Origin of the sequence: Sphingoaurantiacus capsulatus, from assembly GCF_042648405.1 — a bacterium.
In the GTDB taxonomy this organism is placed as follows: domain Bacteria; phylum Pseudomonadota; class Alphaproteobacteria; order Sphingomonadales; family Sphingomonadaceae; genus Sphingoaurantiacus; species Sphingoaurantiacus capsulatus.
Genome location: NZ_JBHRXV010000011.1, coordinates 496,869 through 552,383 on the forward strand (window position 1 = coordinate 496,869; position 55,515 = coordinate 552,383).

Annotated in this window: 51 protein-coding genes and 1 tRNA gene (2 of these 52 running past the window's edge); 23 read left to right on the top strand and 29 right to left on the bottom strand. The window is 67.9% G+C overall.

Annotated elements, in window-relative coordinates; all coding sequences use genetic code 11:
* From ACFOMD_RS14670 to ACFOMD_RS14685, 4 genes are all read right to left on the bottom strand, one after another.
* On the bottom strand, positions 1 to 339 hold the 5' portion of the coding sequence (locus ACFOMD_RS14670; RefSeq protein WP_380862680.1) for a glutathione S-transferase family protein. 288 nt of this gene lie to the left of the window's left edge; the window shows 339 of its 627 coding nt (coding positions 1-339); the start codon lies at positions 337 to 339; its stop codon lies beyond the left edge, outside the window.
* Positions 340 to 517: 178 nt separating this feature from the next.
* On the bottom strand, positions 518 to 1,543 hold the full coding sequence (recA, locus tag ACFOMD_RS14675; protein ID WP_380863453.1) for a recombinase RecA: 1,026 nt from the start codon (positions 1,541 to 1,543) through the stop codon (positions 518 to 520).
* A 206-nt stretch (positions 1,544 to 1,749) separates the two neighbouring features.
* Positions 1,750 to 2,130, bottom strand: coding sequence for a response regulator (locus ACFOMD_RS14680; RefSeq protein WP_380862682.1), 381 nt, complete (start codon positions 2,128 to 2,130; stop codon positions 1,750 to 1,752).
* A 55-nt stretch (positions 2,131 to 2,185) separates the two neighbouring features.
* Positions 2,186 to 4,618, bottom strand: a complete 2,433-nt coding sequence (locus ACFOMD_RS14685; RefSeq protein ID WP_380862684.1) for a response regulator — start codon at positions 4,616 to 4,618, stop codon at positions 2,186 to 2,188.
* Positions 4,619 to 4,824: 206 nt separating this feature from the next.
* Here ACFOMD_RS14685 and ACFOMD_RS14690 point away from each other — a divergent pair, with 206 nt between their 5' ends.
* The 5 genes from ACFOMD_RS14690 to ACFOMD_RS14710 all read left to right on the top strand — a co-directional run bounded on the left by ACFOMD_RS14690 (position 4,825) and on the right by ACFOMD_RS14710 (position 10,457).
* Entirely contained in the window at positions 4,825 to 6,147 is a 1,323-nt protein-coding gene (locus ACFOMD_RS14690; RefSeq protein ID WP_380862686.1) for an aminotransferase class V-fold PLP-dependent enzyme, read from the top strand.
* A gap of 18 nt (positions 6,148 to 6,165) precedes the next feature.
* A complete protein-coding gene (locus tag ACFOMD_RS14695; protein WP_380862687.1) occupies positions 6,166 to 7,512 on the top strand; it encodes an MFS transporter in 1,347 nt (448 codons plus the stop codon).
* Positions 7,509 to 8,432 (top strand): cysteine synthase A, encoded by a 924-nt coding sequence (gene cysK / locus ACFOMD_RS14700; protein ID WP_380862689.1) that lies wholly within the window; start codon positions 7,509 to 7,511, stop codon positions 8,430 to 8,432. The genes ACFOMD_RS14695 and cysK overlap by 4 nt, the downstream gene beginning before the upstream one ends.
* 86 nt (positions 8,433 to 8,518) lie before the next feature.
* A complete protein-coding gene (locus ACFOMD_RS14705) occupies positions 8,519 to 10,000 on the top strand; it encodes a serine hydrolase domain-containing protein (RefSeq protein ID WP_380862691.1) in 1,482 nt (493 codons plus the stop codon).
* A 52-nt stretch (positions 10,001 to 10,052) separates the two neighbouring features.
* Complete coding sequence (locus ACFOMD_RS14710) at positions 10,053 to 10,457, top strand: endonuclease domain-containing protein (RefSeq protein ID WP_380862693.1); 405 nt, start codon at positions 10,053 to 10,055, stop codon at positions 10,455 to 10,457.
* 70 nt (positions 10,458 to 10,527) lie between these two features.
* Here ACFOMD_RS14710 and ACFOMD_RS14715 read toward each other — a convergent pair whose 3' ends face one another.
* From ACFOMD_RS14715 to hisI, 6 genes are all read right to left on the bottom strand, one after another.
* Positions 10,528 to 12,711: a 3-hydroxyacyl-CoA dehydrogenase NAD-binding domain-containing protein gene (locus ACFOMD_RS14715; protein WP_380862695.1), complete on the bottom strand. Its 2,184-nt coding sequence runs from the start codon at positions 12,709 to 12,711 to the stop codon at positions 10,528 to 10,530.
* A 133-nt stretch (positions 12,712 to 12,844) separates the two neighbouring features.
* Positions 12,845 to 14,056: an acetyl-CoA C-acetyltransferase gene (locus ACFOMD_RS14720; protein ID WP_380862697.1), complete on the bottom strand. Its 1,212-nt coding sequence runs from the start codon at positions 14,054 to 14,056 to the stop codon at positions 12,845 to 12,847.
* 20 nt (positions 14,057 to 14,076) lie between these two features.
* Positions 14,077 to 15,870 (bottom strand): acyl-CoA dehydrogenase C-terminal domain-containing protein, encoded by a 1,794-nt coding sequence (locus tag ACFOMD_RS14725; protein ID WP_380862699.1) that lies wholly within the window; start codon positions 15,868 to 15,870, stop codon positions 14,077 to 14,079.
* Position 15,871: 1 nt separating this feature from the next.
* Entirely contained in the window at positions 15,872 to 16,321 is a 450-nt protein-coding gene (locus ACFOMD_RS14730; protein WP_380862701.1) for a MerR family transcriptional regulator, read from the bottom strand.
* A gap of 54 nt (positions 16,322 to 16,375) precedes the next feature.
* The gene (locus ACFOMD_RS14735) at positions 16,376 to 17,038 is read right to left on the bottom strand and encodes an NAD(P)H-binding protein (RefSeq protein ID WP_380862703.1); all 663 of its coding nucleotides are present in this window, start codon (positions 17,036 to 17,038) and stop codon (positions 16,376 to 16,378) included.
* Positions 17,035 to 17,394, bottom strand: a complete 360-nt coding sequence (gene hisI, locus ACFOMD_RS14740) for a phosphoribosyl-AMP cyclohydrolase (RefSeq protein ID WP_380862705.1) — start codon at positions 17,392 to 17,394, stop codon at positions 17,035 to 17,037. The genes ACFOMD_RS14735 and hisI overlap by 4 nt, the downstream gene beginning before the upstream one ends.
* Before the next feature lie 113 nt (positions 17,395 to 17,507).
* On the opposite strand from hisI, the gene purF reads away from it, so the two are divergent.
* Positions 17,508 to 18,968, top strand: a complete 1,461-nt coding sequence (gene purF, locus ACFOMD_RS14745) for an amidophosphoribosyltransferase (RefSeq protein WP_380863455.1) — start codon at positions 17,508 to 17,510, stop codon at positions 18,966 to 18,968.
* A gap of 2 nt (positions 18,969 to 18,970) precedes the next feature.
* Positions 18,971 to 19,687 carry an SDR family NAD(P)-dependent oxidoreductase gene (locus ACFOMD_RS14750; protein WP_380862707.1) on the top strand — a complete coding sequence of 239 codons (717 nt, stop codon included), beginning with the start codon at positions 18,971 to 18,973 and terminating at the stop codon, positions 19,685 to 19,687.
* Positions 19,688 to 19,789: 102 nt separating this feature from the next.
* Here ACFOMD_RS14750 and def read toward each other — a convergent pair whose 3' ends face one another.
* Both def and recR read right to left on the bottom strand, forming a co-directional pair.
* Positions 19,790 to 20,323, bottom strand: coding sequence for a peptide deformylase (gene def / locus ACFOMD_RS14755; protein ID WP_380862709.1), 534 nt, complete (start codon positions 20,321 to 20,323; stop codon positions 19,790 to 19,792).
* 63 nt (positions 20,324 to 20,386) lie between these two features.
* On the bottom strand, positions 20,387 to 20,983 hold the full coding sequence (recR, locus tag ACFOMD_RS14760) for a recombination mediator RecR (RefSeq protein ID WP_380862711.1): 597 nt from the start codon (positions 20,981 to 20,983) through the stop codon (positions 20,387 to 20,389).
* 105 nt (positions 20,984 to 21,088) lie between these two features.
* Here recR and fmt point away from each other — a divergent pair, with 105 nt between their 5' ends.
* From fmt to ACFOMD_RS14775, 3 genes are all read left to right on the top strand, one after another.
* Positions 21,089 to 21,988 carry a methionyl-tRNA formyltransferase gene (fmt, locus tag ACFOMD_RS14765; protein WP_380862713.1) on the top strand — a complete coding sequence of 300 codons (900 nt, stop codon included), beginning with the start codon at positions 21,089 to 21,091 and terminating at the stop codon, positions 21,986 to 21,988.
* Positions 21,985 to 22,737 (top strand): tRNA pseudouridine(38-40) synthase TruA, encoded by a 753-nt coding sequence (truA, locus tag ACFOMD_RS14770; protein ID WP_380862715.1) that lies wholly within the window; start codon positions 21,985 to 21,987, stop codon positions 22,735 to 22,737. The genes fmt and truA overlap by 4 nt, the downstream gene beginning before the upstream one ends.
* Before the next feature lie 120 nt (positions 22,738 to 22,857).
* Complete coding sequence (locus ACFOMD_RS14775; RefSeq protein ID WP_380862717.1) at positions 22,858 to 23,118, top strand: hypothetical protein; 261 nt, start codon at positions 22,858 to 22,860, stop codon at positions 23,116 to 23,118.
* Positions 23,119 to 23,121: 3 nt separating this feature from the next.
* On the opposite strand, the gene ACFOMD_RS14780 is transcribed toward ACFOMD_RS14775, so the two are convergent.
* The 13 genes from ACFOMD_RS14780 to ACFOMD_RS14840 form a co-directional block, all read right to left on the bottom strand.
* The gene (locus tag ACFOMD_RS14780) at positions 23,122 to 25,035 is read right to left on the bottom strand and encodes an XrtA/PEP-CTERM system amidotransferase (protein WP_380862719.1); all 1,914 of its coding nucleotides are present in this window, start codon (positions 25,033 to 25,035) and stop codon (positions 23,122 to 23,124) included.
* A 1-nt stretch (position 25,036) separates the two neighbouring features.
* Positions 25,037 to 26,596: an exosortase A gene (gene xrtA, locus ACFOMD_RS14785; RefSeq protein WP_380862721.1), complete on the bottom strand. Its 1,560-nt coding sequence runs from the start codon at positions 26,594 to 26,596 to the stop codon at positions 25,037 to 25,039.
* Positions 26,593 to 27,828, bottom strand: coding sequence for a TIGR03087 family PEP-CTERM/XrtA system glycosyltransferase (locus tag ACFOMD_RS14790; RefSeq protein WP_380862723.1), 1,236 nt, complete (start codon positions 27,826 to 27,828; stop codon positions 26,593 to 26,595). Before ACFOMD_RS14790 ends, xrtA begins: the two co-directional genes overlap by 4 nt.
* Before the next feature lie 2 nt (positions 27,829 to 27,830).
* Positions 27,831 to 28,889, bottom strand: coding sequence for a FemAB family XrtA/PEP-CTERM system-associated protein (locus tag ACFOMD_RS14795; protein ID WP_380862725.1), 1,059 nt, complete (start codon positions 28,887 to 28,889; stop codon positions 27,831 to 27,833).
* Positions 28,889 to 29,764 carry an XrtA system polysaccharide deacetylase gene (locus tag ACFOMD_RS14800; RefSeq protein ID WP_380862727.1) on the bottom strand — a complete coding sequence of 292 codons (876 nt, stop codon included), beginning with the start codon at positions 29,762 to 29,764 and terminating at the stop codon, positions 28,889 to 28,891. Before ACFOMD_RS14800 ends, ACFOMD_RS14795 begins: the two co-directional genes overlap by 1 nt.
* 3 nt (positions 29,765 to 29,767) lie before the next feature.
* Positions 29,768 to 30,763 carry an XrtA/PEP-CTERM system-associated ATPase gene (locus ACFOMD_RS14805; RefSeq protein ID WP_380862729.1) on the bottom strand — a complete coding sequence of 332 codons (996 nt, stop codon included), beginning with the start codon at positions 30,761 to 30,763 and terminating at the stop codon, positions 29,768 to 29,770.
* Between the two features lie 2 nt (positions 30,764 to 30,765).
* The gene (locus ACFOMD_RS14810; protein ID WP_380862731.1) at positions 30,766 to 32,595 is read right to left on the bottom strand and encodes a hypothetical protein; all 1,830 of its coding nucleotides are present in this window, start codon (positions 32,593 to 32,595) and stop codon (positions 30,766 to 30,768) included.
* Between the two features lie 11 nt (positions 32,596 to 32,606).
* Complete coding sequence (locus tag ACFOMD_RS14815) at positions 32,607 to 33,659, bottom strand: XrtA-associated tyrosine autokinase (RefSeq protein WP_380862733.1); 1,053 nt, start codon at positions 33,657 to 33,659, stop codon at positions 32,607 to 32,609.
* Between the two features lie 22 nt (positions 33,660 to 33,681).
* Entirely contained in the window at positions 33,682 to 35,250 is a 1,569-nt protein-coding gene (locus ACFOMD_RS14820; RefSeq protein ID WP_380862734.1) for an XrtA system polysaccharide chain length determinant, read from the bottom strand.
* A gap of 45 nt (positions 35,251 to 35,295) precedes the next feature.
* Positions 35,296 to 35,937, bottom strand: coding sequence for an XrtA/PEP-CTERM system exopolysaccharide export protein (locus ACFOMD_RS14825; RefSeq protein ID WP_380862736.1), 642 nt, complete (start codon positions 35,935 to 35,937; stop codon positions 35,296 to 35,298).
* Between the two features lie 121 nt (positions 35,938 to 36,058).
* Complete coding sequence (locus ACFOMD_RS14830; protein WP_380862738.1) at positions 36,059 to 37,276, bottom strand: pyridoxal-dependent decarboxylase, exosortase A system-associated; 1,218 nt, start codon at positions 37,274 to 37,276, stop codon at positions 36,059 to 36,061.
* Complete coding sequence (locus ACFOMD_RS14835; RefSeq protein WP_380862740.1) at positions 37,276 to 38,775, bottom strand: acyl-CoA ligase (AMP-forming), exosortase A system-associated; 1,500 nt, start codon at positions 38,773 to 38,775, stop codon at positions 37,276 to 37,278. The genes ACFOMD_RS14830 and ACFOMD_RS14835 overlap by 1 nt, the downstream gene beginning before the upstream one ends.
* Entirely contained in the window at positions 38,772 to 39,398 is a 627-nt protein-coding gene (locus ACFOMD_RS14840; protein ID WP_380862742.1) for a hypothetical protein, read from the bottom strand. Before ACFOMD_RS14840 ends, ACFOMD_RS14835 begins: the two co-directional genes overlap by 4 nt.
* A 101-nt stretch (positions 39,399 to 39,499) precedes the next feature.
* Here ACFOMD_RS14840 and ACFOMD_RS14845 point away from each other — a divergent pair, with 101 nt between their 5' ends.
* From ACFOMD_RS14845 to ACFOMD_RS14860, 4 genes are read left to right on the top strand one after another with little or no spacing between them, the layout of a single operon-like run.
* Positions 39,500 to 39,778, top strand: a complete 279-nt coding sequence (locus tag ACFOMD_RS14845) for a phosphopantetheine-binding protein (protein WP_380862744.1) — start codon at positions 39,500 to 39,502, stop codon at positions 39,776 to 39,778.
* Positions 39,775 to 40,512 carry a hypothetical protein gene (locus tag ACFOMD_RS14850; RefSeq protein ID WP_380862745.1) on the top strand — a complete coding sequence of 246 codons (738 nt, stop codon included), beginning with the start codon at positions 39,775 to 39,777 and terminating at the stop codon, positions 40,510 to 40,512. Before ACFOMD_RS14845 ends, ACFOMD_RS14850 begins: the two co-directional genes overlap by 4 nt.
* Positions 40,497 to 41,306 (top strand): hydrolase 1, exosortase A system-associated, encoded by an 810-nt coding sequence (locus tag ACFOMD_RS14855; protein ID WP_380862747.1) that lies wholly within the window; start codon positions 40,497 to 40,499, stop codon positions 41,304 to 41,306. Before ACFOMD_RS14850 ends, ACFOMD_RS14855 begins: the two co-directional genes overlap by 16 nt.
* Positions 41,307 to 41,364: 58 nt before the next feature.
* A complete protein-coding gene (locus ACFOMD_RS14860) occupies positions 41,365 to 41,529 on the top strand; it encodes a hypothetical protein (protein ID WP_380862749.1) in 165 nt (54 codons plus the stop codon).
* A gap of 11 nt (positions 41,530 to 41,540) precedes the next feature.
* Here the strand turns inward: ACFOMD_RS14860 and ACFOMD_RS14865 are convergent.
* Positions 41,541 to 41,617 (bottom strand) — tRNA-Met (locus ACFOMD_RS14865).
* Positions 41,618 to 41,745: 128 nt separating this feature from the next.
* Here ACFOMD_RS14865 and ACFOMD_RS14870 point away from each other — a divergent pair.
* The 4 genes from ACFOMD_RS14870 (at position 41,746) to ACFOMD_RS14885 (ending at position 45,422) form a co-directional block, all read left to right on the top strand.
* On the top strand, positions 41,746 to 42,729 hold the full coding sequence (locus ACFOMD_RS14870; RefSeq protein ID WP_380862751.1) for an isoaspartyl peptidase/L-asparaginase family protein: 984 nt from the start codon (positions 41,746 to 41,748) through the stop codon (positions 42,727 to 42,729).
* The gene (locus ACFOMD_RS14875; protein ID WP_380862753.1) at positions 42,726 to 43,979 is read left to right on the top strand and encodes an NAD(P)/FAD-dependent oxidoreductase; all 1,254 of its coding nucleotides are present in this window, start codon (positions 42,726 to 42,728) and stop codon (positions 43,977 to 43,979) included. The genes ACFOMD_RS14870 and ACFOMD_RS14875 overlap by 4 nt, the downstream gene beginning before the upstream one ends.
* Before the next feature lie 4 nt (positions 43,980 to 43,983).
* Positions 43,984 to 44,952, top strand: a complete 969-nt coding sequence (locus ACFOMD_RS14880) for an NAD(P)H-dependent flavin oxidoreductase (protein WP_380862755.1) — start codon at positions 43,984 to 43,986, stop codon at positions 44,950 to 44,952.
* A 68-nt stretch (positions 44,953 to 45,020) separates the two neighbouring features.
* Positions 45,021 to 45,422 (top strand): DUF3775 domain-containing protein, encoded by a 402-nt coding sequence (locus ACFOMD_RS14885; RefSeq protein ID WP_380862757.1) that lies wholly within the window; start codon positions 45,021 to 45,023, stop codon positions 45,420 to 45,422.
* On the opposite strand, the gene ACFOMD_RS14890 is transcribed toward ACFOMD_RS14885, so the two are convergent.
* Complete coding sequence (locus ACFOMD_RS14890) at positions 45,419 to 46,390, bottom strand: NADPH:quinone oxidoreductase family protein (RefSeq protein WP_380862764.1); 972 nt, start codon at positions 46,388 to 46,390, stop codon at positions 45,419 to 45,421. The genes ACFOMD_RS14885 and ACFOMD_RS14890 overlap by 4 nt on opposite strands.
* 76 nt (positions 46,391 to 46,466) lie before the next feature.
* Between ACFOMD_RS14890 and ACFOMD_RS14895 the strand changes: the two genes are divergently transcribed.
* Positions 46,467 to 48,065, top strand: a complete 1,599-nt coding sequence (locus ACFOMD_RS14895) for an AMP-binding protein (protein WP_380862766.1) — start codon at positions 46,467 to 46,469, stop codon at positions 48,063 to 48,065.
* Here the strand turns inward: ACFOMD_RS14895 and ACFOMD_RS14900 are convergent.
* Positions 48,062 to 49,312 (bottom strand): nucleotide pyrophosphatase/phosphodiesterase family protein, encoded by a 1,251-nt coding sequence (locus ACFOMD_RS14900; RefSeq protein WP_380862768.1) that lies wholly within the window; start codon positions 49,310 to 49,312, stop codon positions 48,062 to 48,064. The two genes, ACFOMD_RS14895 and ACFOMD_RS14900, sit on opposite strands and share 4 nt — an antisense overlap.
* Positions 49,313 to 49,417: 105 nt before the next feature.
* Positions 49,418 to 49,648, bottom strand: coding sequence for a 50S ribosomal protein L31 (gene rpmE, locus ACFOMD_RS14905; protein ID WP_380862770.1), 231 nt, complete (start codon positions 49,646 to 49,648; stop codon positions 49,418 to 49,420).
* A gap of 177 nt (positions 49,649 to 49,825) precedes the next feature.
* Here rpmE and ACFOMD_RS14910 point away from each other — a divergent pair, with 177 nt between their 5' ends.
* The 4 genes from ACFOMD_RS14910 to ACFOMD_RS14925 form a co-directional block, all read left to right on the top strand.
* Complete coding sequence (locus ACFOMD_RS14910) at positions 49,826 to 51,418, top strand: carboxyl transferase domain-containing protein (protein ID WP_380862772.1); 1,593 nt, start codon at positions 49,826 to 49,828, stop codon at positions 51,416 to 51,418.
* A 133-nt stretch (positions 51,419 to 51,551) separates the two neighbouring features.
* Positions 51,552 to 52,337: an enoyl-CoA hydratase-related protein gene (locus ACFOMD_RS14915; protein ID WP_380862774.1), complete on the top strand. Its 786-nt coding sequence runs from the start codon at positions 51,552 to 51,554 to the stop codon at positions 52,335 to 52,337.
* A complete protein-coding gene (locus tag ACFOMD_RS14920) occupies positions 52,330 to 54,327 on the top strand; it encodes an acetyl/propionyl/methylcrotonyl-CoA carboxylase subunit alpha (protein ID WP_380862776.1) in 1,998 nt (665 codons plus the stop codon). The genes ACFOMD_RS14915 and ACFOMD_RS14920 overlap by 8 nt, the downstream gene beginning before the upstream one ends.
* Positions 54,328 to 54,457: 130 nt before the next feature.
* Positions 54,458 to 55,515: the 5' portion of an isovaleryl-CoA dehydrogenase gene (locus tag ACFOMD_RS14925; protein ID WP_380862778.1), read on the top strand. 106 nt of this gene lie beyond the right edge of the window; 1,058 of the gene's 1,164 nt are visible here — the first part of the coding sequence; the start codon lies at positions 54,458 to 54,460; its stop codon lies off the right edge, out of view.

Here is a 55,515-nt window from a genome sequence, read left to right on the forward strand (position 1 = left end):
GAGGTGGAGCAGCACCGGCAGCATCACCGAGCCTTCGGCGAAATGCATCAATTCGAGATGCTCTGCCCAGGAATCGCTGTCGCGCGCCGGGACCAGCGCGGCGCCGCCGTGCCGCTCGCAGATATACTCGACGATGGCGCCGGACTCGGCGATGACGCGGCCATCGTCCTCGATCAGCGGCGACTTGCCGAGCGGGTGCACGTCGAGCAGCGACGGCGGCGCGAGGTTGGTGACCGCGTCGCGGGCGTGCTGGCGGATCTCGTAGGGAACGCCGAGCTCTTCGAGCAGCCACAGGATGCGCTGCGACCGTGAATTGTTGAGATGATGGACGATGAGCATGGCGAACCTCCCAGGATGGTCTGCCGATCCTTAGCCGAGCCGCATTTCCGTACGACTGGTAAAAGCGTGCGATCAACAAAGAGAAAGGCCCGCCGAGGGGCGGACCTTTCGATCAGGCGGTCGTCAGGGATCGCCAGAGGGAGACCGGTCGCTGGGGGAGCGCCGGTCAGGGGGGGTCTTAAGCGTCGTCCTCGTCGGAGGGGCCGACCAGCATCGCTTCGGACACGCCGGCGGCGTTGTCGCGGATCGACTTCTCCAGCCGGTCGAGCATCGCCGGGTTTTCCTTGAGGAAGGTCTTGGCGTTCTCGCGGCCCTGCCCGATGCGGGTCGAGTCATAGGAGAACCAGGCGCCCGACTTCTCGATCAGGCCGGCCTTGACGCCGAGGTCGAGGATCTCGCCGACCTTCGACACGCCTTCGCCATACATGATGTCGAATTCGACCTGCTTGAACGGCGGCGCCACCTTGTTCTTCACCACCTTGACGCGGGTGGTGTTGCCGACGACCTCGTCGCGGTCCTTGATCGCGCCGGTGCGGCGGATGTCGAGGCGAACCGAGGCGTAGAATTTCAGCGCGTTGCCGCCCGTCGTCGTCTCCGGGTTGCCGTACATCACGCCGATCTTCATGCGCAGCTGGTTGATGAAGATGACGAGGCAGTTGGAGCGGCTGATCGAGCCGGTGAGCTTGCGCAGGCTCTGCGACATCAGCCGGGCCTGCAGGCCGACATGGCTGTCGCCCATCTCGCCCTCGATCTCGGCACGCGGCACGAGGGCGGCGACCGAGTCCACCACCAGCACGTCGATCGCGTTCGAGCGAACCAGCGTATCGACGATCTCGAGCGCCTGCTCGCCGGTGTCCGGCTGCGAGACGATCAGCTCGTCGATGTTGACGCCGAGCTTCTTGGCATAGACCGGGTCGAGCGCATGCTCGGCGTCGATGAATGCGGCGGTGCCGCCGAGCTTCTGGGATTCGGCGATGACGTGAAGCGCCAGCGTGGTCTTGCCCGACGATTCCGGGCCGTAAATCTCGATGACGCGGCCCTTGGGCAAGCCGCCGATGCCGAGCGCGATGTCGAGCCCGAGCGAACCGGTCGAGATGGCCTCGACCTCGATCGCTTCCTTCTGGCCGAGCTTCATCGCCGAGCCCTTGCCGAAAGCGCGGTCGATCTGCGCGAGCGCTGCGTCGAGCGCCTTCTGCTTGTCCATGTCGTCCTTCACCAATCGAAGCGGAGCGGTCACTGTCTCACCCTCTCGTAGCCATGTCGGAGCACGCTTTCAACAGGGGCAACGTACGCAATTTGTTCTTCCGCGACAAGCAAAAAGAACATCGAGAGAACAAACATTCATCTCGCTGATTTATCGCTATTTATTTATCGAACACCGCCGGAACGAAACCGGAATTCGCGAAAAGCTCAGCCCGCCTTTGCCGCCGCCCAGGCCTTGCCGATCGCCGTCTCGACGCCGGCGTAGACATAGGGCTTCTCGAGCACCGTGCAGGCGCTGAACCGCGCCGGCAGGCTCTCCGGGGCAGAACCCGTCGCGAACACGATCGGGACGCCCCGTTCGAGCAGCTTGTCGGCGAGCGGATAGACCGAATCGGCTCCCACATTCACATCAAGGATGGCGATGTCGAAGGCGGCGCTCTCGGCGGCCTTCCATGCCTCGCCCATCGTCGCGGCGGAGCCGGCGAGCGTGCAACCGAGCATATCGAGAATGTCTTCGAGCACCATGCCGATCAGCACTTCGTCCTCGACGACCAGCACCCGGCACCCGTTCAACGCAACGTCCGACATTCATTCCCACCCAGGACCCAACCGGCGCGCACCGTAGAGGAAGCCTGCTCTGCCCTCAAGACGCATCGCGGGCGATGGCGGCGCGCACCGCCTCGCCCAGCTCCTGCACCGAGAAAGGCTTGGGCAGGAAGCCGGCGCCGGGCACGTCGATCGACTTGCGCAGCTGCTCCTCGGCATAGCCCGACATGAAGATGATGCGCAGATTGGGAAACCGCTCGCGGGCGTGGCGGACCAAGGTCGGCCCATCCATCGTCGGCATCACCACGTCGGAGATGAGCAGGTCGACCGGCTCGCCGCGCTTCTCGAGCAGTTCGAGCGCCTCCTCGCCATGCGCGGCAGTCAGCACCTGATAGCCCTTGCGGGTCAGCGCCCGCTCGGCGACGGCGCGCACCGTGCCCTCGTCCTCGACGAGCAGCACCGTGCCCTTGCCCCAGAGGTCGGCGGTCGGCGCTGCCGGTTCGGGCACGGCCGGTGCCTCGTTGACGATCGGCGCCTCCGAATGGACGGGCAGGTAGATGGTGAAGCTCGTGCCCTGCCCCGGCGGGGAATCGGCGAAGATGAAGCCGCCGGTCTGCTTAACGATGCCGTAGACGGTGGAGAGGCCAAGGCCGGTGCCCTTGCCGAATTCCTTGGTGGTGAAGAAGGGCTCGAAGATCTTGGCGATGATGTCAGGCGCGATGCCGGTGCCGGTGTCCTTCACCGCGATCGCCACATAGGGCGCCACCGGCATCATGTCGTGGCCGAGCGATTTCACCTCGGATGGCGGCACCGCATAGGTCGAGATCACCAGTTCGCCGCCCTCGGGCATGGCATCGCGCGCGTTGACCGCGAGGTTGACGATCACTTGTTCGAGCTGCCCCGGATCGGCGCGCACCAGCCCGATGTTGCGGCCATGCTTTACCGACAGCCGCACCGTCTCGCCGAGCAGCCGCTTGAGGAGGTGCGACAGCTCGCCGACCACGTCGGACACCTGGATGATCTGCGGGCGCAAGGTCTGTTGGCGCGAGAAGGCGAGCAGCTGGCGGACGAGGTTGGCCGCGCGGTTGGCGTTCTGGCGGATCTGGTTGATGTCGTCGAAGTCGGAATCGCCCGGCGAATGGCGGAGCAGCATCAGGTCGCAATAGCCGATGACCGCGGTCAGGATATTGTTGAAGTCGTGCGCGACGCCGCCGGCGAGCTGGCCGACCGCCTGCATCTTCGTCGCCTGCGCGATCTGCCGCTCGAGCTTCATCTGCTCGCGGTTGTCCTTCAGCGACAGCACGACTTCCGCCGCGCCGAGGCCCGGTGCGCGCGCGACGGTCAGGATCGTCTGCTCCTCCGGCCGGTTACGCAGGCGGATGCGCAGGTCGCGCGGCTTGCGGTAGCCGCCGGCGGCGCGGCGCACCGCATCGGACACCACCGCCTTGTCCTCGTCGACCACCAGCTCGGTCGGATAGACGACGCGCGAATCCGCCCCTGCTCCCGCCGTCTCGGCGAAAGCGGCGTTCATGAAGTTGAAGCGCCCGTCGCGGTCGGCGAGCGCGAGGCCGAGCGGCAGCGAGCCGAGCAGCGCCGGCACGCTGTCGGGCATCGTTCCCGCGCCGGGCGCCTGCTCCTCGACCAGCAGGAACAGATAGGCGCTGGCCGGCCGGTCGGGCGCGGCCTGCAGCGGCAGCTCGATGATGCGCACCGGCCGCGTCGTCCCATCGGGCATGCGCAGCCGCGACGGCTTGCCGTCGACGAGCACCAGCGTTTCGCTGAGGTCGATCGGCGGCAGGCCATGCGGCCACAGCGCCTGGCGGAACGACCAGTTGGCGGCGAGCGTCGCGCCGGCGCGGTCGGTCATCACCGCCATCAGCCCCGCCGCGCCCATCCAGGCGCCGAATGGCCCTTCGATCAGCCCGACCGTCTCGTCGTGCAGCTTGTCGGCGGCCGAGCGGCGGATCGTCCACAGCAGATGCTCGCCGCCCAGGTCGGCGGGGCGGCAGGCGACGTTCAGCGTGCGCGAGACGCCGTCGATGGTGATGGCGATCTCCGCCTGCGCGCCGCCGTCGCGCCTTGCCTGCGCCGCCACCGTCGACAGCACCGCGCGCTCGGGCGACCCGACCGGGCCGAGATCGAGCGGCGCCGGATAGCCACCGCATTTGATGCCGTACGCCTCATTGGCGCTGACCAGCCGGTCGGCGCCGTCGGTGATCGCCAGCGCGTCGGTGCGGGCGTCGAGGGCGGAGCGCACCAAGGTCCAGTCGACCCGCCCGCTGCCGCCGCGCGCCTTGCCGAGCGAGACGGCGTAAGCGACGGCGGAGCCGGTCATCACCAGCGCGCCGTAGATCAGCATCACCTCCCAGCCGTTCATCGCGAGGCCGACGAATACCGTCGAGGCGAGCCCGAGCAGGATCACGGCGGTGGCGGTAAAGGCGAAGCGGCGTTGCGCGCCCGGCAGGTGTGGCCACTCGATCGGGTCGGGCAGCGCATCGCGCGCGCGCAGGGTTTCGGGCGTGGAGGCCATTGGTTTTGACTGTTCGCGCGCGCGCCGCTGCCGTCAAGCGCCGTCGCGCGAACGCAACAGTGGCGCGCGACAAGCCTCTGCGGCGCGATGGGCAGGCGACGGCATCGCCGCCATCCTCTAAGGAAAGCGTCAACAACTGGTTAGGCATCGGAACAACAGCCGCCGGCCTGCGTCTCGATGGCCGGTGGCAGCGTAGCTCGGGGCATATGACGATCGATCGACGACAATTGCTCGGCGCCGCGGCGCTGGCCGCGGGCGCTGCCGCGCTGGTCTCGTGCACCGGCAAGGACGATGACGCCGGCCTCAAGCGGCTGATGGCAGGTGACGGCGACTGGGCCGATTTCCGCGCGCTGTTCGCCATCGATCCCGAGTGGATCGACATGAGCGCGATGCTGCTCACCTCGCACCCGCAGCCGGTCGCCAACGCCATCGCCAAGTACCGCGAGGCGCTCGACAACAATCCGGCTATCTACCTGCGCGACAACAACGACCGCCTGCAGGAAGGCGCGCGCAGCGCCGCCGGCGCCTATCTCGGCATCGCGGGCGAGAATATCGCGCTGACCGACAGCACCACCCAGTCGGTGGCGCTGGTCTATCGCGGGCTGAAGCTCAAGGCCGGCCAGGACGTGCTGACCACGACGCGCGACTATTATGTCAGCCACGAAGCGCTGCGCGTCGCCGCCGACCGCAGCGGTGCGACCGTTCGCAAGATTCCGCTCTATGAGACGCTCGACGGCATCACCGCCGAGGCGCTGGCCGACAGCGTGATCCGCGAGCTGAAGCCCAACACCCGCGTCGTCGCGATGACCTGGGTGCATTCGAGCACCGGCCTCAAGATGCCGATCGGGCTGATCGGCGAGCGGCTGGCGCGGCACAACGCCGGGCGCGGGCCCGACGACCGCGTGCTGCTCTGCGTCGACGGCGTTCACGGCTTCGGCAACCAGGACGCGACGCTCGACAGTCTTGGCGCCGACTTCCTGATGGCGGGCTGCCACAAATGGCTGTTCGGGCCGCGCGGCACCGGCATCATCGCCGGCCGCGCCGACGCCTGGCCGGCGCTCGACCCGACGATCCCGAGCTTCCTCGACAGCGATGGCTACGGTCGCTGGAAGCGCGACGACCCGCCGGTGCCGACCACCGCGGCGATGGTGACGCCAGGCGGCTTCAAGCCGTTCGAGCATCTCTGGTCGTCGACCGAGGCGTTCAAGCTCCATCAGGCGATCGGCAAGGCGAAGATCGCGGCGCGCACCGCCGAACTGGCGACGCAATTGAAGGAAGGCCTGACCGGCCTCGCCAACGTCAAGCTGCGCACGCCGATGTCGGCCGAGCTGTCGGCGGGCATCGTCTCCTTCGATATCGAGGGCGGCAACCCGTGGGACGTGGTCGAGCATCTGCAGGCGAACAAGATCATCGCCTCGGTCGCGCCCTACCGCACGCCGCACGTCCGCCTGACCCCGAGCATCCGCAACACGCCCGATGAGATCGACAAGGCGCTGGAGATAATCCGCGGCTTCCGCGCGGCGGCGTAGCACCTTAAGAACGGGGCCGTGACGACCGCGGCGCCCACTTCTCCGTTCCAGATTCGCGACTATCGCTTCTTCTGGGCGGCGCGCCTCACCAGCACCATCGCCAGCGTCGGGCTGGTCGTCGTCATCGGCCTCCATGTTTACGACGTCGCGCGCGACAGCGGCATGAGCATCCGCGACGCCGCCTTCTGGCTCGGCATGGTCGGGCTAGCGCAGTTCCTGCCGCTGCTGCTGCTCACCTTGGTCGCCGGCTATGTCGCCGACCGCATCGACCGCCGCTGGATCGTCCGCGCCGCGCTGGCGCTCGAATTCCTCTGCGCCGGGGCGCTCGCGCTCTACGCCTGGGCCGATGCGATGAATCTGCCGGCGCTGTTCGTCGTCGCCGTGATGCTCGGCATCGGGCGCGCCTTCGCCGGTCCCGCCCTCTCCTCCTTCGCGCCCAATATCGTGCCGAAGGCGATGCTGCCTTCCGCGATCGCGCTCAACTCGATCGCCTGGCAGTCGGGCGCCATCGCCGGGCCGGTGGTCGGCGGCGTGCTCTATGCGGCCGATCCGGCGCGGTCCTACGAGGTGTCGGCGCTGCTGCTCGCCGTCGCGTTCGGCGCCTTCATGCTGATCAAGCCGATCCCGCGCGGCAATGCCGGCCAGTCGCACCCGGTGCGCGCGGTGATCGAGGGCCTCGCCTATGTCCGCGCCAACAAGATCGTGCTCGGCGCCATCTCGCTCGACCTGTTCGCTGTGCTCTTGGGCGGCGCGACGGCGATGCTGCCGGTCTACGCGCGCGATGTGCTGCATGTCGGCTCCGAAGGCCTCGGCTATCTGCGCGCCGCCCCCGCCGTCGGCGCGGCGCTGACCGCGCTCTACCTCGCCAAACGGCCGCTCAACCGCCACGTCGGCCACAAGATGTTCGTCTGCGTGGTGCTGTTCGGCCTGTCGACGATGATCTTCGGCGCGTCGAAGGTGATGTGGCTGTCGCTCGGCAGCCTCGTCGTGCTCGGCGCCGCCGACATGATCAGCGTCTATGTCCGCTCCTCGCTCATCCAGCTCCACACCCCCGACGCGATGCGCGGGCGGGTGTCGGCGGTGTCGGGGCTGTTCGTCTCCGCCTCCAACGAGCTTGGCGAGTTCCGCTCGGGCGTGTTCGCCAACTGGATGGGCCCGGTCGAATCGGTGGTGATCGGCGGCGGGCTAGCGGTGATCGTCACCGGCCTCTCCGCCTGGATCTTCCCCGACCTCCGCAAGGCGGATCGCTTCGTCGCGCCCGAGCCAAAGACGATCGCGGAAGCGGGCAACAAAAGCTTCGTTGACGACGGCCTGCCTGCCATGGTCGCTGGGCTCGACCCGAAAGCCGAGAAGGGAAAGACATGAAAGCCAATTCCGTCCTCGAGACGATCGGCAATACGCCGCACATCCGCCTCAACCGCCTGTTTCCAGACCAGGAAGTGTGGGTGAAGTCGGAGCGGACCAACCCCGGCGGTTCGATCAAGGACCGTATCGCGCTGGCGATGATCGAAGCGGCGGAGAAATCCGGCGAGCTGAAGCCCGGCGGCACCATCGTCGAGCCGACCTCGGGCAACACCGGCATCGGCCTTGCGATGGTCGCGGCGGTGAAGGGCTACAAGCTCGTCCTCGTCATGCCCGAATCGATGTCGGTCGAGCGGCGGCGGCTAATGCTGTCCTACGGCGCCAGCTTCGACCTCACCCCGCGCGAGAAGGGCATGAAGGGCGCCATCGAGCGCGCGCTGGAAATCGTGCGCGATACGCCGGGCGCCTGGATGCCGCAGCAGTTCGACAATCCTGCAAACATAGACGTGCATGTCCTTACAACCGCTCAGGAAATCCTCACCGATTTCGCCGACACGCCGCTCGATGCACTGGTCACCGGCGTCGGCACCGGTGGCCACATCACCGGCACCGCGCAGGTGCTGAAGAAGGCGTGGCCGAGCCTCAAGGTGTTCGCGGTCGAACCGACGCTTTCGCCGGTCATTTCGGGCGGCCAGCCCGGCCCGCACCCGATCCAGGGCATCGGCGCCGGCTTCGTGCCGAAGAACCTCCACACCCAGCTGCTCGACGGCGTGATCCAGGTCGCGCCCGACGACGCCAAAGAGTTTGCCCGCCGTGCCGCGCGAGAGGAAGGCCTGCTGGTCGGCATCTCGTCGGGCGCCACGCTCGCCGCGATCAGCCAGAAGCTCGCCGAGCTTCCGGCGGGCAGCCGCGTGCTCGGCTTCAACTACGACACCGGCGAGCGCTATCTGTCGGTCCCCGACTTCCTGCCCACCGAGGGCTGAGAAATCGCCCGCTTCCCAAGGGGAAGAGGGCTTTGCGGCGTGCCCTCCCCGGTCTAGGCTTTGGTCAAGGACCGGGGAGACACATTATGAAGTTGCGCGCCGCCATGCTGGCCTTGCTGCTGTCGACGGGCGCGCACGCTGCGACGCCCGACAAGGCGACGCTGGCCGAGGTCGACAAGATTTTCGCCGACTGGCGGCTGGCTTCGCACGCCCCCGGCGTCGCCTATGGCATCGTCGCCGACGGCAAGCTGGTCCATGTGAAGGGCTTGGGCATTCAGGATACCGAGCGCCAGCGGCCGGTTACCACCGACAGCCTGTTCCGCATCGCCTCGATGTCGAAGGCATTCACCGCACTCGCCATCCTGAAGCTCCGCGACGAGGGCAAGCTGTCGCTCGATGCGCCGGCGGAAAATTACGTGCCCGAGCTGAAGAGCTGGCGTTACCCGACCACCGACAGCCCGAAGATCAGCGTGCGCAACCTGATCACCCACACCGCGGGTTTCGTCGAGGACAACCCCTGGGGCGACCGGCAGCAGGTGATGAGCGAGGCGGAATTCACCGCGCTGCTGAAGGAAGGCGTCGCCTTTTCGCGCGCGCCGGGCCTCGCCATGGAATATTCGAACCTCGGCTACGCGCTGCTCGGCCGGATCATCACCAACGTCTCGGGCATGCCCTATCAGCGCTACATCGGCGACACGATGATGAAGCCGCTCGGCATGAAGTCGACCGGCTACGATATCTTCGCCTCGCCCGCCGACCGCCGCGCCATCGGCTATCGATGGCAGGACAATGGATGGGTGCGCGAGCCCGACATGAAGGACGGCACCTTCGGCGCGATGGGCGGCGTCGAGACCAGTGCCGACGATTTTGCGAAATGGGTGAGATTCCTGCTCGACGCCTGGCCGGCGCGCGACGGCGCCGACAATGGCCCGGTGAAGCGCAGCACGGTGCGCGAAATCGTCACCGGCGACAATTTCGTCAGCGGGTCGATGCGCGCCGCCAACATCGGCGGCAACGCCTGCCGGCAGGCCAGCACCTATGCGATGGGCTGGACGGTTTCCGACGATTGCGACCTCGGCCGCGTCGTGCGCCACACCGGCGGCTACCCCGGCTATGGCTCGGTGGTGCTGCTGCTTCCCGACAAGGGCGTCGGCGTGTTCGCTTTCTCCAGCCGCACCTATGGCGGCGCCTCCCTCCCCGCCATGCGCGCCGCGCTGGCGCTCAACAAGGCCGGCGCGCTGACCGATCGCGATACGCCGGTCAGCAGCGGCCTCACCGCCGCCTACGACGCCGCAAAGGCGGTATGGAAGGCCGGCGACATCAACGCCGCCCCGCTCGGCAACAACATGCTGCTCGATCTCGACGCGGCACGCTGGAAGAAGGCGATCGCCGACGTGAAGGCGCAGGTCGGCACCTGCAAGACCGACGCTCCCATCCGCCCCATCTCGGCGATGGAGGGCCGCTTCACCTGGACCTGCGACACGGGCCGCATCTCGGGGCGCGTCCAGCGCTCGCCGAAGCAGGCGATGGAAATCCAGGCGCTGGAGTTCACGCCGGCGGCGCCCTGACTTCTAAAGCCCTCTCCCCGCCGGGGAGAGGGTTGGGTGAGGGGCACCGTCCATGCCGACCCGCGACGCTCTCCTAACCAGCCGCGCCCGCTCTCTTCGGGAGCAGGCGACAGGTGTGGAGCATAAGCTGTGGGCGAAGCTGCGCGCGCGGCAGCTGATGGGCGCCAAATTCGTGCGGCAATTTCCGGCGGCGGGTTACATCGCCGACTTCGCGTGTCGCGAGCACATGCTGATCGTCGAGCTCGACGGCAGCCAGCACTTCGAAAGTGCGTATGATGACGTGCGGACCAAGGCGTTGGAAGCGCAGAGTTATACCGTACTGCGGTTCTGGAATCGCGACGTGATCGACAATCTGGAGGGTGTAATAGGCGCGATCGAGGCCGCGTTGTTGCTGGCCGTTCAGCGCTGGGAAGAGCGGCATAAAGCCGGGATCGGAGAGCGTGCGGCGGACGACTAGCTCGCTACCGCTCGCTCCCCTCACCCAACCCTCTCCCCAGCGGGGAGAGGGCTCATCTTGAGCCGCCTCCTCAGGCCGCCTTCTTCGCCTTCGCGGCGTTGCCGTAGAAGCTCTCGCCCTTCGCGGCCATGTCGCGGAGCAGTGCCGGCGGGCTGAAGCGTTCGCCGTGCTTCTGCGCGAGGCGGTCGAGCGTCGCGACGACGTTGGCGATACCGAGCGTGTCCATGTGGCTGAACGGGCCGCCGGTGTGCGGCGCGAAGCCCCAGCCGAAGATGGCGCCGAGGTCGCCGTCCTCGGGCGTCTCGAGCACGCCTTCGGCAAAGCAGCGCGCTGTCTCGACGAGCTGGCGGAAGACGATGCGCTCGCGCACCTCCTCCGGGCTCGGCTGCACGTCGCTCTGCGGGAAAGTCGCGCCGAGGTCGGGCCACAGGTGCTTCTTGCCGTCGGCGGGATAGGCATAAAAGCCCTTGCCGTTCTTGCGGCCGAAGCGCTCGGCGCCGACCATCGTCTCGATGACCTGCTCGCCCGGCCCGCCCTTGTAGGCGTCGCCGAGGTCCTTCTTGGTCGCCTGCGCAACCTTGTAGCTGAGGTCGAGGCCGACTTCGTCGTTCACCGCGAGCGGGCCGACAGGCATGCCGGCCATCTTGCCGACATTCTCGATCAGCGCCGGGCCGACGCCCTCGCCGAGCATCGTCAGGCCTTCCTGCACATAGGTGCCGAAGCAGCGCGAGGTGTAGAAGCCGCGGCTATCGTTGACGACGATCGGCGTCTTCTTGATCTGCTGGACATAATCCAGCGCCTTCGCAATGGCTCCCGGCCCGGTCTTCTTACCAACGATGATCTCGACCAGCGGCATCTTCTCGACCGGCGAGAAGAAGTGGATGCCGATGAAGTTCGCCGGCTTGGTCCACGCTTCAGCGAGGCCGGTGATCGGCAGCGTCGAGGTGTTCGAACCGAAGATGGTGTCGGCGCCGACGACGGCTTCCGTTTTCTTGGTGACCTCGGCCTTGATCTCGCGCGTCTCGAACACCGCCTCGATGATCAGGTCGCAGCCCTTCAGGTCGTCGTAGCTGGTCGTCGCGTGGATGCGGCCGAGGATCTCGGCGGTCTTCTCCGGCGAGGCCTTCTTCTTGGCGAGGCGGTCGGCCGTGTACTGCTTGCCCTTGTCCGCCGCTTCCTGGCTCTGGTCGAGCAGCACCACCTCGATGCCGGCCTGCGCCGACACCATGGCGATGCCCGCGCCCATCAGGCCGGCGCCGAGCATGCCGACCTTCTTCGTCGGCATCGGCGCAATGCCCGCCGGGCGGCGCGCGCCGCGCTCGGCAGCCTGCTTGTTGACGAACAGCGTGCGGATCATGTTGCCCGCTTGCGGATCGGCGACGAGCTTGGCGAAATATTTGCTCTCGACGCGGATCGCCGTGTCCATCGGGAGCTGCGAGCCCTCGTAGACCGCCGACAGGATGGCGATCGGCGCGTTCATATTGTGGAAGGTCTTCGCCGCCAGCATCGCGGTGCCGCCGACGAAGGTCTGCGCGAACGCCGGATTGAAGCCGCCGACGCCGCCCGGGAACTTGAAGTTCTTCTGGTCCCACGGCTGCACGCCGCCCGCCGGGTTCGCCTTCACCCAGGCCTTGGCCTTGTCGACGACGTGGTCTGCGGGCGCGACCTCATGCACCACGCCGAAGCCCAAGGCTTCCTGCGGGCTCATGAACTTGCCCTGCGTCAGGTACATCAGCGCCGCCTGCACGCCCATCAGGCGCGGCAGCCGCTGCGTGCCGCCGGCGCCCGGCAGCAGGCCGACGAGCACTTCCGGAAGGCCGAGCTGGATCTTTGGATTGTCGGCGACGATGCGGTGGTGCGTCGCGAGGCAGACCTCGAGCCCGCCGCCGAGCGCCAGGCCGTTGATCGCGGCGGCCACCGGCTTGCCGCAGGTTTCCAGCCGGCGGAACAGCTTGTTCAACTCGAACACGCCGTCGAACAGCTTCGCCATCTTCGAGCGGCCGTCGTCGCCGCTGCCGGCCCCGCCGAACATGCTGCCCATGCCCTTCAGGTCGGCACCGGCCATGAAGCCGGTCTTCTTACCGCTGGTGATGACGGCGCCCTTGACGGCGTCATCGGTGGCGATGCGCTCGATGAGCGTGCCGAGGTCGCGGGTCAGCTCGCCGGTGATGACGTTCATCGTCTGGCCGGGGACGTCGATCGTCAGCAGCGCGATGCCGTCGGCGTCGAGGTCGAACTTGATCGTTTCGGTCATTGTCCAGGTCCCTACCCTGTCGTCGTCCCCGCGAAGGCGGGGATCCAGTCCTCAAGCAACCTGCCAGCTACCGCTGGCGCCTTTTACCGGGCTGGGTCCCCGCCTTCGCGGGGATGACGAGTTGTTGTGTGCGTCAGACGCGCTCGATGATGGTGGCGGTGCCCATGCCGGCGCCGACGCAGAGATTGATGAGCGCGGTGCCCTTGCCCGTCCGCTCAAGCTCGTCGAGCACGGTGCCGAGGATCATCGCGCCGGTGGCACCGAGCGGATGGCCCATCGCGATGGCACCGCCGTTGACGTTGACCTTCGCATGGTCGAGCCCGAGCGCCTGCATGTAGCGCAGCACGACGGAGGCAAACGCCTCGTTCAGCTCGTAGAGGTCGATGTCGCCCGTCTCCATGCTGGCGCGCTTCAGCACCTTCGCCGACACGAACTCGGGGCCGGTCAGCATGATCGACGGCTCGGAGCCGATCGAGGCCATGGCGCGGATACGGGCCCGCGGCTTCAGGCCGTATTTCTCGCCCATTTCCTTGTTGCCGATCAGCACCGCAGCGGCGCCGTCGACGATGCCCGACGAATTGCCGCCGTGGTGGACGTGGTTGACCTTCTCCACCTCGGGATAGCGCTGCAGCGCGATGGCGTCGAAGCCGGGCATCTGCTCGCCCATCGCCGCGAAGGCAGGCGCGAGGCCGGCGAGCGACTGCATGTCGGTCTGCGGGCGCATATGCTCGTCATGCGCGAGCACGACTTCGCCGATCACGTCCTTCACCGGCACGATCGACTTGCCGAACCGGCCTTCCTTCCAGGCCTGCGCGGCGCGCTTCTGGCTCTCGACGGCATAGGCATCGACGTCGTCACGGCTGAAGCCCCACTTGGTGGCGATCAGGTCGGCGCCGATGCCCTGCGGCATGAAATAGGTCTTGTAGGCGACCGCCGGGTCCATCGCCCAGGCGCCGCCGTCGGCGCCCATCGGCACGCGCGACATGCTCTCGACGCCGCCGCCGATCGCGAACATCGCCTCGCCAGCCATCACCTTCGCCGCGGCCATGTTCACGGCTTCGAGGCCGCTGGCGCAGAAGCGGTTGATCTGCACGCCCGCCGTGGTCTGGGCATAGTCGGCGTTGAGCACCGCGACGCGCGCGATGTCGGCGCCCTGCTCGCCCACCGGCGAAACGCAGCCGAACACCACGTCATCGACGTCGGCGGTGTCGATCGGGCTGCGGTCGGCGATCGCCCTCAGCACCTGCGTGCCGAGCTGGATCGGGGTGATCTCGTGAAGCGCGCCGTCCTTGCGGCCCTTGCCGCGCGGGGTGCGGACTGCGTCGTAGATATAAGCTTCGGCCATCGTCCTGCTCCCTCGTAAATTCAGAATGCCTCGACCGGCATCGCCATCAGCGCTTCCGATCCCGCCTCGATCTTGCGGCGATAGCCGCCGGCGAGCGGGAACTGGCTTTCGGCATAGTGCCGCGCGGTGATCAGCTTCGCCTCGTGGAACGCGGTGTCGGTGGTGCCGCCGTCGAGTTCGGCGTGCGCCGCCTTCGCCATCAGCAGCCACATGTGCCCGAGCGCGACCACGCCCATCAACTGCATGTAAGCATAGGCGGCCGACCCGGCGTTGTTCGGGTTCTGCATTGCGTTCTGCATCAGCCACATCGTCGCCGCCTGCAGCTCGCCAATCGCCTTTTCGAGGCCGGTGGCCAGCGGCGCCAGCCGCTCGTCGCCCTTGGCGTCGGCGACCGCTTGGCCCACCAGCTGGAAATAGGCCATCACGCCGCGCCCGCCGTTCGAGCCGAGCTTGCGGCCGACGAGGTCCATCGCCTGGACGCCGTTGGTGCCCTCGTAGATCTGCGCGATGCGCGCGTCGCGGACGAACTGCTCCATGCCCCATTCGGCGATGTAGCCGTGGCCGCCATAGACCTGCTGCGACGCGGTGGCGATGTCATAGCCCTTGTCGGTGAACACGCCCTTGATGACCGGCGTCAGCAGCGAGATCAGGTCGTCGGCGGCCTGCCGCTCCTCCTCGGTCTGCGCCTTGTGGCTGAGATCGACCTGCAGCGCCCCCCACAGCGCCAGCGCGCGGGCGCCTTCGGCAAAGGCGCGCCCGTCCATCAGCATCCGGCGCACGTCGGGGTGCACGATGATCGAATCCGCCTTGGCGTCGGCCTCGGCCGGGCCGGTCAGCGCGCGGCCCTGTTTGCGGTCCTTCGCGTAGGTGACAGCGTTCTGGTAGGCGACCTCGGCAATGCCGAGGCCCTGCAGCCCGACGCCGAGGCGCGCGGCGTTCATCATGATGAACATGGCCTTCAGGCCCTTGTTGGCTTCGCCGACCAGATAGCCGGTGGCGGCGTCATAGTTCATCACGCAGGTCGAATTGCCGTGGATGCCCATCTTGTGCTCGATCGAGCCGCACTGGAGGCTGTTGCGGTCGCCCAGCGCGCCGTCGTCGCCCACCATGAACTTCGGCACGATGAACAGGCTGATGCCCTTCACATTGTCCGGCGCGCCGGCGATCTTCGCCAGCACGAGGTGGACGATGTTCTCCGACAGGTCATGCTCGCCGGCCGAGATGAAGATTTTGGTGCCGGTGATCTTGTAGCTGCCGTCGGCCTGCGGGTCCGCCTTGGTGCGGATGAGGCCTAGGTCGGTGCCGCAATGCGGCTCGGTCAGGTTCATCGTGCCGGTCCAGCGGCCATGCACCATGTTCGGCAGATATTTCTGCTTCTGCTCGTCCGAGCCGGCGACGTTGATCGCGGCGATCGCGCCGTGGGTCAGCCCCGGATACATGCCGAACGCCATGTTGGCGGAGATCAGATATTCCTCGAACGCCATCGAGATCGGGTGCGGCAGCTCCTGCCCGCCATAGGCCGACGGCCCCGACAGCGTGTTCCAGCCGCCCTCGCAGAATTGCTTGTAGGCCTCCTTGAAGCCGGTCGGCGTCGTCACCGAGCCATCGTCGTTCCGGGTGCAGCCCTCGCGGTCGCCGACCTGGTTGAGCGGCTGCAGCACGCCCTCGACGAACTTGGCGCCCTCTTCGAGGATCGCGCCGACGAGGTCGGGGGTCGCGTCGGCGAAGCCCGGCAGGTTCGAATATTTGTCGAGCTGAACGATATGGCGCAGCACGAACTGCGTATCCTTCAGGGGCGCGCGATAGGTCGGCATGTCAGGCTCCGGTGGCTGTGGCGCCGTTCGACGGCACCATGTCTTCAAGCATCGCGACGAAACCTTTCAGTTCGTCGATCATGTCGTCGATGTCGGCGCGCTGTTCGGACAGCACGCCGATCCGCTCGCGGCACAGCTCGATGGTCAGCTTGCGCTGCCGCGTGCGGCCGTCGCCCTCATTGTGCAGATCCAGCATCTCACGGATTTCGGCGAGGCTGAACCCCACCCGCTTGCCGCGCAGGATCCAGGCGAGCCGCGCGCGGTCGCGCCGCGAATAGATGCGGCTCTGGCCCTGCCGCTGCGGGCTGATCAGCCCCTGGTCCTCATAGAAGCGGATGGCGCGCGGCGTGACGTTGAAGGCGAGCGCGAGGTCGGTGATCGTGTAGCTCTCGGCCTCGGCGCTGGTCCGCGCCGCGGCAGGCGATTTCGCAAAGAGCGATTCATCGTTCATCGGCCGCGGACGCTAGTTGACGTTTACGTTAACGTCAACTGAGCCGAGCCCGCCTCAAGCGAAGCCCTGATCCAGGATGTCGAGCTGCTGGTTCTCGTAGAGATAGCGCCCCGGATCGGTCGCGCCGGTCAGCTCGACGATAGCGCGCGCCACCGTGTCGGCGCGGGTGGCGCGGTAGCGGCGCAGCGGCCCCCGCATCAGCCAGTGCAACCGCGGCACGATGATCTGCGCCATTCGCTCACCGAGCCGCCGCTGCTTGCGATTGCCGATCAGCAGGCCGGGCCGGATGACGTCGACGCGCTCGAAGCCGAGCTTGCTGACCGCGACCTCCACCTCCCCTTTCACCGAGAGATAATAGGTGCTGCTGCCGCGCTTGGCGCCGACCGAGGAGACGAGGATGAACTGCCGGGCGCCGAGCTTCAGCGCGGCCTTGGCGAAGGCCATGACATAGTCATGATCGATCCGGCGGAAGCCGCCCTTCGACCCCGCCTGCTTCATCGTGGTGCCGAGGCAACAGATGGCGATGTCGATCTGCTCCATCTCCAAGGTGCTGATACCGTCGTGCAGCAGCCGTTCGAAGCTGATCTTGCGTTCGTAGCGTGCCTTGGGCTCGCGCCGCACGAAGCTGACGAGGCCGACCTCGCCGCTCGCCCACAGCCGCCGCGCCGCTTCGCGCCCGACGAGGCCGGTGCCGCCGATCAGCGCGACCTGCGTCACCGCACCAACTGCCCGCCGTCAATCAAGCGATAAAAGCAGGTCGTCTCGCCGGTATGACAGGCCGGGCCCGCCGGGCGGACCTTCAGCCATACCGCGTCCTGATCGCAGTCGATGCGAGCCTCCACCACCTGCTGCACGTTCCCCGAGGTTGCGCCCTTGTGCCACACCTCCTGCCGGGATCGAGACCAGTAATGGGCCTCCCCCGTCGCGAGCGTCCGCGCCAACGCCTCGGCGTTCATGTGCGCCACCATCAGCAACTCGCCGGTGGCGGCATCGGTTGCAACCGCCTGGACGAGCCCGCGCTCGTCGTAGCGCGGCATGAGTTTCAAAGTGGTTTCCAGCTCGGCGTGGCTCATGGTTTTTCCGATGGCCCGTTTCACATTGATGACGCAAGGGGGCGACAAAGCGCACCCCGCCTCCTATATGCCCCGCGACGGCTGGCCAAGGACTCGGAGTCATCGTGGACAACATGCTTACGACGCATCCGTTCGACGACGATAAGCTTCGGGAGGAGTGCGGCGTTTTCGGCGTGTATGGCGCCGAGGGAGCCGCCGCGATGACCGCGCTTGGGCTGCACGCGCTGCAGCACCGCGGCCAGGAAGCCGCCGGCATCACCACCTTCGACGGCAAGACCTTCCACAGCCACCGCGCCGAAGGCCATGTCGCCGGCAATTTCGACAGCGAGCATGTCATCGCCCGCCTGCCCGGCACCGTCGCCGCCGGCCATGTCCGCTATTCGACGACCGGCGACACCGCGCTGCGGAACGTCCAGCCGCTGTTCGCCGAGCTGGTGTCGGGCGGCTTCGCCGTCGCGCACAACGGCAATATCTCGAACGCGACCAAACTCCGCCGCGAGCTGGTGCGCCGCGGCTCGATCTTCCAGTCGACCAGCGACACCGAGACGATCATCCATCTCGTCGCGACCAGCACGTACCGGACGCTGCTCGACCGCTTCATCGACGCGCTGAAGCAGCTCGAGGGCGCCTACAGCCTGATCTGCCTGACCCCCGAGGGCATGCTCGCCTGCCGCGATCCGCTCGGCATCCGGCCGCTGGTGCTCGGCCGCCTCAACGACGCCTATATCCTCGCCTCGGAGACGGTGGCGCTCGACGTGGTCGGCGCGACCTTCCTGCGCTCGATCGAGCCGGGCGAGCTGGTGGTGATCAACGAGCGCGGCCTGCGCTCGCTACGGCCCTTCGAGTCGTTCCGCCCGCGCCCGTGCATCTTCGAACATGTCTATTTCTCGCGGCCCGATTCGATCGTCGACGGCTCGAGCGTCTACCAGGTGCGCAAGCGCATTGGGCAGCAGCTCGCCATCGAAAGCCCGATCGACGCCGACATCGTCGTCCCCGTCCCCGATTCGGGCACGCCGGCGGCGATCGGCTATGCGCAGCAATCGGGTATTCCGTTCGAACTGGGCATCATCCGCAGCCACTATGTCGGCCGCACCTTCATCCAGCCGGGCGACCAGATCCGCAACCTCGGCGTCAAGCTGAAGCACAACGCCAACCGCGCGCTGATCGACGGCAAGCGCATCGTGCTGATCGACGATTCGATCGTGCGCGGCACTACCTCGATCAAGATCATGCAGATGCTGCGCGATGCCGGCGCCGCCGAAGTGCACATGCGCATCGCCTCGCCGCCGACCCGCCACAGCTGCTTCTACGGCGTCGACACGCCCGAGCGCGCCAAGCTGCTGGCGGCGCAGATGGACGTCGAGCGGATGCGCGAGTTCATCAAGGTCGACAGCCTCGCCTTCCTTTCCATCGACGGCCTCTACAAGGCGCTCGGCGAGGAAGGCCGCGACGACGCGGCGCCGCAGCATTGCGACGCCTGCTTCACGGGCGACTATCCGACCCGCCTGACCGACCAGGAAGAGATCGAACAGCCCGACCAGCTGTCGATGCTCGGCGAGCGGCGCGCGATCTGACCATGACGAAGACGCTTGAGGGAAAGCTGGTCCTGGTGACCGGCGCCAGCCGCGGTATCGGCGCCGCCACCGCGCTCGCGCTCGGCGCCGCCGGCGCGCATGTCCTGCTCACCGCCCGTACCGAGGGCGGGCTCGAGGAGGTTGAGACCAAAATCCACGACGCCGGCGGCAATGCGACCATCGCGCCGCTCGACCTTGCCGACAGCGACGGCATCGACCGGCTGGCGCAGGCGATCGGCGGCCGCTGGGGCCGGCTCGACGCGCTGCTGCTCAATGCCGCGATGCTCGGCGACCTGATGCCGGTGCCGCATGTGCCGGTGGCGAAGTTCGACCAGATCATGGCGCTCAACGTCGGCGCACCGTTCCGGCTGATCCGCGCATTCGATCCGCTGCTGCGCGCCGCCGACAATGGCCGCGTCGTGGCGCTGACCTCCAGCCTCGCCACCGCACCGCGCGCCTATTGGGGCCCCTACGCCGCGTCGAAGGCGGCGCTTGAAGCGCTGGTCGATACCTATGGCGAGGAAGTGCGCAACACCAGCCGCGTCCGCGCCGCGATCGTCGATCCCGGCCGCACCCGTACCAAGATGCGCGCGCAGGCCTATCCGGGCGAGGATCCGCAGACGGTGAAGCCGCCCGAAGAGGTCGCCGAGGCGATCGTGAAGCTGCTCGTCGAGGATTTCGAGCCCGGCGCACGGCTGAAGCTGGGTAAGGCGGCTTAACTCTTCCGCACCCCAACGTCCGTCATTCCGGCGAAGGCCGGAATCCATATGGTCCGCGAGATGGATCCCGGCCTTCGCCGGGATGACGGAATTATGTGGTGGTTAAGCCGCCCGGTTCGCGCGGCGGAACTTGTCGAGCTTCTTCAGCAGCATGTCGCGCTTCAGCTTCGACAGATGGTCGATGAACAAAATGCCTTCGAGGTGGTCCATCTCGTGCTGGAGGCAGGTCGCCATCAACCCGTCGAGTTCTTCCTCGTGCGGCTTGCCGTCATAGTCGAGCCACGTCACCCGCACGCGATCGGGCCGGTCGACCTCGGCGTACATCTCGGGAACCGACAGGCAGCCCTCGTTGTAGACCGACGCGTCCTCCGACTCCCAGATGATCTCGGGATTGACGAAGAAGCGCGGGTTCTTGATCGGCTTGCCCTCCGTGTCTTCCTCTTCCTGAAGGTCGATGACCAGCACGCGCTTCGGCACGCCGACCTGGATGGCGGCGAGGCCGATGCCGGGGGCGTCGTACATCGTCTCCAGCATGTCATCCATCAGGCGGCGCAGATCGTCGTCGACCGCCGCCACAGGAGTGGAGATGGTGCGCAGCCGCGCGTCGGGCGTCTCGATGATGGGCAGGATGGCCATGGCGCTCAGCTAAGTATGGCGGGGTTCCGCGTCAAGCGCGCCCGCCGTCGCAGGCGGCCTCGATCAGGAGACCGGACGCCGCGCCTTCAGCGCCTGCGCCAGCGTCCCCTCGTCGAGATAGTCGAGCTCGCCGCCCACCGGCACGCCATGCGCAAGCTGGGTGATGCGGATCGGCAGCTTCTCCAGCCGGTCGGCGACATAGTGCATCGTCGTCTGGCCCTCGAGGGTGGCGTTCATCGCCAGCACCACCTCCTCGACGCCCCCGGCGGCGATGCGCGTGACTAGCCCCTCGATGTTGAGGTCTTCCGGCCGCACGCCATCCAGCGCCGACAGCCGCCCGCCGAGCACATGATAGCGGCCCGGAAACAGCCGCGCCCGGTCGAGCGCCCACAGGTCGGCGACCTCCTCGACGACGCACAGCTGCGACACGTCGCGGCGGCTGTCGGTGCAGATACCGCAGGGGTTGCGGGTGTCGACGTTGCCGCAAGTGTCGCAGGTCGACATGTTCGCCTCGACCGCCTGCAGCGCGCGGACCAGCGGCGCCAGCGCCGTCTCGCGCCGCTTCAGCAGGTGCAGCACCGCGCGCCGCGCCGATCGCGGCCCAAGCCCCGGCAGCCGCGCGAGGGCCTGGGTCAGCGCGTCGATTTCAGGTGAAGCCATGTCTCAGGAAACTCTCACGAACATATTGTCGGATATGGAAATTCTCAGATAGGCGTGTGCGGCCGGGTTGCAATGGGGTCGCGCCCGCGATAGCCGCATCCTGTCATGCGCATCGCCTATATGGGAACCCCCGATTTCGCCGTGCCGGCGCTCGATGCGCTGGTTGCCGCCGGCCATGACGTGGTCGCGGTCTACACGCAGCCGCCGCGCCCCGCCAACCGCGGCAAGGCGCTGACCCCCTCGCCTGTCCAGCGCCGCGCCGAGGCACTGGGGGTCGAGGTGCGCTCGCCGGTCAATTTCAAAGACGAGGCCGACCGCGCCGCCTTCGCCGCGCTCGACCTCGATCTCGCGGTGGTCGCCGCCTACGGCCTGATCCTGCCGCAGGCAATCCTCGACGCGCCGCGCCGGGGCTGCCTCAACATCCACGCCTCGCTGCTGCCGCGCTGGCGGGGCGCGGCGCCGATCCAGCGCGCGATCCTCGCCGGCGATGCCGAGACCGGCGTCACCATCATGCAGATGGAGCGCGGGCTCGATACCGGGCCGATGCTGCTGAAGGGCGTGACGCCCGTCGCCGGCAAGACCGCCGGCGAACTAACCGCCGAGCTGGCGACGATGGGCGCGCAGCTCGTGATCGAGACGCTGGCGGACATGCCCGCCGCCGAGGCTCAGCCCGAAGAGGGCGTCACCTACGCCTCGAAGATCGACAAGGCGGAGGCGAAACTCGATTTCACCCAGCCCGCCGACGCGGTCGAGCGGGCGGTGCGCGCCTTCAATCCCGCGCCGGGCGGCTGGTGCCTGATCGACAGCGAGCGCGTGAAGTTTCTGGCGGCAGACGTGGTCGACGGCAGCGGCACCCCTGGTACGACGCTTGACGACACGCTGACCATCGCCTGCGGCGACGGCGCGCTGCGCCCCGCCCTGCTCCAGCGCCCCGGCAAACCGGCGATGGCCGCCGCCGACGCCTTGCGCGGCTGGCGGGTGCCGGTGGGCAGCCGCATCGAATGACCCGTTTCCGCCTGCTCGTCGAATATGACGGCCGCCCGTTCATGGGCTGGCAGCGGCAGGACCACGGCCCGAGCGTGCAGGCGGCGATCGAGGACGCCATCGCCACCGTGACCGGCGCGCCCGCCGTGCTGCACGCAGCGGGACGCACCGACGCCGGCGTTCATGCCGTCGGTCAGGTCGCTCATGTCGATATCGAGCGCCCGATTACGCCCTTCCGGCTGATGGAGGCGATCAACGCCCGCGTCCGCCCCGCGCCGGTGGCGATCCTCGCCTGCGAGGAAGCGCCCGACTTCCATGCCCGCTTCGACTGCCTCGGCCGCCGCTACCGCTACCGCATCGTCAACCGCCGCCCGCCGCTGACCGTCGACCTCGGCCTCGCCTGGCGGGTCTCCACCCCGCTCGATGCCGGCGCGATGCACGAAGCGGCGCAGCAGCTGCTCGGCCAGCATGATTTCACCACCTTCCGCGCCGCCTATTGCCAGGCGAAGAGCCCGGTGAAGACGCTCGATCGGCTCGATGTCGAGCGGATCGGCGACGAGGTGCATATCCACGCCGCGGCGCGCTCGTTCCTGCACCATCAGGTCCGATCGATGGTCGGCTGCCTGAAGCTGGTCGGCGAGGGCAAATGGAGCGCCGCCGACCTGAAAGCCGCACTCGACGCCGCCGATCGCGCCGAGCTGGGCATCAACGCCCCGCCCGACGGACTCACCTTCATGGAAGCGTGCTACCCACCCGCCGCTGTCGGCTGATTTTACAAAAGCGTCACCTTCGCCCCGCGCCAGCCGCTGCCTGCCCCCTGTAAAAACACTATTCCGCCGCTTCTGGCACGAACGTTGCTAGATTCGCACGGTCAGGGGGATTTGCGTTTCATGATGAGCAAGCGGGCCAGCGGGCCTCGACCAGTCGCGTCCAGCGGCTCGATCATCATCTGGCTGGCGGGCCTCGTCTTCGGGGTCAGCGCCGGCCTGTTGATGGTCTATCACTTCCTGATGGCGAACAACGTCGCTTCCACCCTGCCGATCGACAGCAAGCCCGGCGTGCTGAGCAGTTCGTCCGCCGCCGAAGCCAAGACCGTCAACGCCGCGCATACCGCCGCGATGAAGGAAGCGCTGAAGACCGAGACCAACTAAGGTCTAGGCTGCGGCCTTCACCGGCAGGTCGATGAGCTTGCCGAGCGATTGATCGAGCATCAGCATCTGCCACAGCAGGCGGCCATGTTCGGCGCGGCCCGCCCGATGGTCGTCGACCGCTTTCTTCAGGAACGCCGGATCAAACCAGCCGGTCTCGACTGCGGCCGATCGAGTCGCGAGCGCCTCGGCGCGTTCGGCCAGCGGCCCGCGGAACCAGTCGCTGATCGGCACGACGAAGCCCATCTTGGGGCGGTAGAGCAGCTTCTTCGGCACGTAGCGCTCCATGGCCTTCTTCATCAGCCATTTGCTCTCGCCGCCGCGAATGCGCATCTCGGGCGGCAGGCCCGCGGCCCAGGCGACCAGCTCATGGTCGAGCAGCGGCTCGCGCGCCTCGAGGCTGACCGCCATGCTGGCGCGGTCCATCTTGGTCAGGATGTCGCCGGGCAGCCAATGCTGGATGTCGGCATATTGCGCCTGCCCGAGCGCATCGTCGGCGGGCGCGTTCTTCATCGTGTCGACGTAGAGGCTGCCCGCCCAATGGCCCTGCAGCTCGCGGCGGAACGACGGGCTGAACAGATGCTGGCGCAGACGATCTGGCAGCACCGCGATGCTGTTGAAATAGGCTTCCTCGGTCGAGCGGCCGAGCGCCTCGAAGGTCGACTTGGCGCGGAACATTCGCGGCGCCCAGTCCATCTTCGGGAAGGCGCGGCCCAACGGCCCGAAGACGCTCTGCCGGAAGCCGAGCGGCAGCAGCCCCCTCACCTTCTCCTCGTTGGCGTGCAGGCGGTAGCGGCGGTAGCCGGCGAACGCCTCGTCGGCGCCGTCGCCCGACAGCGCCACGGTGACATTCTCGCGCGCCAGGGCGCAGACTCGGTAGGTCGGCAGCGCCGAGGCATCGGCGAAGGGCTCGTCGAACGCCTGCGCCAGCCGCTCGACGAGGCCGAAGTCGTTCGGGTCGACGATGCGGCTGCGGTGGTTGGTGGCGTAGCGCCGCGCGATCTCGGCGGCGTATTCGGTCTCGTCGTAGCCCGCCACGTCGAAACCGATCGAGCAGGTGTTGACCGGCGTGTCGCTCAGCTCCGCCATCAGCGCGACGACCGCCGAGGAGTCGACCCCGCCCGACAGGAAGGCGCCCAAGGGCACGTCGGCGATCATGCGAAGCTTCACCGCCTCGCGCATCCGCTCGGTCAGCTCGGCGGCGAGATCGTCGGGGTTGCCGCGATGGCGGGTGGTGAAGTCGACATCCCAGTAGCGGACGGGCGCCGGCACCGGCTTGCCCTGCCGCAGAGTCAGCGTATGCCCCGCCTGCAGCTTCTTGACACCGGCCAGCGCGCATTTCGGGTCGGGAATGTAGCCGTAGGCGAAATAATCCTCGATCGCCGTCGGATCGAGCTCCCGCGCCAGCTTCGGGTGCGGAAGCAGCGCCTTCAGCTCCGACCCGAAGATCACCTCGCCGCCGGGCAGCTCGGCATAGTGGAGCGGCTTCACCCCCAGCCGGTCGCGAGCGAGGAACAGCGTGCGGGTGCGCGCATCGTGGATCGCGAAGGCGAACATGCCGCGCAGCCGGTGAACACAGGCCTCGCCGCCTTCCAGCCAGGCGTGGAGGATGACCTCGGTATCGCTGCTGGTGCGGAAGCGGTGGCCGGCGGCCTCGAGATCGCGGCGGATCTCCTGGAAATTATAGATTTCGCCGTTGAAGACGATGGTCACCTGTCCATCGGGCGTGGCCATCGGCTGCGCGCCGGACACGAGGTCGATGATCGCGAGGCGGCGATGGCCCAGCCCCACCCCCTCGCCGCGCCAGATATCGGCGCCGTCGGGGCCGCGATGCGCCACCGCGTCAGTCATCGCGCGCAACAGCCGCTCGTCGATCGGGCGCTGTTCGCGTGTATCGAAATAGCCGGCGATCCCGCACATGTCAGTCGCGCCCCGTAACGATCGAGCGGGCGAGCAGCTGGTCGGCCGGGCCGACCCCGGCGAGGAAACGGCGCAGCGCCGGCTCGGACGAGACCAAGGTGTCGGTGCGCTCGGCGGAGATCACCACCGTCGCCGACTGCGGGTTGCCGCCGAACATGCGCGCCTTCAGCGCCTCGATCTTCGCGGCATAGGGGCTACCGACCAGCCGGTCGTTGACCCAGTAGAACTGCCACACATCACGGACATTGCGGCCAAAGTTGATCTGCGCGCCCGCTGCCCCGTGCGGTGCCGGGCGGTTGCCGGCCCAGGACCAGCCATATTCCTCTTCCTCGGGGATCGGCGGCAGGATGCCCTGCTGATAGCCGACGAGCTCGCTATCCTCGTCCTGATGGTCGTAGACGGCGATGTAGAGATCGACCGGCTGGCCCTCGGCATCGACATAGGTCGCCATCGCCTTGGCGGTGGCGCCGACATAGTTCGGCTCCCATTCGCGACCGGCGAAGTCCTGCTTGGTCCAGCCCGCCGGGGTCGGCAGCGCCAGCGCCTCGGTCGGCGCCTCGGCGCTACGCGCGGCGGTCAGCGCGGCGTAGGCGGGCGTCACGGCGGCAGCCGCGATGGCGACCGCCACCGCTTTCGCCAGTACCGGCGTTGGCGACGGCTGCGCGCCGGGCGATTGCAGCGCGGCGGGATCGATGAACGGATCATCGACCGGGCGGTCGAAGAAGCGCCAGCCGATGGCGAGCGTCAGCCCCATCACGAAGGCGAAGAAGAACCAGCCATAGATGACATGATCGACGCCGCGCGCGAATTCCGAGGTGGTGAGGTGCGCGATGTAGATGGTGCCCCAGGCGCGGAAGCCGTTGGCGACGATCGGCACGATCACCGAGGCGGCCATGAAGGCGATGCGGCGCGGCCATGACTTGAAACAGACGTTGGCGACCAGCGCGCCGAACGCCACCATCGCAATCAGGAAGCGAACACCCGAGCAGGCCTCCGCCACCTCGAAATCGCCATTGGGGATCGAGATGAAGACGCCGTCGATATAGGCGGGCACCTCGAACAGTTCGAGCAGCCACACGCAGAATTTGGCGGTGATCGTCTGGAGGTGCGGGACGAGCTGCTCGCCGACCGGGATCATGAACAGCGCGAAGAAGATCGGGAAGGTCAGCGCACGGGTGACGGCAAGGCCGAAGACCGCCGGCACCGTCGCCTGCAGCATGAACACCAGCGCGGCATGGCGGAGCAACGCGACACCCGCGAACTCGCCGACCAGCCAGACGATTCCGCCAAGCAGGATCAGCGCGGCGCCCGGCAGCCACGGCTGCGGCGCCATCTTCGCGAGGCCCTCCTTCCGCTGCCACACCAGCCAGGCAATGATCGGCGGGATGAGCAGGCAGTGGCCGAAGGTCGAATTGTCCCACCAGGTCCAGGCGAGATGCGCGGTATCCTTGTAGAGCAGCAGCAGGATCGCCGCGACGACGACGCCCCACGCAAGGCCATAGCGCCACCAGGCGGCACGATGCGTCCCCTCGCCGCCCGCCGGGATTGCCGCGGCGGTCATTGCGCGGATACCAGTGCGGGCTGCGGCGCCTTCAGGCCGATGATGTCGTCGAGCATGGCGAGGCTGGCGTCCCAGTCATAACGCGCGATCACCTGCGCACGCGCCGCGGCGCCCATCGCCTGTGCCCGCGCCGTGTCGCGCAGCAACTCGTCGATGCGGTCGGCAAAGGCGCCCGGTTCGTCGGCGAGCAGCAGATGCTCGCCCGGCGCCGCCTCGATGCCCTCGAAGGCAGCGGCGGTCGCCACCACGGGGCGCGCCATCGCCATCGCCTCCAGCACCTTGTTCTGGATGCCGCGCGCGATGCGCAGCGGCGCGACGCAGACGTCGGCAGCGGCGAGATGCGGGCGCATGTCCTCGACCCGGCCGGTGACGACGACGCCATTCTTGCCGTCGAGCCGCTTCACCTCGGGCGCCGGCTTCGATCCGACGATCTTGAAGGTCGCGCCCGCGTGCTTCTTGCGCACTTCCGGCCAGATTTTCTCGGCGAACCAGCTCACCGCGTCGATGTTCGGCCGATAGTCCATCGCGCCGCTGAACACGATCACCGGCCCGGTTGCAGCCGGCAGCGGCGCAAAGCCGGCGGCGGGGTCGAAATAGCGATAGTCGACGCCGTTGTTCATCGCCTTGACGGTATGCGCGTAGGAGCCGGCGAGCTTCCTGAACACCGCGGCCTCGGCTTCCGAGACGAACAGGCTCGCCTGGAAATGGTGGGTGGCGTATTTTTCGAGCGCGCGCAGCAGCTTCGCTTCACGCTTGTACATCACCTGGCGCAGGCCCGGTCGCGCCTCGACGGCATATTGCCGCCACTTCTCCGAATCCACGTCGACGAAGTCCATGATGCCCTTGCGCCCGCCGAGGTGCGGCAGCGCATAGGGCGCCATCTGGCTGGAGAAGGCGACGATGGTAGTGATGCGGTTCTGGCGCAGCACCTGCTTCACCCATTTCACCATCGCCGGGTCGTAGTAGAGCGCCAGCGACAACGCATCGCCGCCCATCAGCCCGCGCAACGCGCGCTTCCAGCGGTCGGACGGCTTCAGCGGCATCAGCTTCACCTCGCCGCAGATCGAGCGAAGCTTGGCCGCATGCGCCATGTCGGCGGGATCGTCGACGAAGGCGCCGAGATGCACCGTCGCCCGCTCGGCGAGATGCTTCAGCATGTGCCACGAGCGGATCTTATCGCCCTTGTCGGGCGGGTACGGTATGCGGTGCGCGAGGAAGAGGATATCCGACATATTCAGCCGAGCCCCCGCGACAGCAGCGGCCCTAACCGGTTCGCAAGCCATAGCGGCAAGCGGCTCCAAGTCTCCACCATCAGCCGATATTTCGGATTGAGCGGATTGACGTCGGGCATCGCCGCGCCGGGCGCGAGGCGGAATTCATAGGCGAGCGGCGTCGGCTCGAATCCCCAGTTTTTCTTGAACGAGAAAGCGCCCGTCCCGACCTTCGATCGCCCGAAGTCAAACGACGTGCAGCCACGCTCGCGCGCATGCTCCATGAGCATCCAGTACATGTGATCATTGCCCCTCAACGCCCGCGCCGCGGGCGTGCCGCCACCATAATAGGGCAAGACCTCCCCGCGATAATAGAGCGAGAGCACCGAGGCGATCGGCGTGCCGTCCTTCGAAACGGTCAGGATGTCGGCGTCGGCGCCATATTCATCGAGGATCGCGTCGAACAATGCGCGCGGAAACACCGGCGTGCCGAGGTTGCGGACACTCTCCGCATAGACGGCGAAATGCTCGGCCCGTGCGCGCTCATCCGAAGCCACACGTACATCGAGGCCGAATTCCAGCGAGCGGCGCACCTCGGCGCGCTGCTTGCGCGGAATCGCCTTGAGATTGGCTTCACTGTCGGCGGCGAGCGCGCGGCGGAAGGTGACATAGCTCCCGGTCTTCGCCGGCCAGTCGGGGCGAAGCCGCTGCTGATTGCGATATTCGAGCGAGGTGAGCCCGAGCGACTGCGCCAGCTTCCATGCGGCCTCGTCGAGCGCGGCATGCGCCGCGTCGCTGTCGGCGAGCGGCCCGCCGTAGACGGCGAAAGCATTGGAAACGAGCGACTGCCCGAACAGCGGCGAGCGGACATGGGTCAGCGGCAGTACCCCCACCACCGCGCCGGCATGTTCGGCGACCAGATAGTGCGGGCTCTGTCCGGTGCCCTTCGCGACTGCCCGCCCCCAGGCGGTCAGGTGGAAGGCGCTGCTGTCGGGATGCGCGCGGACATAGGCGTCGTGGCGATCACGGTCGCTGTCGCTGCCGAGATCGAGCGTCCGGACGCTGGCAGCGGTGGCGAGCATCAGGCCGCCGCCGCCACCGCCGGCGCGCCGAGATAGACGCGGTCCATCCGGTCCCAGGCGAAATCGCGCATCACACGGCGCAGCTTGTCCGCCATCACGCCAAGGTTGGTATAGTGGCGCAGCCGCGACTTGATCGGCGCGCCCGCGACCCGCGGCTGGCCGGGATCGACCTCCCACGGGTGGAAATAGAAGACCGCCGGTTGCCGCTCTTCCTCGTTTACCTGTGCGATCGCCCAGCGCGAGAAGGCATAGGGCAACATGCGGAAGAAGCCGCCACCACCGGCGGCGAGCGTTCGCCCGGCGAAGCGTGCGGTGGTTACCGGCACCTCGATCATCGGCGAGCCCTGGACCGGGCGGTGCGCAAAACGCGGGAAGCCCGGCCAGCCATAATGATCGGTGCCGAATGGCGCGACGCTCGACGAATAGGCATAGCCCTCGTCGGCGAGCACCTGCAGCGCCCAAGCGTTGACCTTGCCGATCGAGAAGCTTGGCGCGCGGTAGCCGATCACCGGCACACCGCCCGCGTCCTCGAGGATTGCCTTGGTTTTGCGCAGGTCGGCGCGAAAGCTTTCCGGCGTCAGGTCGTGGACGCGGTCATGCGTATAGCCGTGGCTGGCCAGCTCGTGCCCCTCGGCGACGATGCGGCGGATCAGCGCCGGATGGCGCTCCGCCACCCAGCCGAGGGTGAAGAAGGTCGCCTTGACCCCTGCCCCGGCATAGAGATCGAGCACCGCCTGCGTGTTGAACTCGACCCGGCTGGCAATGGCATCCCACGCGCTGCGGTCGATCGTGTGCTCGAAGGCGCCGACCTGAAAATACTCCTCGATGTCGACCGACATGGCGTTGACGATCGGGGCGTTGACGATCGGCGGCATCGCTTACTCGGCAGGCGCCGGATCGGCGGCCAGCAACTCGTCGAGCAGGTCGACGATCTGGCGCAGCGCCTTGCCGTGCGAGCCGGAGCCCGCTTCCAGCGCCGCGAGGCGGCGGGCGAGATCGTCGTTCACCGTCCCGTCGCCGCCGACGAGCAGCGGCGCCGGCGCGGGCGCCGGGCCGGTGAAGCTGTCGTCGCGCAGATCCTCGACCACCTCGGCGACCATCGCGCCGTCGATCTGGTCGCGCTGCTCGAGCGCGCCGAACAGCAGCACCCGCGATGCGAGATTGTTCAGCCGACGCGGCACGCCGCCCGAATAATCGTACATCGTGTCGAAGGCGTCCTGCGTGAAGGTCGGCCTACCGTTCCAGCCGCAGAGCGTCAGCCGGTGCGCGACATATTCGGGAAGCTCCTCGCGGCTCATCGGCTCCAGATGATGGCTGGCGATGATGCGCTGGCGCAGCTGTTCGAGCACCGGCGAGCTGTTGAGATTGTCGCGGAACTCGGGCTGGCCGAGCAACACGGTCTGCAGCAGCGCCTGATGCCCCTCCTGAAAATTGGAGAGCATGCGCAGCTCCTCAAGCGCCGCGATCGGCAGATTCTGCGCTTCGTCGACGATCAGCAGAACCCGGCGGCCTTCGCGATACTGCGCGCGAAGAAAAGCCTCCAACCGGTTGAGAACGGAGACCTTGTCAGCATTGTCAACGGGTACGGCGAACGCGGTCGCCACCATCTTCACCATCGAATCGGCATCGAGCTGGGTGGTGACGATCTTGGCAACCACCAGCTTTGAGCGATCCACCGTCTCCATCACGTGGCCGACCAACGTGGTCTTGCCGGTGCCGACATCGCCGGTGATCACCACGAAGCCCTCGCCCTGGCTGAGGCCATAGGACAGATAGGCCATCGCCTTCCGGTGCGTCTCGGTATCGAAATAGAAATGCGGATCGGGGGTCAGCTGGAACGGCCGCCCCGTCAGCTCGTAGAAATCGGTATACATGCCTATTCCTCGGTCACGTCCTCGGCCCGGCGGGTCGATGACGCCTGCGATCCTCTACCGCGATTTGGGCTGAATTGATATCGCAGCCCGATCGAGGCGCTGAATGTCCGGCCATTGCCGAGATCGACGCGCGGGGCGAGCGGATCAGGCGCGCCATCGCGGTCATCGACCCGCCGCCAACTCGCAAAGGCGTTGGCGAACAGCGACATACTGCGGCCGATCAGCATGGTGAAGTTGGTCTGCGCGCTGACGAACAAGTCACGTGAGTCACGCGACAGCCCATATTCGTTCCGCTGCGCCCGCACGCTGAAGCCGGCGGTGCGCTGCGCGCCAAGACGCTGCTGGCCGCGCAGGTCGAACCCGTAGCTGGTGTCGGTGCCGCCCCCCAACGAACTGGCCGGGGTTCCGGGCGGCAGCCCCGGCGGCTGGCCGCCCAGGTAGCTTCTGCGGTTGAAGAAGCCGGAAACCGAGCCCGAGAAGCGCGGCTGGCTGATCTGGACGGCACCGTCTCCGCTCCCACCGCCGCTGCCGCCCATGCCGCGCGCGAGGGTGATGGCGCCCGCCTGATCCTTGAAGGTCGCGCTGGTCGCCACTTGCGTCAGGTTGAACTGGCAGGAGCCGGTCTGTGCGTCGAGGCCGAAGGCGCAGCTGCTGCTGCCGAGCGGCGAATTCTGCCCGTTGGCGGCGAAACTGCCGATCGGGGTGACCACGCCGCTGACCGGATCGGTGAACAAGGTGGTGAACAGGCGGCCGAAATTGTTGAGCGATTCGGTATAGGTGGCGAGCAGCTGGATATTGCCCGCCAGCTCCACCTGCGCCGACGCTGACGCCGTGAAGTCTCCGAAGCGCTTGCCGGCCCGCATGATGAGGCTGGTGCGACGCGACGGCGACAGTCGGAAGCCGCCCTCGTAGGTCACGCCTTCGACATCGAAATTGGTGGTGTAGAGCACACTCGGGTCGCGCTGCGCGCGGCCCTGCGCGTCGGGGACCGGCAGGCCGGTCGCGAAATCGATCAGCAGCGCATCCTGCCGGTCGAGGATGTCCTCATAACCGACATTGGCGATCAGCCCGATCGTGCGCGATACCGCATATTCGCCATCGCCGCCGATCCGCTTGCTGGTGAAACGCTGGTCGAGCTGCTCGATCGCGTCGCGCTGATACTCGCCCGTCAGGCGCCAACGCAGACGATCACTTCTTCCGACATTTCCGATATTTACCGACGCACTTTGATTTCGCGTATTCGAGGCGCCGCTCTGGAAGCCGCTGCCCGGCTCGATCGGCTGCCCGATGCGCAGCGGCCGCGGCAGGTCGGCCCGGTCCACCTCGAAGATGCCGTAGCTGTAGCGTGCCGTCACCTGCGTGCGCCCGAAACGGTGGCGCAGCGACGGCTGGATCGACGCGCCGAACGTCTGTTGCTGCGAACTGTCGTCGCCATCCGGATCGACCACCCCGCCCCGTTGGGTATTGAGGATGGTGGCGTTGGCCTGCGCATCAAGGAACAGCAGGTCGCTCAGCACCTCGGTGCGCAGCACGCCGGAGCCGTTGTGGCGCGACTTGTCCGTCGCCGGGCCGGTGATCGCGATGCGATGACCATAGCGATACCGCAGGTCGAAATCGATCCGCCGCCGCTCGATGCTGGTATCGATCCCCGCCCCGATCTCGTTCCAGGCGCGTTTCTCCGGATCCTGGTCACTGCTGTAGTTGAAGACGGTGCGCGATTCGACCGACGGCTCGAAGGTCACGCGCGCCGCAGCCGGCCCCGGCAGCGAAAGCAGCCCGACCAGCAACAGCCCGCGAACGAGCGGTAAATGCTGATACCGGCCCCCTCCCACGCGACTCCGGCCTAGACGCCGTAACCGTAGTAGGTGCCGTAACGGCGGCCGCCCGGCTGGAAGCGCGCCTTGTTGAGCAGCAGCTGGATGTGCTCGCACGCCGACAGCATCGAGATGCCCTCGCGGATCTCGGCGTCGCGGGTGTTCTCCGCCTCGACGACATAGACCGTCTGGCCGACGTACATCGCCAGCACCGGTGCCGCCGACGAAGCGAGCACCGGCGGGCTGTCGACGACGATGATGCGGTCGGGATAGCGCTTGGCGATATCCTCGATGATCTCGCCCATCCGCTCCGACGCGAGAAGTTCGGTCGTGAGGTTATGTTGGCGCCCGGCGGGCAGCACCGCGAAATTCTCGATGTTGGTGCGGATCAGGCAGTCGGCGAGGTCGAGATTCGGCTCGATGATCAGGTCGAGCAGGCCCTTGCCGCCTTCGAGGCCAAGCGTCGACAGAATCTCGGGCTTGGCGAAGTCGGCGTCGATCAGCATCACCGTCAGGTCGCGCTCCGAGGCGATCGAGAGCGCAAGGTTGATGGCGCAGAAGGTTTTGCCCTCGTTCGGCTGGCTCGAGCAGACGAGAATCAGGTTGCCGTTTTTGATGGCGTTCGACCCGCTCGCCATCGCGTTCATCAGCAATTGCCGCTTGATGATGCGGAATTCCTCGGCGATCGGCGTGGTCGGCGCGTCGGGCAGGATGAAGCCCTGCTCGCGCAGCGCCTCGAGGTCGATCTCGTCGCGGCGGCTCTTGCGGAGATCGCCCCTGGCCTGGCTCGACAAGGGCGACCCCTCGGCGCCCGCTTCCGGCTTGGGCATCGGCCGCAGCGCCGGCGCCCCTTCCTCATAGGCAGGCGCGGCCGGCGCTTCGGCTTCGGGCTCGGGCACCGGCTCCTTCGGCGCCAGCACCGAGGCGCGCGGGATCGCCGGCGGCGGCACGTTGATCGACGCGGCCGCACGCGGCGCCTGGCGCGCCGGCGAGACCGGGCTCGGCGGCGCGACGTCGAGCCGCTGCGCGGCGCGCTCGAGCAGCGAGGCGCGCGTTACCTTGGGGGCGGGTTTATCGCTCATTGAACGCTCCTGTACGCCGACGTCACCCCGATGCCCCCTGGATAACGACCTGGTAGAGCAACAGCATCGCGTAGGCGGTCACCAATCCGACCGCGAGTACGCCGAAGCCGCGCGACCACAGCCGCGCCTGCGCGCGCTGCTGATCGTTGACCACCTCCGACACCGAGCCGAGCACGGGCACGCCGAACGCTTCCTGCAGGCGGTTGGGCGTGATGTAGGTGGCGTGGATCTGGCTGACGAGGAACGCCACCGCAATGCCCGCGAGCAGGCCGCCGATCAGCACCGAGGTGAGCAGCAGCGGACGATTCGGCGCGACCGGCTTGCGGGGGAACGCCGGCGGGTCGACGATCTGGAAGCGGACCTGGTCGGTCTTGTTCTCGACGTCGCTGCGCAGGCGGACTTCCTCGCGCGACTTCACCAGCTGGTCGTACTGGCGGCGCAGCACGTCATAGTCGCGGTTGAGCTTCGACTGCTCGGCGGCGATGCCCGGCTCCTCGACCTGGCGGAGCTGCATATCGGCAATGCTCTTCTGCAGCTGGCCCTGCCGCGCGGCGAGCGCCGCGACGCTCGACTGCTTGTCGAACAGCAGGCTGCGCAGGTTGACGTAGACCGGGTTGGCCTGTGCCGCCTGCTGGCTCTTCTCGATCGGCTCGCGCGCCGCCTCACGCTGCAGATCGGCGATCTGGCGGCGGGCGGTCACCACGTCGGGATGCCGGTCGGTCCAGCCGCGGGCATAGGCATCCGAAATCGAGCGCTCCAGCGCTTCGATGCGACCGCGCGCCGAGGCCGGATCGTAGCGCGTTCCCTGGAAGCCGCCGCCCATCACCATCGACGGCGCGTCGATCGTCGCCGGGGTGCCGCGGAGCTGCGACTGAAGCGCGTTCAGCGAGCTGCGCTGCTGGACGATTTCCTGGCTGACGCGGTCGAGCTCGACCTGCGCGCCCATCAGCCGCTCGGAGATGTTGCCCTGCCCCGGCAGGCGGCCAAGATATTTCTGCTCGAACTCGGCGCGGCGGCGCTCGGCGTCTTCCAGCTCGCGGGCGCGGGCGGCGAGCTGGTCCTCGAGGAAGCGGATCGCCTGGTTGATGTTGTCACGGTCGGAGGAGATGTTCTCCTCGACGAAGATGTTGATGAGGTTCTGCACGACGCGCTGCGCCATCGTCGCATTCTGCGCGTCGCTATATTCGGAATCGTCCGACACGTAGGACAGCGTGAACAGGTCGCCGTCCTGCTCTTTCACCGTGATGTTGGCGGCAAGGTCGCTGATCAGGTCGTCGAGGTCGTTGTCGTCCTGGATGCTCTGGTCGAGACCGGTGCGGCGCACCACCTTCTCAAGGTTTGGGCGGCTGGTCAGCGTCTGGCGGACGATATCCACCTGGCGCGCCTTGTCACCGCCCTCGATGCCGAGCTTGTCGGGGAGCAGCGAGCTCCACTTGGCGTAGATGCGGGCGTTCGATTCATACTGGTTCGGGATCATCGCGACCGCCACCCAGCCGACGAGGCACACGGTCCACATCGCGGCGAGGCCATACCACCGCTTACGCCAGATGGCGTAGAGGATGGTCATTACCTGTTCGTAGATGTTGTTCATCTGACTCGCCTCACCGGCCGGCTACTTTCGGCCCGCTGAAATCACCTAGAAGAAGCTTTCCGGGATGATGATCACGTCGCCCGGCTCCAGCTTCACGTTCGCCGAGGTCTTGCCGTCCTCGATCAGGCTTTCGATCTTCACCCGATATTCGCGCTGCTGTCCCGTGGCCTTGTCGAAACGCACCAGCCGCGCCCGGTCGCCGGCGGCAAACTCGGTCAGCCCGCCCACCGCGATCATCGCGTCGAGCAGCGTCATGTTCGCCCGGTAGGGCAACGCCGCCGGGCGGGCCGCCTGGCCGACGATGCGCACCTGCTGAGCGAAGGGTCCGTTGAACCCCGATACGATCACCGAGACGATCGGCGACTGGATATAGGTGTTCAGCGCCTTCTCGATATCGTCGGCGAGCTGCGTCGGCGTCTTGCCGGTCGCCGCGAGGTCCTCGATCAGCGGCACGGTGATGCGGCCATCAGGACGCACCTGCACGTTGGTCGACAGCTCGGGGTTGCGCCAGACGAAGATCTGCAACTGGTCGAGCGGCCCGATCACATAAGCGGCACCGGGTCCTTCCTCGGGCGGCACGAATGCCGCCGCCGGCAGCGCGCCGCTCGCCTTGCCGCCGCTGCCCGAGCTGCAGCCCGCGAGAAGCGCGGCGCTTGTCGCCAGCAAAAACCACCCCGTTCGACGCATCGACCCCACCGTCCTTCCTCATGCCCCGCCCCCTGGCGGCGGAGCACTCCCTCGACCCCAGCGGGCCATCGTCATTCTAGGACCGTTTACCGCATATGGTAATCATCCTGTGAACAAACACCTAGCCTACCAACATTTCTCCGGGCGGTTCATGCCCCAGGAATGCGGTAGGGCTTGCGGTTAGGCCATAGGCGCCGGCCATGAACACCGCGACAAGATCGCCCACCTGCGTCACCGGCAACGCCGCCTTCTCCGCCAGCCGGTCGAGCGGCGTGCACAGGCAGCCGACGACATTCACCGGCTCGCCCGGCAGCGCATCGAAGCGCGAAGCATTGGCCACGGGGTAGTTACGGCGGATCACAGTGCCGAAATTGCCGCTGGCGGCGAGCTGATGATGGAGGCCGCCATCGACGATGACGAAGGTCTCGCCGTGGCTGATCTTCACGTCGACGACGCGGGTCAGATACACGCCCGCCTCCCCGACCAGATAGCGGCCGAGTTCGACGTTGAATTTGGTATCGGCGAGGACCGCCGGTCGCGCGGCGAGCTTTTCGCCCAGCGCCTTGCCGACGGTGAAGATGTCGAGTGGCATGTCGGTCGGGAAATAGGGAATGCCGAAGCCGCCGCCGATGTTGACGTGACGCGGGCGCACCGGCGCGCCTTCCGACAGCCGCGCAACGAGGTCGAGCGTCTTCGCCTGCGCCTCGATCAGCGCCTCGGCGGAGAGATTCTGCGAGCCGGCGAAGACGTGGAAGCCCTCGAAGATCGCGCCGAGCGCATCGATGCGCGCCAGCAGCGCCGGCACCCGCTCCGCATCGACGCCGAACGGCTTGGCGCCGCCGCCCATCCGCATGCCCGAGCCCTTCAGCTCAAAATCGGGGTTTACGCGCACCGCGACGCGCAGCGGCTTGCCGAGCCGCGACGCGATGCCCGCCGCGCGTTCCAGCTCGCCCGCTGACTCGAGGTTGAGAAGGATGCCCGCCTCGATCGCCGCCTCCAGCTCGCGATCACGTTTGCCGGGGCCGGCAAAACTGATCCTCGCCGGGTCGGCACCGGCGGCCAGCGCGATGCGTAGTTCACCCGCGGAGGCGACATCGAGCCCGTTAACCTGCCCCGCCATCCAGCCAACCAGCGCCGGCATCGGATTGGCCTTCACGGCGTAATGGATATCGACCCCGGCGGGCAGCGCCGCGCGGAGATCGGCGATGCGTTTTGCGATCAATCCGCGATCATAGACGAACAGCGGCGTGTCGCCGGCCTGCTCGACCCACGCGCTGACGGGCTTACCCGCTATCGCAAGTTCACCATTCAAACTGCTGAAACCGGGCGGAATATGCATCAGCCGCCATGCTCCCGGCGCAGCATGACACGGTCAAGCTTGCCGTTGGCATTGCGCGGCAGGTTGGTCAGCCAGACGATGCGCTTCGGCAGCATATAGCCGGGCACCGCCGCCGCCATCGCCCCACGCAGTGTTGCCTCAGCTTCCTCGGATGAGCGGCCGCCGGCCGGGCTGGCGATGAGCAACACCACCTGCCCCAGCCGCTCGTCGGCGACGCCCAGCGCCACGGCCTCGGCGACCGCGCCGGTGGCGTAGGCGGCTTCTTCGATCTCGGTCGGGCTGACACGGTTGCCGCTCGACTTGATCATTTCGTCGTCGCGGCCAACGAAATAGAGCAGCCCGGCGGCGTCGCGGCGCACTGTGTCGCCCGACCAGGCGGCAGTGCCGCCCAGTTTCGAGAAGGCCGGTGCCGGCCTGAACCGTTCGGCGGTGCGTGCGAGGTCGCGCCAATAGCCCTGCGCCACCAGCGGCCCGGCATGCACCAGTTCGCCGGGTTGGTCCGGGGCCGCCTCACCGCCATCGGGCGCCACCACCATCACCTCGGCATTGGGGATCGCCCCGCCGATCGATTCGGGGTGCGCGTCGGCCAGTGCCGGGTCGAGATAGGTGGAGCGGAAGGCTTCGGTGAGGCCGTACATCAGGAAGAGCTTGGCGTCGGGAAACAGCGCGCGCAACCGCCGCGTCACCGGCACCGGCATCCGCCCGCCGGTGTTGGCGAGGTAACGGAGGGTCGATCCCGCCCCTTCCGGCCACTCGATCTCGGCGAGCTGGATCCACAGCGGCGGCACCCCGGTCAGCCCGGTGATGCCATGCCGCGCCACCGCCTTCATGACGTCACGCGGCAGCAGGTAATCGAGGAGGACCACGCGCGCGCCGGCGTGGAAACCGGTGGTGAGCTGGCTGAAGCCAGCGTCGAAGCTCAAAGGCAGCACCGACAGGATGCGGTCGTCGGCGCGGTTGCCGATGTAGCTCGCAACGCTTTCCGCCCCGACCAGCAAATTTCGGTGGGACAGCATCACGCCCTTCGGCCGACCGGTGCTGCCTGAGGTGTAGAGGATTGCCGCCAGATCGTCTGGCCCGGCGGGCGTCAGCGGCGGGTGGCCGGTGTCGGTCGGCCAATCGTTCTCGATGACCAGCAGCGCGGTCTCACCGAGCGCCTCGGCGGCGATCAGCTGATCGGCCCGCGCCCGCTGCGTGACCAGCAGCTTCGCACCGCTGTCGGCGAGGATATGCGCGACCTGCGCCGCCTTCAGCACCGGATTGATCGGCACCAGCACCGCGCCGGCGCGCGCCACCGCGAACATCGCCGCCACCGCTTCGATCGTCTTGCCCGAATAGACCGCCACCCGGTCGCCCGCCTCGACACCGCATGCTGCATAGGCAGCGGCGACAGCGGAAACCTGCACGTCGAGCTCCGCATAGCTCAGCTGCCGGTCGCCCTGCACCAGCCCGACGGCGTCGGGCGCGCCGCGGGTCAGCAGCTCGTCGAGGCGTTTCACGCGGCCTCCGGCGTCGGAAGCAGTACCACGGGCTTTGCCCCGAACAGCCACTGCCGGCCACCGATCCGCAGCGCGGTCAGCGTATCGAGCCGTTGCGCGCCCATCCGCGCATGCGCCCGCCAAGGCCCGTCCTTGTAGTCGCTCATCCGGCTCATCGACCAGTCGAGCCCGCGCTCGGCCAGCCACGCCGCCGTCCCGGCCCACAATACCGCGAAAGCGCGGCCGCCGCGCTCCGAAGGGAGGACGAAAAGGCCGGTGTCCCACGCGGCGCCCGGCGGCGGCACGAAGCGCACCGCGACCTCATCCTCATCGAACGGCCCATCAGTCAGCCAGGTGACCCCGAGCAGGCGGTCGTCGCGATAGGCGCCAAGGCAGGTCATGCCCTGCCCGCGCCGGAAGGCGATGGTCGCCGCCGACAGCTCCAGATCGGCAGCCGCGATCTCGGCGTCGGTCATCCCCCGCGCCTCGAATCCGCGCGGCATCGGCGGCATCCCGCTACGCGGCACGGCGATCAGCTGATAGCGGTGGAAATCGACGCCCGGCAGCGCCGCGGCGAGGCGGGCGGCGGCATAGGAAGCGAAGCCCTTCGGCCCCAGCGCCCGGTAGGTTTCCGCCCATCCCATCGTCAGCCTGCCGCACCTGCGCGGTTGCGCCTTGTTGCCTTCCGCCGCCCTCGCACTATAAGGCGCGCCTGTCAAAAAGCGCGCTGCTTCAAGGGTAAGCTATGGCCAGCCAGCTCCGCCAGACCGGCGATGTCACCGAGACGGTTCGCGCCGTCCTCGCCGACGTGCTGGCGCTGAAGCCCGCCGTCGCCGCCGGCCTTGCCCATGATACGCCGCTGTTCGGCGCATTGCCCGAACTGGATTCGATGGCGGTCGCCGGCCTGCTCACCGAGCTCGAAGATCGCCTCCACATCATCATCGATGACGACGATGTCGACGGCGAGCTGTTCGCGACCTTCGGTTCGCTGGTCGATTTCGCCCGCGCCAAGGTCGCCGCTTGAGCGCCAGCGCTCCGAGCTTCGACTTCCGCCTCATCGACACGCCTGCCGGTTCGCTGCCCTGCATCATCCGGGGCAGCCCCGCCGACACGCCGTTGTTGATCATCCCGCCGCTGTTCGAGGAGATGAACCGGACGCGGGCGCTGCTCGCGGGCGTCGGTCGGCGGCTGGCCGAACGCGGCATCGCGAGTTGGCTGCCCGACCTGCCGGGGACCGGTGACAGCGAGTTGCCGTTCGCCGAGGCAAGCTGGGATGCTTGGCAGCAATCTCTTGAATTATTGGCGCAGAAGATTTCGGCAACACACGGAAAAGAAGTTCATATCTTCACAATCCGTGGTGGCGCCCTTCTCGGCGAGAGTATCCCCGCCCGCTCCCGCTACTGGCTGTCGCCAGTGGCCGGTGAACGGTTGCTGCGCGAGCTGCTACGCGCCCGAATGGCCGCCGATCAGGAGCGCGGGACGCCGACCAGCACCGCCGCATTGGAGGCGCAGCTTGCCACACAGCCGGTTGAACTAGCCGGCTACCCGGTATCGCTCGCCCTTGCCGCCGCATTGCGCGCCGCAGCGCTGCCCGAAGTCGCGCCCGTCCGCCGCGCCGTCGTCGGCAGCGGCGACGGCGACATCAGCCTCGACGGCCCGCCGCTGTGGCGCCACGCCGAGCCCGCCGCCGCCCCGGCGCTCGCCGAAGCCCTCGCCGACGACATTGCCGCCTGGATTGCCCGATGCGCCGGCCGCTGACCTTCACCTGCGAGGGCGCGACGCTCGCCGGGATGCTGCATCCGGCGGACGGCGAGACGGCGGTGCTGATCGTCCCCGGCGGCCCGCAGACCCGCGCCGGCTCGCATCGCGGCTTCGTCGATCTCGCCGACCGGCTCGCCGCCGCCGGCTATCCGGTGCTGCGCTTCGACCGCCGCGGCCTCGGCGACAGCGATGGCGACGATCCCGGTTTTTGCGCTTCGGCGCCTGAAATCGCTACGGCCATCGCCACGATTCGTGCCGAACTTCCGCAGATAAAACAGATCATTGGCTGGGGACTTTGCGACGGCGCCTCCGCCCTCGCCCTCCACGGCGCAGCGCTCGGCCTCGACGGCCTGATCCTCGCCAACCCCTGGACCCGCGACAGCGAGTCCAGCGCCGAGCCGCCCCGCGCCACGGTCGCCGCCCGCTATCGCCAGCGCCTGACCTCGCCGCGTGAATGGCGGCGGCTGCTGACCGGCGGCATCGACCTTCGCAAGGCTATCGGCGGCCTCTTGCGCGTCGCCCGCCCGGAAGCCGCGCCCCAACTGGCTGCCGATATGGCCACCGGACTGAAAGCCTTCAACCGCCCCGCGCTCATCCTGCTCGCCGGACGCGATGCCACCGCGCAGGCGTTCGGGGCCCTGTGGGGGAGCGTGACCTTCCAGCCGGTGCGCGAGGGCGGCGATATCGAGGTAGCAACGCTTCCTGACGCCACGCATACATTCGTGCGCGCCGAAGACGCCGCCGCGATGGCGCAGCGCTGCCTCGCGTGGTTAGGCTCCGCAACAAACTGACCCGGCACGCGTTGCTCCACGTCGACTAACCTAGGTTAGTCATCGTGTGGAGTAGCGTATGGCGGACGATGATCGTCAGGCGCTTCGGGCGCTGCTGATGGATTTCGATCGAAGCAAGCTTGCCGGCGACGGCGGGCTTGACGTGTTCCGCGCCATCCGCACCGCCGTCGCCCACGCCGAAGTCGCGCGCCGATATCCCGCATCGAGATACGAGCAAAGCTGACAAGGATGGAATGGTAGCAGCGGGCAGATTTGAACTGCCGACCTCCGGGTTATGAATCCGGCGCTCTCACCAACTGAGCTACGCTGCCACGGGCCGCTTCGGGCGCGGCGGATATAGGCGCGAGCTATTGTCCGGGTCAATGCCCCGTCCTAATGAGCGCGCAAGCTGTGTTTTCCATCATAAGTGACGGTGCCCCACGATGAAAGGCGATGTCCGATGCGCTTCCCCCTCCCGCTGCTGGCGTTGGCGCTGATGTCGGCGGCTTCGGCTCAAGCCAAGGAGGGCTGGACCCTCGTCATTCACGGCGGCGCCGGTGTGCTGGAGCGCGGCGCCATGACGCCCGAGCGCGACCGCGAGACGCGCGCCGGGCTGACCCGCGCGCTGGAGGCGGGCGCCGCGATCCTCGACAAGGGCGGCTCGTCGCTCGACGCGGTCGAGGCGGCGGTGAAAATGCTGGAGGACGATCCGAATTTCAACGCCGGGCGCGGCGCGGTCTTCACCTATGAGGGGAAGAACGAGCTCGACGCCGCGATCATGGACGGGCGCGACCGCAAGGCCGGATCGGTGGCGGGTATCACCCACACCAGGAACCCGATCAGCCTCGCCCGCAAGGTGATGGAAACCAGCCCGCACGTCTTCCTCGCCGGCGACGGCGCCAACGCATTCGCCAGGGACAGCGGCCTCGAGCAGGTCGACCCGAGCTATTTCCGTACCGAGGAGCGGTTCGAGCAGTTGCAGAAGCTGAAGAGCCGCGGCGCCAATTATTTCGACGTGGACCTGAAATACGGCACCGTCGGCGCGGTCGCCCGCGACACGAAGGGCCATGTCGCCGCCGCCACCTCGACCGGCGGGCTGACCGGCAAGCGCTGGGGCCGCATCGGCGACGCGCCGGTGATCGGCGCCGGCACCTATGCCGACGATCGCGCCTGCGCGGTTTCGACGACGGGCGCGGGCGAGTTCTACATCCGCGAGGGCGTGGCGCACGAGATCTGCGCGCGCATGCGCTTCCTGAAGGAAGGCCCCAAGGCCGCCGCAGACGCGGTGCAGGCCGAGACCAAGGCGCTCGGCGGCGACGGCGGCGTCATCGTCGTCGCGGCCGACGGCACGCCGGCGTGGAGCTTCAACACGCCGGGCATGTACCGCGGCCAGTTGCGGTCGGGCGGCAAGCCGATCGTCGGCATCTACGGGGATGAGGAATGAGCGAACGCTACGACGTCGCGATCGTCGGCGCCGGACAGGCGGGGGCACAGGCGGCAATCTCGCTGCGCCAGGGCGGATTCACCGGCAGCATCGCGCTGATCGGCGACGAGCCCGCGCCGCCCTATGAGCGGCCGCCGCTGTCGAAGGACTATCTGGCGGGCGAGAAGCCGTTCGAGCGAATGCTGCTCCGCCCCGAAGCTTTCTGGGCCGAGCGCAACGTCACGCTGCGCCTCAATACGCGGATCACGGCGGTCGACGCGGCGAAGCATGAGCTGACCAGCGCGAGCGGCGAGTCTATCGGCTACGGCCAGCTTGTCTGGGCGACGGGCGGCAGCCCCCGTGCCCTCCCCGTCCCCGGCGGCGACCTTGCCGGCGTCCATGTCATCCGCACCCGCGCCGATGTCGATGCGTTGCGCGACGAAGTGGCGGGCGCCGAGCGCATCGCGATCATCGGCGGCGGTTATATCGGCCTCGAAGCCGCGGCGGTGCTGCGCAAGCTCGGCAAGCAGGTGGTGCTGCTCGAAGCGCTGGAGCGCGTGCTGGCGCGCGTCGCCGGCAAGGCGGTGTCGCTGTTCTACGAGCATGAGCATCGCGCGCAGGGTGTCGACATCCGCACCGGCGTGCGCCTCGTCGAGCTGCTCGGCGAGAATGGCCGCGTCCGTGCCGTCGGCTTCGGCCCCGGCGTCGAAGAGCTGCCGTGCGACATCGTCATCGTCGGCATCGGCATCGTGCCCTCGGTCGGCCCGCTGGCCATCGCCGGCGCCGACACCGACAACGGCGTCCAGGTCGACGAACATTGCCGCACCTCGCTGCCCGACGTGTTCGCGATCGGCGACTGCGCCCGCCACGCCAACAGCTACGCCGGCGGCGATCGCATCCGGCTGGAGAGCGTGCAAAACGCCGTCGACCAGGCGAAGGTGGCCGCCGCCGCCATCCTCGGCGCGCCTGTCGCCTACAAGGCCGTGCCGTGGTTCTGGTCCAACCAATATGATCTCCGCCTGCAGACGGTGGGCCTCAGCACCGGCCACGACGCCACCATCAGCCGCGGCGATCCGGCGACGCGCAGCTTCAGCCTGATCTATTTGCAGGGTGGACGGGTGATCGCGCTCGATTGCATCAATGCGGCGCGTGACTATGCGCAGGGCCGCGCGCTGGTCGATGCCGGCCTTGTCGCGGATCCCAAGCTGCTCGCCGACCCGGCGGTGCCGCTGAAGAGCCTGATGCCGGAAGCGGCTGCCAAGGGAGAATGATCGAATGAGCCTGCCTGCCGTGCTTCAGGGCCGCCTGTCGGTCCCCGTGATGGGGTCGCCGCTGTTCATTATCTCCAACCCCGATCTCGTCATTGCCCAGTGCAAGGCCGGCATCGTCGGCTCCTTCCCCAGCCTCAACGCGCGCCCGATCGCGCAGTTCGAGGAGTGGCTGCAGCGGCTGTCGACCGAGCTCGGGCCGAACGACGCGCCCTATGCGGTCAACCTCATCGTCCACAAGTCGAACGACCGGCTGATGGAGGACCTCGCGCTCTGCGTGAAGTACAAGGTGCCGATCATCATCACCTCGCTCGGCGCGCGCGAAGACGTGAACCAGGCGATCCACAGCTACGGCGGTGTCGTCTTCCATGACGTCATCACCGACCGCTTCGCGCGCAAGGCCATCGAGAAGGGCGCGGACGGGCTGATCCCGGTCGCCGCGGGCGCCGGCGGCCATGCCGGTACGCTGTCGCCGTTCGCGCTGGTGCAGGAAATCCGCCAGTGGTTCGACGGGCCCGTGGCGCTGTCGGGCGCCATCGCCAGCGGCGCGGCGGTGCTCGGCGCGCAGGCGATGGGCGCCGACCTCGGCTACATCGGCTCGGCGTTCATCGCGACCACCGAGGCGCGCGCCGACCAGCGCTACAAGGAGATGATCGTCGAGTCGAAGGCCGACGACATCGTCTATTCGAACCTGTTCACCGGCGTGCACGGCAATTATCTGCGCCCCAGCATCATCGCTGCGGGCATGGACCCGACCGCGCTGCCGGAAAGCGACCCCTCCGCCATGAATTTCGGGTCGGGCGGCAATAGCGATGCCAAGGCGTGGAAAGACATCTGGGGCTGCGGCCAGGGCATCGGCGCGATCAAGGAGATCGTGCCGGCCGCCGAACTGGTGGCGCGGCTGAAGCGTGAATATGACGCCGCGCTCGCCCGCCTCACCGCCGGATCGCCCGCGCTGCGCGCCGCCGCCGAATAGCGCGGAACCGAGTTGGCGACCCCTCGTTTGCAGAGCTGTTGTCAGCTTTGCGACGAGGGCCTGCGCGAATGGAACTGAGCATCCCACTCGAAACGGTGTGCCGCATCATCATCCGGGCGCGCGAATATGAGGCGCTGGTCCCGGCGGTCGACCCCGACGACGGCTCCAATCCCACCGACGACGCCGACATGGACGTCCTAGAGGACGAGAACAACTCGGCGGTCGAGGAAGAGCTGCGCGCCGTCATCGACGACCTCGCCGAGGATGAGCAGCAGGAGCTGATCGCGCTGGTGATGGTCGGCCGCGGCACCTTCGATGGCAGCGAGTGGGAAGAGGCGATGGAAACCGCCAGCGACGAAATGCGCGACCCCGCGGACTATCTGCTCGGCGTGCCGATGCTCGCCGGCTTCCTCGATGCCGGCCTTGCCGCCTTCGACCTCAACTGCGACGGCGTCGGCCAGGTCAGCTAGGCGATCGTCACGACGCCTTTGCCAGTGATGGTGCCCGCCGCCATCGCGGCGAACAGCTCATCGGCTTTCTCCAATGGCACGCGCATTCCGATGTGGGGGCGCAGACCCTGCTCGGCGAGCGCGTCGATCGCCTGCCGCGCGGCGACGCCCGCCGCCGGATCGCGCCGCCCCTGCTCGCCGGCGCGCACGCCGATGATCTCGATGCCCTTCAGCAGCGCGCGGTTGAGCGGGAACGGCGCCGGCTGGCCGGCGACGAAGCCGACGAGCAGGTAGCGGCCGTTCCACGCGAGCGTCGCCAGCGCCGGCACGAACGCCGGGCCGCCGATCGGGTCGTAAACTACATCGATCCCGCCCTTCAGCGCCGACAGGTCGGGCGTGTCGCGGTCGAGGATGATCACCTCGTCGGCGCCGGCCTGCTTGATGACCTCCGCCTTCGCCGCATCGCTGGTCGCGGCGATCACCTTGGCGCCGAGCGCCTTGCCAGTGGCCACCCCAATCAACCCGACGCCGCCGCCCGCCCCCAACACCAGCAGCCGGTCGCCCGCTGTCACGCGCCCGCGCACGGCCAGCGAGACATAAGCAGTGAGCGCGCCGACGGTATGCGCCGCTGCCTCGTCGTCGTGGAGGCCGTGCGGCACCGGCCGGACCTGCGGGGCATCGACGGTGATCAGCTCGGCGAGGCAGCCGTTGCGCGCGCCGACGATCACCCGCTCGCCGATCAGATCGCCGAGCAGCCCCTCGCCCACCTCGTCGATCATCCCGCAGGCCTCGACGCCGGGGATGAACGGCAGATCGGGTTTGAACTGGTAGCCGCCCGACAGCATCAGCAGGTCGGGATAGTTGAGCGAGGCCGCGGTCAGCCGGACGCGCAGCTGGTTGGGCCCGGGCTCGGGCGGGTCGGCCCACTCGGGCTCGAAGCGCAGCCCGGCGCGATCATCGCTCAGATCGTGGCAAACCCAGGCGCGCAAATGGTCACTCCCTCTTTTCCGCAGCTTCCCTGTCGATAGTCTGCCATGCAACGAAAAAGCACCTGGGGAGGTGATGATGGCGGAAAACTGGAGTTTCGGGCGGGTCTTTTCGAAAGTGGCGGCGGGCGTACCCGCTGACGCGCCAGCGTTGATCCATGGCGATCGGGTGATCAGATGGGGTGAGCTGGAAAAGCGCAGCAATGCGCTGGCCGGCGCCTTCATCGCCGCGGGCGCGGCACCGGGCGACAAGATCGCCCACCTGATGCGCAACTCGCCCGCCTATCTCGAAACCACCATCGCGGGGTTCAAGTCGCGGCTGGTCCACGTCAACGTCAATTACCGCTACACCGGCGAGGAGCTTCACTACATCCTCGACAATTCGGACAGCGCGGTCGTGGTGTTCGACGCCGAGTTCGCTGAGGTGCTGGGCGGCATCCGCCACCGCCTGCCGCTGGTGAAGCTGTGGGTGCAGGTCGGCGGCGAGACCGCCGACTTCGCGGTCGACTATGAGGCGACGGCCGAGGGCGACGCGACGCCGCCAGCGCTCGACTACCAACCTTCCGACATGATGTTCATCTACACCGGCGGCACCACCGGCATGCCCAAGGGCGTGATGTGGGACCAGGGCGACATGTGGTCGATCCTGACGCGCGGCGGCGTGCTGCTGAATGCCCCGCCCCCCGAGACGGTCGACGAATGGGTCGAGGCGGTGCGCGCCACCGAGCCGCGGACGCGCATCCTGGTCGGCCCGCCGCTGATGCACGGCACCGGCTTTTTAAGCGGCATGATGGCGTTGGCGCGTGGCGGTGCGGTGATCACGCTGACCGATCGCAGCTTCCAGCCGATCGAGGCGCTGGAAACGGCAAAGCGCTGGCAGCCCGATACCTTCGTCATCGTTGGCGACGCCTTCGCCCGCCCCCTGCTGCGCGCTGTCGAGGAAAGCGGCGATTCGGCTGCGCTTGCCTCACTGCGTGCCATGCTGTCGTCAGGGACGATGTGGAGCCCCGAGGTGAAGGCGGGCCTTTTGAAGCACAATCCGATGATGGTGCTCGCCGACGCCTTTTCGTCGAGCGAGGCGCTGGGCATGGGTACCTCCTTCACAACCGCCGCCGACGTCGGCAAGCCGACGCGCTTCATCGGCGACGAGGATACGCTGGTGCTTGGCGAGGACATGCAGCCGGTGGCGCCGGGATCGGGCGCGATCGGCAAGGTGGCGCGCGGCGGGCTGCTGCCGCGCGGCTATTACAAGGACGAGGAAAAGACCGCGCGCACCTTCGCCGACATCGGCGGCAAGCGCTATTGCATGGCCGGCGATCAGGCGACGGTCGAGGCCGACGGCTCGATCACACTGCTCGGCCGCGGCAGCCACTGCATCAACACCGGCGGCGAGAAGGTCTTCCCCGAGGAGGTCGAGGAGGCGCTGAAGACGCACCCGCTGGTCGAGGACGCACTGGTGTTCGGCGTTGCCGACGAGAAATGGGGACAGGCGGTCACCGCCGTCGTCGAGGCGTCGGGCGCCGAGCCGGGTGAGCTGATCGCCTACGCGCGCGGCCAGCTGGCGGCCTATAAATGCCCCAAGCGCGTCGTCATCGTCGCCAAGGTGCCGCGCGCGCCCAACGGCAAGGCCGACTATGCGGGCGCCAAGGCGCTGGCGAGCGAGCTGGAACCCGCTTAGCGCAAGACGGGCACGAACACCGCGTCGCTGCCGTCGGTGCCGGTCGCCGGCGGCAGGCCGAGCAAGCGGCGCAGCAGCGCGTGGACATCCGGGTTATCGAACGCGGGCAGCGTCGTGCCCGGTGCGAACGCCGGCCCATGGCCGAGGAACAGCGCCGCCATGTCCGGCGCGGCGCCATCATAGCCGTGTGCGCCGCCGCCAAAGGCGGTACCGGTCTTATCCACGACCTGCCAGCCGACCTCGGCGAGGCAGAGATAGGGCGGCACACGGGGGTTGCGGCCATAGTGCAGCCGCGCCGGGATTTCGGCCTTGCGCCAGCACGCCATATGCGGGTGCGGCTTGAGCAGCGCGGCCTCGACCGCTGCCTCCTTGCCCGGCGTCGCGACGATCCCCGCGTAAGGCCCCGTCTCGATCACTCGATAGTCGCCGGCAGTCAGGATGGTGTCGAGCGCCACCGCCCGGTCGCGGCTGACCGCCGCCATGCCGTGGTCGGCAACGATCACCAGATTGGCCGGCTGGCCCAGCGCCGCGAGTTCGCTGACCAGCAGGCCGATGGCCGCATCGACCTCGGCGATCGCCTTGTTGGTCTCGGGATGATCAGGCCCGTTCTCATGCCCGATCGTATCGACCGCCTCGAAATAGGTAGTGAGGAAGCGTGGTCGCGTTGTCGCCGGGCGGCGTAGCCAGTCGATCAAGGTGGCGACACGCTGTGTGGTGCCGACTTCCTCGTAATATTGGACGAAATCCTGGGCGCGCGTGCCGCCGTCGATCTTGTACGGCCATGCCGCCGCCCGCGTTCCGCCGATCGCGACGATCGAGCCCGGCCAGAACATCGTCGCGGTGCGCACGCCTGCCTTTTCGGCATCGACCCAGATCGGCACGGCCGCGTTCCACCAGAAGGGATCGTCGCTCGCCATGGTGAACACGTCCGTCCGCCCCTCCGCCTCGAAGCGGTTGGCGACGATGCCATGGCGATCCGGGCGCAGGCCGGTGACCAGCGTCCAGTGGTTGGGGAAAGTCTTGCTCGGGAAAGACGGCCGCATCGCGCCGCGCACGCCGCCGGCCGCCAGCCGCGACAGGTTCGGCGTGATCCCGCGATCGAGATAATCGGGCCGGAAGCCATCGATTGAAACGAGGACAGTCACCGGCTCGCGCGTCTCGAAGGGAATCGCAGAAGCGGAGCGGTCGCTCGTCGCCGTGCAGGCGGTGAGCGTCAGAGCGGCGAGGATCAGGGTCAGGAAGCGCATCAAGCGGCTATTCCAGCATCGCGCGACGGAAATGTGACGCAAAACGCGAAGGGGCGGCCCGCTGGCTGCGAACCGCCCCTTTTCGAAAGCCTTGCGGCTCGAAGCTTACTTCTTGCCGAGCGACAGGCCGGCGAAGCGCTTGTTGAACTGAGCGACGCGACCGCCCTCCTGCAGCTTCTGCGTGCCGCCGGTCCAGGCCGGGTGCGAGGTCGGATCGATCTCGAGCGTCATGGTGTCGCCCTCCTTGCCCCACGTCGAGCGCGTCTCGTAGGTGGTGCCGTCGGTCATCACGACCTTGATGGTGTGATAGTCCGGATGGATGCCCTGCTTGGCCATGATCGTCGTTCCTTTGCGCGGCCGGTTCCGACCGGCCTGAAAACAGAAGCGCGCGACATAGCGAAGGACGGGCGATTGCACAAGGCGGGGCAGCAATTATCGCAGCGGCGCGGCGCCGTGTCCCGTTCGGCCCCGGAGCGCTGTTGAGCGGCCTTCGGCGCGGGTCTATAGCGAACCATGCCCAATGTGATCGGCGGCCCCGCCACCCTTTCCGACCCCGATTTCAAGCGAAATGACGAGGCCATGCGTGGTCTCGTCGCCGAATTGCGCGAACTTTCGGGAAAAATCAGCCTCGGCGGCTCATCGAGCGCCCGCGACAAGCACGTCGCTCGCGGCAAGCTGCTGCCGCGCGAACGCGTCGAGCGGCTGCTCGATCCCGGCACGGCCTTCCTCGAGATCAGCCAGCTCGCCGCGCACGAGGTCTATGAGGACGACGTCCCCGCCGCCGGCATGATCGCCGGTGTCGGCCAGGTGTCGGGCCGTACCTGCGTCATCGTCTGCAACGATCCGACGGTGAAGGGCGGCAGCTATTATCCGCTGACGGTGAAGAAGCATCTGCGCGCGCAGGAAATCGCGCAGCAGAACCGCCTGCCCTGCCTCTATCTGGTCGATTCGGGCGGCGCCAACCTGCCGCGGCAGGACGAGGTCTTCCCCGACCGCGATCACTTCGGCCGCATCTTCTACAATCAGGCGACGATGTCTTCGCAGGCGATCGCACAGGTCGCGGTGGTGATGGGAAGCTGCACCGCCGGTGGCGCCTATGTGCCGGCGATGTCCGACGAGACGGTGATCGTCCAGAACCAGGGCACCATCTTCCTCGGCGGCCCGCCGCTGGTGAAGGCGGCGACCGGCGAGGAAGTGTCGGCGGAGGACCTCGGCGGCGGCGACGTGCATACCCGCGTGTCGGGCGTCGCCGACCATCTGGCGGCGAACGACGCGCATGCGCTGGAGATCGCCCGCTCGATCGTCGGCACCCTTCCCGCGCCGCGCACGCCCGACGTGGCGTTGAAGCCGTCGCGCGAGCCGGTGCATTCGCCGGAAGAACTCTACGGACTCATCCCGTCCGACACCCGCACGCCGTTCGACGTGCGCGAGGTGATCGCCCGCCTCGTCGACGGGTCGGAATTCGACGAGTTCAAGGCGCGCTATGGCGAGACCCTGGTCACCGGCTTCGCGCATATCCACGGCATGCCGGTCGGCATCATCGCCAATAACGGCATCCTGTTCTCCGAAAGCGCGCTGAAGGGCGCGCACTTCATCGAGCTGTGCTGCCAGCGGAAGATCCCGCTGCTGTTCCTGCAGAACATCTCGGGCTTCATGGTCGGCCGCCGCTACGAGAATGAAGGCATCGCCAAGCATGGCGCCAAGCTCGTCACCGCGGTCGCCTGCGCGCAGGTGCCGAAGATCACCGTGGTCATCGGCGGCAGCTTCGGTGCCGGCAACTACGGTATGTGCGGCCGTGCATACTCCCCTCGCTTCCTGTGGATGTGGCCCAATGCTCGCATCAGCGTGATGGGCGGCGAGCAGGCCGCCGCGGTGCTCGCCACCGTCAAGTCGGGCGGCTTCGCCTCGCCCAAGGACGAGGAGGCGTTCAAGGCGCCGATCCGCGAGCAATATGAGCGGCAGGGTCATCCCTATTATTCGTCGGCGCGCCTGTGGGACGACGGTGTCATCGACCCCGCCGACACCCGCCGCGTCGTCGCGCTGAGCCTTGCCGCCGCGCTGAACGCGCCGATCCCCGATACGCGCTTCGGCACGTTCCGGATGTGATCGGGCAAATGCACATGTCCCCGACCCCACCCGCTCACCCTGAGCCTGTCGAAGGGCGAGCCTGCCCCGATGTCCTCGCGCGCCAATCCTGCTTCGACAGGCTCAGCATGAGCGCTGGTGGGCGGCGCGGCGAATGACCGATGTCGTCACCCTTGAGCGCGATGCCCGCGGCGTCGCGCATGTCACGCTCAACCGGCCGGAGCGGCACAACGCCTTCAACGAGGCGGTGATCGCAGAACTGACGGCCGCCTTCGCCGCCGTGGGCGATGCGCGCGCGGTAGTCCTGCGCGGCAACGGGCCGAGCTTTTGCGCCGGCGCCGATCTCGACTGGATGAAGCGTGCCGCCGACTGGTCAGAAGCCGAGAACGAAGCCGACGCGATGAAGCTGTCGGACATGCTGGCCGCCATCGACGCCTGCCCGGCGCCGGTGATCGCGGTCGCGCAGGGCGGCGTCTATGGCGGCGGCGTCGGCCTCGTCGCCTGCGCTGATCTTGCCGTCGCCACGCCCGATGCCAAGTTCCGCCTGTCGGAAGTGCGGCTGGGGCTGACGCCGGCGACTATCTCGCCCTTCGTGCTGGCAGCGATGGGCGCGCGCAACGCGCGGCGCTATTTCACCACCGCCGAGCTGTTCGACGCGGTCACCGCGCATTCGACCGGCCTCGTCCACGAGCTCGCCGACGATGCGCTCGGCGCGCAGGCGTGGGTGGATGCCTGGTTGAAGCTCATCCTCGAAGCCGCCCCCGGCGCGGTGGCCGACGCCAAGGCGCTGGCCCGCGACTTCGCCGGCAAAGTCATCACCGACGACCTCCGTGCCGACAGCGCCCGGCGGATCGCCGCCCGCCGCGCCGACCCCGAAGGCCGCGAGGGCGTCACCGCCTTCCTGTCGAAGCGCAAGCCGAACTGGATTCCCCATGCGTAAAGTTCTTATCGCCAACCGCGGCGAGATCGCCCGGCGGATCATCCGCACCGCCCACCGGATGGGGCTGGAGACGGTCGCCGTCTATTCCGAGGCCGACGCTGGCGCGCCGCATGTCCGCGAGGCGACGCAGGCGGTGCTGATCGGCCCGGCGGCGGCGAGCGAGAGCTACCTCCGCACCGAGAAGCTGCTCGACGCCGCGCGCCGCACCGGCGCCGACGCCATCCACCCCGGCTACGGCTTCCTGTCGGAAAATGCCGACTTCGCCGACGCGGTGCGCGACGCCGGCCTCACCTTCGTCGGCCCGCCGACGAACGCGATGCGCGTCATGGGCCTGAAGGATTCGGCGAAGAAGGCGATGAAGGCGGCGGGCGTGCCCGTCACCCCCGGCTACCAGGGCGAGGACCAGTCGCTGATCCGGCTGGAGCGGGCCGCGCAGGCGATCGGCTATCCGCTGCTCATCAAGGCGGTGGCGGGCGGCGGCGGCAAGGGCATGCGCCGCGTCGACAGCGAGAAGGAGTTCGGCGAGGCGCTGATCGCCGCCAAGCGCGAGGCGGATCGCTCGTTCGGCAACGACGGCGTGATGATCGAGAAGCTGATCGGCCGCCCGCGCCACGTCGAGGTGCAGGTGTTCGCCGACAGCCAGGGCAATGTCGTCCATCTGTTCGAACGCGACTGCTCGCTGCAGCGCCGCCACCAGAAGGTGATCGAGGAGGCCCCGGCCCCTGGCCTGTCCGACCGGCTGCGCCACATCCTCGGCGTCGCCGCCGTCACCGCGGCGCACGCGATCGACTATGAGGGCGCCGGCACCGTCGAGTTCATCGTCGACACCGACCATGTCGATGCCGAAGGCGATCCCGCTTTCTACTTCATGGAGATGAACACCCGCCTGCAGGTCGAGCATCCGGTGACCGAGCTGATCACCGGTTACGACCTTGTCGAGTGGCAGTTCCGCGTGGCGCGCGGCGAGCCGCTGCCGGCGCGGCAGGACGATATCAAAGTCGGCGGTCACGCGGTCGAGGCGCGGCTCTATGCCGAAGACCCCGACAACGGCTTCCTGCCGTCGACGGGCACCCTCAACCGGCTCGAGCTGCCGCAAGGGTTGCCCGGCGCGCGCGTCGACAGCGGCGTCGAGCAGGGCAACGCCATCTCGATCTATTACGACCCGATGATCGCCAAGGTCATCGCGCACGGCGCCGATCGCAACGTCGCCATCGACCGGCTGGTGGCGGCGCTCGATGCCTGCGTGGTCGAGGGCGTGAAGACCAACCGCGCCTTCCTCGCTCGCCTCGCCGACCATGAGGCATTCCGGGGCGGCGAGATCGACACCGGCTTCATCCAGCAGCATGCCGAGGATCTGAAGCCGACCACCGACGTTCCCGACCGCGTGCTGGCGCTCGCCGCGCTGGCGATCGCGGCAGCGACCGACGAGCGGCCGCGCACCACGCTGTTCGAGCAACTGGGCGGCTGGCGGCTCAACCTGCCAGCACGCCGTCATCTCGACCTGTTCGTCGGCGACGAGGCCCCTCGCAAGGTGACGCTGGAGGCCGCCGACGGCGGCTATCGCATCGAGGGGCTGGGCGAGGGCATTTCCGGCAACGGCCGCTTCACCACCGGCGCCGGCTTCGAGGCCGATATCGGCGGCGAGCTGCTGCACGCGGTGGTGCTGCGCCACGGTGCCGATATCGAGGTCCGCCTCGGCGGCCGTGCCTTCCGCATCGGTACCGAGCCGCCGCGCGCTACGGCAACGGCGGGTGCTGGCGGCGGCAAGATCACCGCGCCGATGCCGGGCCGCGTGCTCGGCGTGTTCGTGAAGCCCGGCCAGAAGGTAGAGGCCGGCGACCGGCTGCTGGTGCTCGAGGCGATGAAAATGGAGCATCGGCTGACAGCATCGGGCACCGGTGTCGTCAGCAGCGTCTACGCTGCCGAGGGCGACCAGGTTACCGAGGGCGCGCTGCTCGTCGAGATCGAGGTTGAGACCGAAAGCAAATGATCATCGTCGTCCCCGCGAAGGCGGGGATCCAGTACGAGAAGCAACTCTGCCCGCTACCGCCGGCGCCTTCGAATGGACTGGGTTCCCACCTTCGCGGGAATGACGACAAGAAATGGGGAGTGAATACGCGATGACCCTGTCCACCCTTCGCTTCGACCACGGCGACACGATGGAGATGCTGCGCGACAGCGTGCGCGCCTTCGCGCAGGCCGAGATCGCGCCGCGCGCCGCCGAGATCGACGCGACCAACACCTTCCCGCGCGACCTGTGGCCGAAGCTCGGCGAGCTGGGTTTGCACGGCATGACGGTGCCCGAAGCGGACGGCGGCACCGGCCTCGGCTATCTCGCCCACGTCATCGCGATGGAGGAAATCAGCCGCGCCTCGGCGAGCGTCGGCCTCTCCTATGGCGCGCACTCCAACCTCTGCATCAACCAGATCGCCCGCTGGGGCACGGCCGAGCAGAAGGCGAAATATCTGCCGAAGCTGATGTCGGGCGAGCATGTCGGCTCGCTGGCGATGTCGGAGCCGGGCGCCGGGTCGGACGTCATCTCGATGCGGCTGCGCGCCGAGAAGCGCAACGACCGCTACATCCTCAACGGCAACAAATTCTGGATCACCAACGGGCCGAGCGCCGACACGCTCGTCGTCTACGGCAAGACCGATCCCGAGGCCGGCCCGCGCGGCGTCACCGCCTTCCTCGTCGAGCGCGGCATGAAGGGTTTTTCGACCGCGCAGAAGCTCGACAAGCTCGGCATGCGCGGCTCGGACACCTGCGAATTGGTGTTCGAGGATTGCGAGATTCCCTACGAGAATGTCCTCGGCCAGGAAGGCCGCGGCGCGCAGGTGCTGATGTCGGGCCTCGACTATGAGCGCGTTGTGCTGTCGGGCGGGCCGCTCGGGATCATGGCCGCCTGCCTCGATACGGTCGTGCCCTATGTCCACGACCGCCAGCAGTTCGGCCAGCCGATCGGCACCTTCCAGCTGATGCAGGGCAAGCTCGCCGACATGTATGTGACGTTCAGCGCCTCGCGCGCCTATGTCTACGCGGTGGCGCAGGCCTGCGACCGCGGCGAGACCGCGCGCAAGGACGCCGCCGGCTGCATCCTCTATTCGGCCGAGAAAGCGACGTGGATGGCACTGGAGGCAATCCAGACCTTGGGCGGCAACGGCTATATCAACGAATATCC

Excerpts from the sequence above, each read along its gene's own strand:
- def (WP_380862709.1), bottom strand. The coding sequence starts at position 20,323 with ATGGCCATCCTGCCCATCATCGAGACGCCCGACGCGCGGCTGCGCACC.
- ACFOMD_RS14885 (WP_380862757.1), top strand. The coding sequence starts at position 45,021 with ATGGAACTGAGCATCCCACTCGAAACGGTGTGCCGCATCATCATCCGG.
- ACFOMD_RS14855 (WP_380862747.1), top strand. The coding sequence starts at position 40,497 with ATGCGCCGGCCGCTGACCTTCACCTGCGAGGGCGCGACGCTCGCCGGG.
- fmt (WP_380862713.1), top strand. The coding sequence starts at position 21,089 with ATGCGCATCGCCTATATGGGAACCCCCGATTTCGCCGTGCCGGCGCTC.
- ACFOMD_RS14730 (WP_380862701.1), bottom strand. The coding sequence starts at position 16,321 with ATGAACGATGAATCGCTCTTTGCGAAATCGCCTGCCGCGGCGCGGACC.
- ACFOMD_RS14845 (WP_380862744.1), top strand. The coding sequence starts at position 39,500 with ATGGCCAGCCAGCTCCGCCAGACCGGCGATGTCACCGAGACGGTTCGC.
- ACFOMD_RS14910 (WP_380862772.1), top strand. The coding sequence starts at position 49,826 with ATGCCCAATGTGATCGGCGGCCCCGCCACCCTTTCCGACCCCGATTTC.
- ACFOMD_RS14875 (WP_380862753.1), top strand. The coding sequence starts at position 42,726 with ATGAGCGAACGCTACGACGTCGCGATCGTCGGCGCCGGACAGGCGGGG.
- ACFOMD_RS14870 (WP_380862751.1), top strand. The coding sequence starts at position 41,746 with ATGCGCTTCCCCCTCCCGCTGCTGGCGTTGGCGCTGATGTCGGCGGCT.
- ACFOMD_RS14840 (WP_380862742.1), bottom strand. The coding sequence starts at position 39,398 with ATGGGATGGGCGGAAACCTACCGGGCGCTGGGGCCGAAGGGCTTCGCT.
- ACFOMD_RS14725 (WP_380862699.1), bottom strand. The coding sequence starts at position 15,870 with ATGCCGACCTATCGCGCGCCCCTGAAGGATACGCAGTTCGTGCTGCGC.
- ACFOMD_RS14830 (WP_380862738.1), bottom strand. The coding sequence starts at position 37,276 with ATGCATATTCCGCCCGGTTTCAGCAGTTTGAATGGTGAACTTGCGATA.
- ACFOMD_RS14880 (WP_380862755.1), top strand. The coding sequence starts at position 43,984 with ATGAGCCTGCCTGCCGTGCTTCAGGGCCGCCTGTCGGTCCCCGTGATG.
- ACFOMD_RS14750 (WP_380862707.1), top strand. The coding sequence starts at position 18,971 with ATGACGAAGACGCTTGAGGGAAAGCTGGTCCTGGTGACCGGCGCCAGC.
- ACFOMD_RS14775 (WP_380862717.1), top strand. The coding sequence starts at position 22,858 with ATGATGAGCAAGCGGGCCAGCGGGCCTCGACCAGTCGCGTCCAGCGGC.
- truA (WP_380862715.1), top strand. The coding sequence starts at position 21,985 with ATGACCCGTTTCCGCCTGCTCGTCGAATATGACGGCCGCCCGTTCATG.
- ACFOMD_RS14860 (WP_380862749.1), top strand. The coding sequence starts at position 41,365 with ATGGCGGACGATGATCGTCAGGCGCTTCGGGCGCTGCTGATGGATTTC.
- ACFOMD_RS14895 (WP_380862766.1), top strand. The coding sequence starts at position 46,467 with ATGGCGGAAAACTGGAGTTTCGGGCGGGTCTTTTCGAAAGTGGCGGCG.
- ACFOMD_RS14690 (WP_380862686.1), top strand. The coding sequence starts at position 4,825 with ATGACGATCGATCGACGACAATTGCTCGGCGCCGCGGCGCTGGCCGCG.
- ACFOMD_RS14915 (WP_380862774.1), top strand. The coding sequence starts at position 51,552 with ATGACCGATGTCGTCACCCTTGAGCGCGATGCCCGCGGCGTCGCGCAT.
- ACFOMD_RS14685 (WP_380862684.1), bottom strand. The coding sequence starts at position 4,618 with ATGGCCTCCACGCCCGAAACCCTGCGCGCGCGCGATGCGCTGCCCGAC.
- xrtA (WP_380862721.1), bottom strand. The coding sequence starts at position 26,596 with ATGACCGCCGCGGCAATCCCGGCGGGCGGCGAGGGGACGCATCGTGCC.
- ACFOMD_RS14680 (WP_380862682.1), bottom strand. The coding sequence starts at position 2,130 with ATGTCGGACGTTGCGTTGAACGGGTGCCGGGTGCTGGTCGTCGAGGAC.
- hisI (WP_380862705.1), bottom strand. The coding sequence starts at position 17,394 with ATGAGCCACGCCGAGCTGGAAACCACTTTGAAACTCATGCCGCGCTAC.
- ACFOMD_RS14780 (WP_380862719.1), bottom strand. The coding sequence starts at position 25,035 with ATGTGCGGGATCGCCGGCTATTTCGATACACGCGAACAGCGCCCGATC.
- ACFOMD_RS14715 (WP_380862695.1), bottom strand. The coding sequence starts at position 12,711 with ATGACCGAAACGATCAAGTTCGACCTCGACGCCGACGGCATCGCGCTG.
- rpmE (WP_380862770.1), bottom strand. The coding sequence starts at position 49,648 with ATGGCCAAGCAGGGCATCCATCCGGACTATCACACCATCAAGGTCGTG.
- ACFOMD_RS14795 (WP_380862725.1), bottom strand. The coding sequence starts at position 28,889 with ATGCTCGCCACCGCTGCCAGCGTCCGGACGCTCGATCTCGGCAGCGAC.
- ACFOMD_RS14720 (WP_380862697.1), bottom strand. The coding sequence starts at position 14,056 with ATGGCCGAAGCTTATATCTACGACGCAGTCCGCACCCCGCGCGGCAAG.
- ACFOMD_RS14815 (WP_380862733.1), bottom strand. The coding sequence starts at position 33,659 with ATGAGCGATAAACCCGCCCCCAAGGTAACGCGCGCCTCGCTGCTCGAG.
- ACFOMD_RS14710 (WP_380862693.1), top strand. The coding sequence starts at position 10,053 with ATGCCGACCCGCGACGCTCTCCTAACCAGCCGCGCCCGCTCTCTTCGG.
- ACFOMD_RS14820 (WP_380862734.1), bottom strand. The coding sequence starts at position 35,250 with ATGAACAACATCTACGAACAGGTAATGACCATCCTCTACGCCATCTGG.
- recR (WP_380862711.1), bottom strand. The coding sequence starts at position 20,983 with ATGGCTTCACCTGAAATCGACGCGCTGACCCAGGCCCTCGCGCGGCTG.
- ACFOMD_RS14805 (WP_380862729.1), bottom strand. The coding sequence starts at position 30,763 with ATGTATACCGATTTCTACGAGCTGACGGGGCGGCCGTTCCAGCTGACC.
- purF (WP_380863455.1), top strand. The coding sequence starts at position 17,508 with ATGCTTACGACGCATCCGTTCGACGACGATAAGCTTCGGGAGGAGTGC.
- ACFOMD_RS14800 (WP_380862727.1), bottom strand. The coding sequence starts at position 29,764 with ATGCCGCCGATCGTCAACGCCCCGATCGTCAACGCCATGTCGGTCGAC.
- cysK (WP_380862689.1), top strand. The coding sequence starts at position 7,509 with ATGAAAGCCAATTCCGTCCTCGAGACGATCGGCAATACGCCGCACATC.
- ACFOMD_RS14900 (WP_380862768.1), bottom strand. The coding sequence starts at position 49,312 with ATGCGCTTCCTGACCCTGATCCTCGCCGCTCTGACGCTCACCGCCTGC.
- ACFOMD_RS14790 (WP_380862723.1), bottom strand. The coding sequence starts at position 27,828 with ATGTCGGATATCCTCTTCCTCGCGCACCGCATACCGTACCCGCCCGAC.
- ACFOMD_RS14920 (WP_380862776.1), top strand. The coding sequence starts at position 52,330 with ATGCGTAAAGTTCTTATCGCCAACCGCGGCGAGATCGCCCGGCGGATC.
- recA (WP_380863453.1), bottom strand. The coding sequence starts at position 1,543 with ATGGACAAGCAGAAGGCGCTCGACGCAGCGCTCGCGCAGATCGACCGC.
- ACFOMD_RS14825 (WP_380862736.1), bottom strand. The coding sequence starts at position 35,937 with ATGCGTCGAACGGGGTGGTTTTTGCTGGCGACAAGCGCCGCGCTTCTC.
- ACFOMD_RS14705 (WP_380862691.1), top strand. The coding sequence starts at position 8,519 with ATGAAGTTGCGCGCCGCCATGCTGGCCTTGCTGCTGTCGACGGGCGCG.